The 46684-nt window shown below is 50.0% G+C and carries 45 protein-coding genes; 6 read left to right on the top strand and 39 right to left on the bottom strand.

Going from position 1 to position 46684, the window contains the following annotated elements:
* From COY37_RS03610 to COY37_RS03455, 32 genes are all read right to left on the bottom strand, one after another.
* The coding region (locus COY37_RS03610) for an MBL fold metallo-hydrolase (protein WP_286976153.1) at window positions 1-526 on the bottom strand (526 nt) is incomplete at its 3' end.
* 9 nt (window positions 527-535) lie between these two features.
* A complete protein-coding gene (locus COY37_RS03605; protein ID WP_286678936.1) occupies window positions 536-2773 on the bottom strand; it encodes a RelA/SpoT family protein in 2238 nt (745 codons plus the stop codon).
* A gap of 190 nt (window positions 2774-2963) precedes the next feature.
* Window positions 2964-3917: a protein translocase subunit SecF gene (gene secF, locus COY37_RS03600; protein ID WP_286678937.1), complete on the bottom strand. Its 954-nt coding sequence runs from the start codon at window positions 3915-3917 to the stop codon at window positions 2964-2966.
* The gene (gene secD, locus COY37_RS03595) at window positions 3910-5226 is read right to left on the bottom strand and encodes a protein translocase subunit SecD (protein WP_286678938.1); all 1317 of its coding nucleotides are present in this window, start codon (window positions 5224-5226) and stop codon (window positions 3910-3912) included. The genes secF and secD overlap by 8 nt, the downstream gene beginning before the upstream one ends.
* A gap of 11 nt (window positions 5227-5237) precedes the next feature.
* Window positions 5238-5900: an HD domain-containing protein gene (locus tag COY37_RS03590; protein WP_286678939.1), complete on the bottom strand. Its 663-nt coding sequence runs from the start codon at window positions 5898-5900 to the stop codon at window positions 5238-5240.
* Between the two features lie 185 nt (window positions 5901-6085).
* A complete protein-coding gene (dprA, locus tag COY37_RS03585; protein ID WP_286678940.1) occupies window positions 6086-7168 on the bottom strand; it encodes a DNA-processing protein DprA in 1083 nt (360 codons plus the stop codon).
* A gap of 12 nt (window positions 7169-7180) precedes the next feature.
* The gene (locus COY37_RS03580; RefSeq protein WP_286678941.1) at window positions 7181-8722 is read right to left on the bottom strand and encodes a YifB family Mg chelatase-like AAA ATPase; all 1542 of its coding nucleotides are present in this window, start codon (window positions 8720-8722) and stop codon (window positions 7181-7183) included.
* Window positions 8723-8824: 102 nt separating this feature from the next.
* Window positions 8825-10909, bottom strand: a complete 2085-nt coding sequence (locus COY37_RS03575; RefSeq protein WP_286678942.1) for an S-layer homology domain-containing protein — start codon at window positions 10907-10909, stop codon at window positions 8825-8827.
* A 431-nt stretch (window positions 10910-11340) separates the two neighbouring features.
* Window positions 11341-11625 (bottom strand): hypothetical protein, encoded by a 285-nt coding sequence (locus tag COY37_RS03570; protein WP_286678943.1) that lies wholly within the window; start codon window positions 11623-11625, stop codon window positions 11341-11343.
* Window positions 11626-12033: 408 nt separating this feature from the next.
* Entirely contained in the window at window positions 12034-12381 is a 348-nt protein-coding gene (locus COY37_RS03565; RefSeq protein WP_286678944.1) for a YraN family protein, read from the bottom strand.
* 14 nt (window positions 12382-12395) lie between these two features.
* A complete protein-coding gene (ftsR, locus tag COY37_RS03560) occupies window positions 12396-13097 on the bottom strand; it encodes a transcriptional regulator FtsR (RefSeq protein ID WP_286678945.1) in 702 nt (233 codons plus the stop codon).
* 64 nt (window positions 13098-13161) lie between these two features.
* Window positions 13162-13617 (bottom strand): FHA domain-containing protein, encoded by a 456-nt coding sequence (locus COY37_RS03555; RefSeq protein WP_286678946.1) that lies wholly within the window; start codon window positions 13615-13617, stop codon window positions 13162-13164.
* Between the two features lie 59 nt (window positions 13618-13676).
* The gene (locus tag COY37_RS03550) at window positions 13677-13925 is read right to left on the bottom strand and encodes a hypothetical protein (protein ID WP_286678947.1); all 249 of its coding nucleotides are present in this window, start codon (window positions 13923-13925) and stop codon (window positions 13677-13679) included.
* 39 nt (window positions 13926-13964) lie between these two features.
* Window positions 13965-14270: an RsiG family protein gene (locus COY37_RS03545; RefSeq protein ID WP_286678948.1), complete on the bottom strand. Its 306-nt coding sequence runs from the start codon at window positions 14268-14270 to the stop codon at window positions 13965-13967.
* A gap of 428 nt (window positions 14271-14698) precedes the next feature.
* Complete coding sequence (gene gcvPB / locus COY37_RS03540; RefSeq protein ID WP_286678949.1) at window positions 14699-16144, bottom strand: aminomethyl-transferring glycine dehydrogenase subunit GcvPB; 1446 nt, start codon at window positions 16142-16144, stop codon at window positions 14699-14701.
* Window positions 16144-17484: an aminomethyl-transferring glycine dehydrogenase subunit GcvPA gene (gene gcvPA / locus COY37_RS03535; RefSeq protein WP_286678950.1), complete on the bottom strand. Its 1341-nt coding sequence runs from the start codon at window positions 17482-17484 to the stop codon at window positions 16144-16146. Before gcvPA ends, gcvPB begins: the two co-directional genes overlap by 1 nt.
* Window positions 17485-17486: 2 nt before the next feature.
* A complete protein-coding gene (gcvH, locus tag COY37_RS03530) occupies window positions 17487-17867 on the bottom strand; it encodes a glycine cleavage system protein GcvH (protein WP_286678951.1) in 381 nt (126 codons plus the stop codon).
* Window positions 17868-17919: 52 nt separating this feature from the next.
* Complete coding sequence (gene gcvT / locus COY37_RS03525) at window positions 17920-19023, bottom strand: glycine cleavage system aminomethyltransferase GcvT (protein ID WP_286678952.1); 1104 nt, start codon at window positions 19021-19023, stop codon at window positions 17920-17922.
* A 136-nt stretch (window positions 19024-19159) separates the two neighbouring features.
* Window positions 19160-20356: a D-alanyl-D-alanine carboxypeptidase family protein gene (locus COY37_RS03520; protein ID WP_286678953.1), complete on the bottom strand. Its 1197-nt coding sequence runs from the start codon at window positions 20354-20356 to the stop codon at window positions 19160-19162.
* A gap of 26 nt (window positions 20357-20382) precedes the next feature.
* Complete coding sequence (locus tag COY37_RS03515; RefSeq protein ID WP_286678954.1) at window positions 20383-20937, bottom strand: macro domain-containing protein; 555 nt, start codon at window positions 20935-20937, stop codon at window positions 20383-20385.
* 151 nt (window positions 20938-21088) lie between these two features.
* A complete protein-coding gene (locus COY37_RS03510; protein ID WP_286678955.1) occupies window positions 21089-21520 on the bottom strand; it encodes an ACT domain-containing protein in 432 nt (143 codons plus the stop codon).
* Between the two features lie 116 nt (window positions 21521-21636).
* Window positions 21637-22932: a phenylacetate--CoA ligase family protein gene (locus tag COY37_RS03505; RefSeq protein ID WP_286678424.1), complete on the bottom strand. Its 1296-nt coding sequence runs from the start codon at window positions 22930-22932 to the stop codon at window positions 21637-21639.
* A gap of 154 nt (window positions 22933-23086) precedes the next feature.
* Entirely contained in the window at window positions 23087-24943 is a 1857-nt protein-coding gene (locus tag COY37_RS03500) for a VanW family protein (RefSeq protein WP_286678423.1), read from the bottom strand.
* A 161-nt stretch (window positions 24944-25104) separates the two neighbouring features.
* Window positions 25105-25809, bottom strand: coding sequence for a DUF881 domain-containing protein (locus COY37_RS03495; protein ID WP_286678422.1), 705 nt, complete (start codon window positions 25807-25809; stop codon window positions 25105-25107).
* Window positions 25810-25815: 6 nt separating this feature from the next.
* The gene (locus COY37_RS03490) at window positions 25816-26154 is read right to left on the bottom strand and encodes a small basic family protein (RefSeq protein WP_286678421.1); all 339 of its coding nucleotides are present in this window, start codon (window positions 26152-26154) and stop codon (window positions 25816-25818) included.
* Window positions 26154-26882 carry a DUF881 domain-containing protein gene (locus COY37_RS03485; protein WP_286678420.1) on the bottom strand — a complete coding sequence of 243 codons (729 nt, stop codon included), beginning with the start codon at window positions 26880-26882 and terminating at the stop codon, window positions 26154-26156. The genes COY37_RS03490 and COY37_RS03485 overlap by 1 nt, the downstream gene beginning before the upstream one ends.
* A gap of 188 nt (window positions 26883-27070) precedes the next feature.
* A complete protein-coding gene (locus COY37_RS03480; RefSeq protein WP_286678419.1) occupies window positions 27071-28501 on the bottom strand; it encodes a phosphoglucomutase/phosphomannomutase family protein in 1431 nt (476 codons plus the stop codon).
* 13 nt (window positions 28502-28514) lie between these two features.
* A complete protein-coding gene (locus COY37_RS03475) occupies window positions 28515-31019 on the bottom strand; it encodes a mannose-1-phosphate guanyltransferase (RefSeq protein ID WP_286678418.1) in 2505 nt (834 codons plus the stop codon).
* A 21-nt stretch (window positions 31020-31040) separates the two neighbouring features.
* Window positions 31041-31673 carry an MBL fold metallo-hydrolase gene (locus COY37_RS03470; RefSeq protein ID WP_286678425.1) on the bottom strand — a complete coding sequence of 211 codons (633 nt, stop codon included), beginning with the start codon at window positions 31671-31673 and terminating at the stop codon, window positions 31041-31043.
* 67 nt (window positions 31674-31740) lie between these two features.
* Window positions 31741-32304, bottom strand: a complete 564-nt coding sequence (locus COY37_RS03465; RefSeq protein ID WP_286678417.1) for a CDP-alcohol phosphatidyltransferase family protein — start codon at window positions 32302-32304, stop codon at window positions 31741-31743.
* Window positions 32305-32320: 16 nt separating this feature from the next.
* Complete coding sequence (locus COY37_RS03460) at window positions 32321-32755, bottom strand: type II toxin-antitoxin system RatA family toxin (protein WP_286678416.1); 435 nt, start codon at window positions 32753-32755, stop codon at window positions 32321-32323.
* A gap of 43 nt (window positions 32756-32798) precedes the next feature.
* Window positions 32799-34088, bottom strand: coding sequence for an aspartate aminotransferase family protein (locus COY37_RS03455; protein ID WP_286678415.1), 1290 nt, complete (start codon window positions 34086-34088; stop codon window positions 32799-32801).
* A gap of 343 nt (window positions 34089-34431) precedes the next feature.
* Here COY37_RS03455 and COY37_RS03450 point away from each other — a divergent pair, with 343 nt between their 5' ends.
* From COY37_RS03450 to COY37_RS03425, 6 genes are all read left to right on the top strand, one after another.
* Complete coding sequence (locus COY37_RS03450) at window positions 34432-34797, top strand: STAS domain-containing protein (RefSeq protein ID WP_286678414.1); 366 nt, start codon at window positions 34432-34434, stop codon at window positions 34795-34797.
* 90 nt (window positions 34798-34887) lie between these two features.
* Window positions 34888-35124: a type II toxin-antitoxin system Phd/YefM family antitoxin gene (locus COY37_RS03445; RefSeq protein WP_286678413.1), complete on the top strand. Its 237-nt coding sequence runs from the start codon at window positions 34888-34890 to the stop codon at window positions 35122-35124.
* A complete protein-coding gene (locus COY37_RS03440; protein ID WP_286678412.1) occupies window positions 35125-35574 on the top strand; it encodes a type II toxin-antitoxin system VapC family toxin in 450 nt (149 codons plus the stop codon).
* Window positions 35575-35576: 2 nt separating this feature from the next.
* On the top strand, window positions 35577-36536 hold the full coding sequence (locus COY37_RS03435; RefSeq protein ID WP_286678411.1) for a sulfite exporter TauE/SafE family protein: 960 nt from the start codon (window positions 35577-35579) through the stop codon (window positions 36534-36536).
* A gap of 55 nt (window positions 36537-36591) precedes the next feature.
* Entirely contained in the window at window positions 36592-37824 is a 1233-nt protein-coding gene (locus COY37_RS03430) for a molybdopterin molybdotransferase MoeA (RefSeq protein ID WP_286678410.1), read from the top strand.
* Window positions 37825-37843: 19 nt separating this feature from the next.
* Window positions 37844-39766, top strand: a complete 1923-nt coding sequence (locus COY37_RS03425; RefSeq protein ID WP_286678409.1) for a molybdopterin biosynthesis protein — start codon at window positions 37844-37846, stop codon at window positions 39764-39766.
* Window positions 39767-39849: 83 nt separating this feature from the next.
* On the opposite strand, the gene COY37_RS03420 is transcribed toward COY37_RS03425, so the two are convergent.
* The 7 genes from COY37_RS03420 to COY37_RS03390 all read right to left on the bottom strand — a co-directional run.
* Window positions 39850-41535 (bottom strand): NAD(P)-binding protein, encoded by a 1686-nt coding sequence (locus COY37_RS03420; protein ID WP_286976104.1) that lies wholly within the window; start codon window positions 41533-41535, stop codon window positions 39850-39852.
* Window positions 41536-41660: 125 nt separating this feature from the next.
* Window positions 41661-41912 (bottom strand): hypothetical protein, encoded by a 252-nt coding sequence (locus COY37_RS03415; RefSeq protein ID WP_286678407.1) that lies wholly within the window; start codon window positions 41910-41912, stop codon window positions 41661-41663.
* 11 nt (window positions 41913-41923) lie between these two features.
* The gene (gene dsrB, locus COY37_RS03410) at window positions 41924-43003 is read right to left on the bottom strand and encodes a dissimilatory-type sulfite reductase subunit beta (RefSeq protein ID WP_286678406.1); all 1080 of its coding nucleotides are present in this window, start codon (window positions 43001-43003) and stop codon (window positions 41924-41926) included.
* A gap of 50 nt (window positions 43004-43053) precedes the next feature.
* A complete protein-coding gene (dsrA, locus tag COY37_RS03405; RefSeq protein WP_286678405.1) occupies window positions 43054-44247 on the bottom strand; it encodes a dissimilatory-type sulfite reductase subunit alpha in 1194 nt (397 codons plus the stop codon).
* Window positions 44248-44415: 168 nt separating this feature from the next.
* Window positions 44416-44700 carry a hypothetical protein gene (locus tag COY37_RS03400; RefSeq protein ID WP_286678404.1) on the bottom strand — a complete coding sequence of 95 codons (285 nt, stop codon included), beginning with the start codon at window positions 44698-44700 and terminating at the stop codon, window positions 44416-44418.
* 355 nt (window positions 44701-45055) lie between these two features.
* Entirely contained in the window at window positions 45056-45388 is a 333-nt protein-coding gene (locus tag COY37_RS03395; RefSeq protein ID WP_286678403.1) for a TusE/DsrC/DsvC family sulfur relay protein, read from the bottom strand.
* A 235-nt stretch (window positions 45389-45623) separates the two neighbouring features.
* Window positions 45624-46684 (bottom strand): cobyrinic acid a,c-diamide synthase CobB (locus COY37_RS03390; protein WP_286976099.1); only part of this gene is annotated, 1061 nt, incomplete at its 5' end.

Genomic DNA, 46684 nt, shown 5'->3' with positions numbered 1-46684 from the left:
TCCGCTCCCTAACAGATTTTAACAGGGTTTCGTATGAGCCACCAGCTAAATCCGTTCTACCGATCGATCGATTAAAAAGCAGATCGCCGGTAAACAGGGTGTTCCCGATGTTTACCGTTATGCTGCCCGGTGAGTGACCCGGCGTGGCAAGGATTTTTGCCTCAAGATCGCCGAACTTTATAATCTGCCCATCCGTCAACTCAAAATCGGGGGTAAATGTCTCAGGGTTTTCGCCAAGCCAGGTAGCAAGACTGATACTAGGCTGGCTAAGCGCGGCCTCGTCTAACTTATGGATGCCGATCTTGGCGCCGGTTTTCCTGGCTATATCGAGCGCCGCCTCGAAATGGTCGTAGTGTCCGTGGGTAAGGATGATATACTTTACGTCCAACTCCTGGGCTGCGATAGTGTCCATAATAACGCCGGCGCTGCCGCCGGGATCTATAACGATCGCCTCTTTTGTAGGTTCAGAGGCGACTAAATAGCAATTTGAATCTAAGTCGCCGACTACAAGTCTCTCCAAAAACATCCTGCTCTCCTATTGTTTTGTTTGTTCCGTTTGCCATTTCGGGACTACTTTTTCTCGCTTATGCTTGCTGGGTTCGACGCGATAGACATCGAAGACCGCGGGAACTTTCTTTACGTTGCCGATGATCGTATGCAGGTGGCTTAGATTACCGATCTCGAAAACGAAATTAAGCACTGCTACGTAGTCCCTGGATGTCTTGACCGCAGCGGAGAGAATATTTACGCCAGCATCGCCAAGGACCGTGCTCACGTCTCGTAAGAGCTTTGTCCTATCCAGCGCCTCGACTTCGATTTCTACTTGGAAGGCCACCGGCTGTTTTGCATCCCACGCGGTTTCAATGATCCTGTCGGGGAATAATGTTACCAACTGCCTTGCGTTTAGGCAATCGGTTCTGTGTACCGAAACGCCCCGTCCCCTGGTCACAAAGCCAATTATATTATCATAGGGGACCGGGTTGCAGCAATGGGCGATTCTGACAAGCATGTCGTCGATTCCCTTGACAACAACCCCGGTCTTGCTCGATGTACGGCGACGTTTCTGCGGGAATTCAAGCTTAAGCTCTTCGACCCCGTATTCCTGCTCTTCTTTGTCCCCTTCTTTTTCTTTGGCGTTTGCCTTGGCGATTCGCTCCGCACATTGCTTGACAGATGTCTTGCCGGCTCCGATGCTCGCAAACACATCATCGACGCCCTTAAAGTTAAGCTCTTTTGCTATCGCTTCAAGGACGGTCGCAGTTATATTGGATTTAAGCCCAAGGTCGCACTTGCGAAGCTCCTTCTGGAGCATTTCACGACCCGCGGCTTCACTGTCTTCCCTGTTCTCCTTGCTGAACCACTGCCTGATTTTATTCTTCGCTCTCGATGTCTTGACTATTTTTAGCCAATCCTTGCTGGGGCCTCCGGTGGCCTTCGATGTCAGAACCTCGACAAAATCGCCCGTTCGAAGCTTGTACTCAAGCGGGACGATCTGGTTGTTTACTTTTGCGCCGACGCACCTGTGACCGACGTCGGTGTGAATCGTGTACGCGAAGTCAAGCGGCGTTGCGCCCGCCGGCAGGTTGACGACATCACCCTTTGGCGTGAAGACATAGACCTCGTCCTCGAAGAGGTCGATCTTAAGCGATTCCATGAATTCGCGGGGGTCTTTAAGCTCGCCCTGCCATTCGAGCATCTGACGTAACCAGCTCAGGCGCTCATCGAGCTTACTTTCTTTTGCGCCCTCTTTGTAGCGCCAGTGGGCGGCGATGCCGTACTCGGCCGTCCTGTGCATCTGCTTCGTCCTGATCTGTATCTCAAGAGGCTTGCCCAGCGGCCCTATGACCGTCGTGTGAAGCGACTGGTACATGTTGAACTTCGGCATTGCTATATAATCTTTAAACCTGCCCGGAATCGGCGTCCACATCGCGTGAATCGCGCCGAGAGCGCCGTAGCAGTCTTTAATCGTATCAACGGTTACCCTGATCGCCAGAAGGTCGTAAATCTCGCTAAACTCGCGTCCCTTCTTAACCATTTTCTCGTAAATGCTGTAGAAGTGCTTTGGGCGACCGCTTATTTCGGTGTTGATGCCGAGGTTTTTCAGTTCTTTTTTCAGCGAGCCGATCGCGCCTTTTAAAAACTCTTCACGCTCTATGCGCCGCTCTGCCACCATCTTTTGTATCTGCTCGTATTTTTTCGGCTCAAGCACCTGAAAGGAGAGGTCTTCAAGCTCCGACTTTAGGGACATCATCCCAAGGCGGTGCGCAAGGGGCGCATAGATCTCCAGCGTTTCTCTTGCCTTCTTAACCTGCTTGGCGTGGTCCATATGTCTGATGGTTCGCATGTTATGCAACCGGTCGGCAAGTTTGATGATGATGACCCTGATGTCGCGGGCCATCGCAATGAACATCTTACGCAGGTTCTCGGCCTGCTCTTCCTCACGGCTTTTAAACTCGATCTGACCGAGCTTGGTAACGCCGTCGATGAGGGCCGTTACGTCAGAGCCAACCTCTTTTGTCAGGTCTTCAAGAGACACATCGGTGTCTTCAACCACGTCATGAAGCAGCGCCGCGATGATAGTCGTCGTATCCATACCGAGGTCGGCTAGGATGTCGGCGACTTCAAGCGGATGGGATATGAAATCCTCACCCGACATGCGATACTGATCGCTGTGGAATTTTTGAGCAAGCGAATACGCCTTGCGGATCGCCTCAACGTCCACATCGGGGTTATATCTTTTAATTTTTGTAATAAGACTTCGAATACGTGCCATATCGCTCCCTAGCGCCCTCCGGTATAAAGATTTTACCACGTTATACATCGTATCGCACCGTTTTAGCTTTGCTTTACGAGCAGGAGCCAGGAGGGCAGAACAAAGGGGACGTTGTTTCCTGTGGGTCCTAATTTATATTGTTCAGCAATAAGGACTCACAGGAAACAACGTCCCCTGTTGTATATAGTTGCTAAGCCGTAGCTTGGGCGACGACCTCTTTGCCGTATTTCTTCTTGAGGTTCTTGTAATATGGTTCGGCCTCTTTCCACATCACAAAGATAGGTGATGCGAAGAAGATCGATGAATACGCACCCGAGATCGTTCCGACCATCATGGCGAACGCGAAGTCTTTTAGCGTCTCACCGCCGAACAGGAGGATCGAAATGATCGGCAGCAGCGTCACCAGCGATGTGTTGATGGAACGCATCAACACTTGGTTGATCGACCTGTTTGCCATTGCTGAGTAAGTGGTACGAACGACATTCGTCGAGTTCTCCTTGATCCTATGGAAGACGACAATCGTGTCATAGAGCGAATACCCGAGAATAGTCAACATCGCGGCAATCATATTCGGGTTTACCTCGCGCCCGACCAGCGCATAAACGCCCGCTGTGATCAGCAGGTCGTGGACAAGGGCGACGATAGCCGCAACCGACATCTTAAACTCATAGCGAACCGTGATATAGATCAACAAGATGACCATCGCGGCAACAGCCGCATAGATGGCGCGCTCCGTTATATGCGAACCCCAGCTTGCATCGACTGTCTTCGTCTGACGGTCTAAAACGCCTAGCTTTTTGTCGAGGGCGTCGAATAACGCTGCTTCCTGCTTAGGGTCGAGTTCTCTTGTGCGGATGAGCATCTCGCTACCTTTGCTTTGCGCCGCCTCGGACCCTAACTCGCCAATGGTTCTGCGCTCAATCGGCTGTATAACGCTGTCAGCATGGCCCACCGATGAAACAACCGACCGGACCTGCTCGACCGAAACAGTTTTTGTGAATTTAACATCCGACGCACTACCGCCTTTAAAATCAATGCTGTAGTTAAAGCCCCGGACCAATATTCCCACTAAACTCAGAACGATGAAAAACCCCGAAAGAGCAAACCACCAGGTTTTTTTGCCTATGAAATCGAAATTACGCACTCTTAGTCACTCCCCCCGTTCTAACCAGCAAAGCCGGACTCTTTACCGGCCACACCTGTGCCAGCAAACCCAGGACCGGGCGTGTAAAGAACAGCATTGTAAAAATATCCAGCGAAAGGCCGATGATAAGCGTTAGAGCAAATCCGCGGACCTCTCCGATTCCTACTAAAAACAACACTATGGCCGCAAACAACGTTACAAGGTCGGCATCAAGGCTGGTTCTAAAACCGTGCCAGAAACCACTATCAACCGCTGTTCTGAATGTCTTCTTATTGCGCATTTCTTCTTTAAGACGTTCAAAAATAATGATCTTCGAGTCGGCCGCTATACCGATACTGATAATCAAACCGGCGATACCCGGCAATGTAAGCGTCCAACCGTAAGCGCGGCCTATTGTTGCCACGACACCCCATACGAGCGTCGCATACACGCTTAAACCGACCCAGGTAACCAAACCAAGGCCCTGGTAATACACGAGCATATAGAGGGCTACGAAAGTGAAACCGATAAGTCCCGCTATAACACCCGCCTGCAGCGCATCGGCGCCGAGTTTCGGGCCTATTCTATCCGCCTGCGATATTTTAAGGGTTACGGGAATTGAGCCTGTGTTTAAAACAAGCGCGATCTCCTTAGCCTCATCGATCGACTTGATGTTGTTAATGACCGCCTTGCCGTCAGGGATTGCCTCCTCAATATTCGGCGCCGTTACAATGTTATTGTCAAGTACGATCGCTAAGTGTTTGTTCACGTTCTGCGCGGTAATCTGGGCGAACCTATTTGCGCCTTCCCTGTTAAATGTGAGGCTAACCTCCGGCGTTTGTCCGAGCGTGCCTCCATATGTGGCCTTCGCGCTCGTTATTTTGTCACCGGTAAGAAGAACAGGCCCCAGAACATGCTTGCCTTGCTTCTGAAACGTATTGAGCTGGCTATCCTGGTAATTGGCATACTCATCCTTCACGATTGCGAATTGGAGAACCGCAGGTTTTCCCAGGATCTCCTGAGCCTTTTCGGGATCTTTGATTCCCGGCAGCTGGACCATGATATTGCGAGCGCCCTCTCTTTGAATATCGGGCTCGGCAACACCAAGTGCATCGACACGCTCGCGCAATACATACTCAGCCTGCTTCACTTTCTCATCAGTGACTTTTGCGCCGGGCGAGTCCTCGGCCGTATAGATGATGCTTAGGCCGCCCTTTAGGTCGAGCCCGAGCTTTGTAGATTTATTTACTGGATAAATCATAAAGACAGAGGCTACAACAAGAACAAATACGATGCCCAGTGTTAATAAATGTTTTGTCTTATCAGCCAATTCCTTCCCTCCTACAAAAGCTTTACGCCATTAATAACCAAGCCGAATTTGCAGCCGAGAAATTCGGCCGCTCTACGGCATATTACCATACGAGACAGGAATATTTCAAAATATTCCATAACCTGACTTATGTTGGTGTCGATATCAATTTCGAGTTCTATCAATTTACGTTCGTTATCTACCCGCAAAAACGACCTTTGCGCAGCCAAATTGACCCTGTCGTGGATATCTGCGGTGAGCGGGTCCGGGGTTCGCACGCGGCTTCTGTGAACATCGGTTTTGTCTGCGAGGATAATCGCCGCCCCTATGGGGCTTGTCGCCATACCGTACTCTTCTTCGTGGTTGCCCATGGCATTCATAACCAAGATCATTTCCTCGGGCGCCATATCCAGGCGGAAGAAGATGGATTGGGCCATCATGGCCGCCGACACCGCGTGGAAGCTCCGACCGACCGAGTTTCCTATGTCGTGCAGATAACCTGCGATGCCGGCCAGCTCGGCCTCACGCTCGGGAAAACTCAATCGTTTCAGCACATTCATCGCGATATGGGATACGAGGTCGGCATGGCGGAACCCGTGTTCCGTAAATCCGATTGCCTCCATATGTTTATCAGCTTGCGCTATGTACGCTTTTACATAGGGATCTTCTTTTATTTCCTCTAATGTCACCGGCATATTGTTATCTTCTTGCTGCTAGTAAGAAGTTCCCTCCAATTCCTAAAAAAATGAGCCAATAACGTTCTGATAGCTACATTGGTCATTATACTATTTAACGCGGCCAATGTCAGTGAATTCTATTTTTTTATGTTTGCAAACTATTGTCATACAAGCGTTTGAGGGGTAGATTACCTCGGACGGTCTTATTTTAGCCTAATGTAGCTGCCCGAAATATCCCGTTTAATAAAGCCGGATATTTCAAGCGTAAGCAGGAGCGCCGACACCGATGCGATAGATGCGCCGGTCGCGGCAGTTAAATCATCAAGCCGCTGCGCCTCCCATCCCATGATCTCCAAAAAATCCTTTTCGATTTGATTAAGCGCGTCGGTTTGCGGGCGTAAGACGTGCTCTACTCCCAGCAGCGAGAGAACATCCTCTGCCGATTCCACCAGGTAAGCGCCTTGTTTTATGAGCCTGTTCGCGCCCCGGCTTACGTCGCTTTTACTAAAGCCCGGGACGGCTAAGACGTCGCGCCCGTAGTCCAGCGCAAAGTCGGCGGTGATAAGCGCCCCGCTTTTTAAGCCCGCCTCGACTACGACAACCGCCTGGCACATACCGGCAACGATCCGATTGCGTACGGGAAAGTGGTGCGACAGGGGTGGCGTGCCGGGAGGATATTCTGAGATCAAAGCACCGTTCTCAATAATCTTTTTAAATAGATTCTTGTTTTCGGGCGGATAGACCATGTCCAACCCGCATCCTAAAACAGCATATGTCGTGCCGCCCGCATCAAGCGCCCCGCGATGACCCGAGGTATCGATTCCCCTAGCCGCCCCGGAGACGATTGCAACACCGCCGGCGGCAATCTCTGAAGCAAGCTCCTCAGCCATAGCCTTTCCTTGTGCCGTCGCCCGGCGCGCCCCGACAATGGCGACCGCGGTCCGTATATCCGCAAGCCGACCCTTAACAAACAGTGCTTTCGGGTGATATGGCGCTTCTTTAAGTAATCGAGGATACTCGTTATCCTCAGTGGTTATTATATCGATGCCGTTGCTCGTTAGATCTGCGTAGCGCCGATCTAAATCGAGCATTTTCCTCTCCGCAATGACCTCACCTGCCGTCTGCTTATCCAGCCCAAGATCGATCAGGTCGTCTTTACCGGCTTCCCATAAATGCTGCGGCCCACCGGCTCTATCTGCCAGAACGTAAATCCTATTGCGCAACCCAGGAATCATCTTGACGCCGAGCCAGTATTTCTTGTTGTTGGTAACGATTTCTCTGTCCACTGGATTTGGCTCCTAGAAGAATTGTCGATCCAAAGCCCTGTACTGCACGGCTTCTGCCACGTGCTCGATATCGATGGTCTCTTGTTCCGCGAGATCGGCGATCGTGCGGGCTACTTTCAGGACGCGCTCGTACGCCCGGGCGCTTAAGCCCAACTTATCGATCGAGACCTCTAGAAAAGAGGATGCCGTAGGGTGCAAACGGCAAAACTTCTTAACCTCGCCCGCCTTCATTCGTGAGTTCGTTAGGATATCACGCCCGTTTCCTTTATTTTGCTCCGCAAATCTCTTGATTTGTAACGCCCGCGCCGCTTCGATCCTCCGTTTAATGGCCTCGGATTTCTCGCCCTCTTTTGAATGCAAGAGATCCTCCTTGCCCAGACGCGGAACATCTACATGTATATCGATGCGATCGAGAAGCGGCCCCGATATGCGACCGCGATAACGCTGAATGGCATGTGGGTTGCAGATGCATTGCTTGGCCCTGTCCCCAAGATGCCCGCACGGGCAGGGGTTCATTGATGCGACCAACGTGAAACTGGCCGGGTAGGTGAAAGCGCCTGCGGCACGTGAAATAGTTACCCTGCCTTCCTCTAGGGGTTGGCGCAGAACTTGCAGGACGCCTTTGGAGAATTCTGGGAACTCGTCCAGGAAGAGGACACCGTTATGCGCAAGCGACACTTCCCCCGGGCGAGGGTGGCTTCCCCCGCCAATAAGGCCGGCGTTGCTGATGGTGTGGTGCGGCTCTCTGAACGGACGGGTGGTGAGAAGAGACTCACCGGACCGCAGCAACCCCGCAACCGAATATACCTTCGTAACCTCGATAGATTCTGACAGCGTCAGCTTCGGTAATATTGACGGCAGCCTCGAGGCCAGCATTGTTTTACCTGCGCCGGGCGGGCCGATTAAGAGAATATTATGTCCCCCGGCGGCCGCCACCTCCAGCGCCCTTTTAACGTGGCCCTGCCCCTTCACATCAGAGAAATTCAAACCCCGGTGATCCTGTTCGGAGTCGCCACGGTTTTTGTTGTGCGCCTGAATGGGTGCCTTGCCTGTGAGAAAATCCACCACCTGGTTGAGATTGCCGACAGGCAGCACATCTACACCGTCGACTACCGATGCCTCGGGGGCGTTATCCATCGGGATGATGATTCCTTTTTTACCGAGTGTTTTAGCGCAGATCGCGATTAGCAAGGCACCCGTGATTCTTCGGATCTCTCCGGTCAGGGAAAGCTCACCGGCAATGAGGTAGTCATCGAGTTTGTCCTGGGGAAGCTGCTCGGTCGCCGCCATGATGCCGAGTGCAATCGGAAGATCGTAGGCGGGGCCTTCTTTTCTGATATCCGCGGGCGCGAGGTTGACGATCACCCGCTTGAGCGGAAACTCGAACTGCGAATTTGAGATGCCGCTTCGCACGCGCTCTTTAGATTCCTGGACGGCGGTGTCCACAAGGCCGACTATATTCACCGTTGGGATGCCGAGGAAGACATCGACTTCCACTTCAACCGGGAAAGCGTCCATACCGATAACAGCGGCCGATAGCACCTTTGCGAGCATATTCCCCTCCTATATGCACAACTGCGCTTATACGCTACTATGCAAACTATCTGCAATCTTAACCGTTATCTGCTTGCGGAGCAATAGGTTTTACCGGGAACTTTAGAGAAGCTGCCAGATTAGTTTAGCCGCTTCCGCCCTTGTTATGGTGCCATCCGGCTGAAACGAGCCATCGGGATAGCCTGTGACAAGGTTATATTTTCTGGCGGTCAGGATAAAGTCAGACGCCCAGCTCCCGATGATATCGGGGAATGTCTCGCTCGTAGTGTCGAGTTTGTACCCCTGGGTTCTTACGATCATTTTAACCGCCTCGGCCCTACTCAACGCTTGATCTGCCTTAAAACTATTGCATGCATATCCGTCGACAACGCCGTTTTGGCGCAGGGTCTTCACGTATGAGTGTGCCCAGTGGGACGGCGGTACATCCACACAATCGGCAGCCGCCGTCTCGCTTACACTCCAGCCTTTAACCTTGCAGAGCATCTTAGCAAACTCCGCACGCGTAATGGTCTGCCTCGGCATATAAACCCCGCCTTTGTATCCCGTGACGATCCCATCCAGCATCAGGTCGAAGATATAGGGGGCGCACCAGTCGGTACTTTTTACATCCGAAAGCTTCATGTTTGCAAAGCCGGTTAATTTTAAGCATGCGGATAATCTATTATTCGGTTTAAACGTACCGTTCGGGTTACTTGAGATCTCGCCCATACCATGCATTGCTGTGACGGCCTCCGCATATGGTGAGGACTCGGGTACATCTAGAAAATACGGTTCATCGGATGCCGGCATCGCGATCGTTGTGTCTTCTTCAGGGGCTGACGGCCCGCCCTCGACTATCTGGATAATGGAATTGTAGGCCCACTGCGTAAACTCGCCCCTGGATATCGGGTCGTTGGGTTTGAACAAACCGCTGGTATCTGTCTCAATGAAACTACGCACAACAGCCGACTCGATGTACTTTGCGTAAGGGTTGGATGCGGGGACGTCCTTAAAATATCCGTGATGCGCCGTCTCGGGGTCCGAACCGGTAGACTTAACCACCAACTTAGCGGCTTGTGCTCTTGTGATCGAACATGTTTTGTCTGATTTGTTGCCGTTTGGCGCAATGGCGATGGCATAGATGTCGGTAAGCTCACCGCTGATCGTTATCTCAGCGGCCCACCCTGTGCCTGAAAAAAGGTTATTGGCTTTGGCGATAGTTTTGCCTCCGCTCACCAGCTCAACCTTATACCCCGGCACCGCCCAACCGCTCACCGTAACCTGAAAACCCGGTTTTTTTGGATTCTGATCGACAAGTTGAAGTGCGTATCGATCGCCGTTTGTGGGGCTCATAATTACCGGCGGGACGATATCGTTAACCGCAGTCTTTACGGCACTTACCGTAAACGTCGCTTTGGATACATCGACCCCCTGATCCTTCAGATCGGCATCCGTTAGAAAGGCTATATTGCCGGCGTTATCCGAAATCTCGAGCGTATATAAAACCCACTCACCCGCCGGAGCATCATCGGGGACAACAGCGGTGCCCTCCAAAACGCCTTTAGCGCTGTTATATTCCAATAACGCGTTTATGGATGGTCCGAGAAGCTGTTTCGATCCGTTGCCAAACGTAACAGCGCCGCGCTTGACGCCGGAGAGATCATCGGTCGCCTTAACCGTTACTTTGACCTCATCGCCGGCTGTAAGGCGAGCAGGGCTTACCAGTACGCTTGCGACCGATGGCGCTTCAACATCTGGATTATCGTTAATAACTGTTAGCGACGCGCCGCTAAGACTTGCTTCGTCAACATCGGTAAACTCGGCGTCTTCGTTAAAGATCGTTAGCATCACACAGGTCCACTTACCCGGTTCTGCATACTTGTTTACGGCAAAAGCGCCTGTAAGCTTGCCTGTCGCCTGGTCATACTCTAAATCGGTACCTACCCACTGCCCCGATGGTGTTTCCCAGGTTATAGAGCCGCTGCTCAATGCAGAGCCACCACCGTCGGCGTATACATCAACCGTAACCGTCTCTCCCGCATTTACCGTGGTTTTTGATACCGAAACACTCTTAAACACAGGAGCGGTAACACTGTTCTTAGCGGGCATAGGCTTAGAGGTACCCGCGTAAGCAGGCGACGCAATAGCGACTACTAAGGCAATCAACAAGGGGATGGTAATCCTCAACCGGGACAATCTGCTAATCATGCGCTTCTCCTGTTCGGCGTCTGGTGGCTTACCGGAACGATGACTGGAACGATGTATATACCGGTAATCATACAATACAATCAAATGAATAAGCCAGCGTCTGCTGGTTGCTTATTTATATGAAGATAATATGTAACGCTCATGAGAAACGATTGAAGTATGGGCAACGAGGAAGGTAAAATTAATGGTAATATTTCTCATTCTGATATAAACCCGAGCGGTACTTGCGCCGATATGATAAGTATTGCATCCCTAAGAAGACTGAGAAAAAACATAGTGCTAAGCTACGCGGCCACTTCGGTGGCCCTCAGTCTTTTTATGGTCGAGAAACCCCTAAAGCGCTACCGCGATTTTACCGATATAGTAAGTAATCAAATCAGTCCCTTTTAAAAGGCTTCCATCTAAGATGAGGCCTTTTAAAATTTAAAATTTTAGAATCCAATCGCTTCGATTTTTTCAATGGCAATCGCCACATACCTGTGCACCGCTCCGCCGGACTCACCCGGATCGGCGGTGTCCGCCACCGAAGGAGTGCCAATGACTTCGGTAGGCGCAACCTCGCCGATAGCCTTCGCGGTCGGCTCCATGAGCATCAAGGTCGCGACGTTTATCCTCGCGACACGGCCTATGTAGACGCGATTATTTGTAAAAATGCTCGCCGTTAACCCTGCCAGCCCCTGGGACTCGATAATCTCACGCAGTTCCGATTCGGTCATAGTTTCACCTCAATAAGTAGTTTTTATTATTAAATACCCGATTTATGCAAAGAGTGAACTTTTTCCAAACAACTTCCCTTTTGTTCCACTCACCCCGCATATGTGCCGTTCACCACTTTTTGCTGTCAAGCGCGACCCCGACATACTAAGCTCTATTTGGTTGGCCTAGCGTAGATCACGTTTAGCCGGTTGCATTACCGGTACAGACGTAGGCCGCTGTTGAAAGTGAAAACTGAATATAGTTGGATAAATGGGCAGGTGTTTAATTCCCCCAGTAGCCTTTTAGGCCAAGTGTTGCTCTTTCCTATACCTTAAGGCTGTAGCTCCCGATAGCCCCTTAAGGGTCCCCTTTTAAAACACCTGCCCATTTTCTTTTACCCACGTCAGCGAACCGGGAAAAGAAAATAGTTAAAACGCTTCCTCCCAATGCATAACTTCAAAAGATGAACCCTCGGATAGTATTGAAATCACATCAAAGCGGATAGAGTCAAATTCGCTAAGATCCTTTGCCATCGCCAGATATAACTCGGCTACCTTTCGAATAGTTCTCTGCTTGTTTGGGGTCACGGCTTCGATCGGATGCCCGTATGCCCTGCTCAGCCGGGTTTTGACCTCACAGAAGATAAGTGTTTTACCCGTGCTCGCGATGATATCGATCTCGCCGATTTTCGTGCGAAAATTTCGCTGCAGGATACGGTAGTTTTTTCGGCGAAGATAGCGAGCGGCAAACTCCTCGCCTGATTGTCCTAAGGCCATGGTGGTCTGCTCTGTTAGGTAATTTGTAAGTATTCTTTTACTTTTTTCTCGAGGAGGAGCGCCTTAAGCTGATTTGAGAGGTCGCTTAATATTTCAAGCACTTCTTGTATGCGCTGGCCTTTATCATCGCTTTTTTGGCGCACTATAGGATAAAGGATCTGCTTAAAAAGGGTCGATTCTTTTTCAGCCAGTGTGGAGTACATGCGAAGATGGCGTGCTTCGATGCCGTACCTCGCCATCTCGCGCGCGATGATCATGAGCCTTATATCGATAGAGTTGTAGCACTTGCCCCCACTTGTTTTTATTGGTTGGATGATTCCGAAGTTCTCAAGCATCTTGGCGGTTTCCGGGGATATCCCGATGCTGCCGATGGCTTTCTCGGTCGGCACGGGCCCGTCATCCGATGTTATAAGGGCATCGTGGTCGGCATTGGCGAGCTGCTTTACTTCGGGCGTGAGCTGGCCCATATCCATCATATCGAGGTTCTGTCTGATCACGTTGAGCGGGAGGTATTTTTCTTTCTGCAAGCGCAACGCAAGCTCCAGCCTCTGAACATCCTCTTTCCTGAACTTACGATATCCGCCCGGCGTGCGCTCCGGTCGTATTAGCTTCTCTTCTTCATAGTAGCGAATTTTGCTTATCGACAGATCGGGATAGCGTGGCTTTAGATGATCTACAACTTCCCCGATCGTCAGGTAGTCCCTCTTCGGCGGCATATCGTTCCTCCTCTCAACCGTTGCGACCCTGCGGCAATGCTTTTTGTGCCCTGCCGCACAATAACTATTTCTTTGCTAAAAATACCAGCTTAAATTTCCCGATTTGTAGCTCGTCATCGGACTCAAGCTCGGTCGGTCCATCGATACATTGCTGATTTACGTAGGTACCGTTCAAGCTGTCTGCATCGATAACCGTGACCGTATCGTCGCCCATTGTGATCTTCGCGTGGTTTCGCGACACCGTGACGTCGTCCAGAAAAATATCGCTGTTAGGATCGCGGCCCAGTGTTGTTTCGTTTTTCGCTAAATTGAATTTCTGACCTATAAAAGGGCCTTTTGTGACTACTAAAATCGGTCCCTCGGCAGGCGCGATCTCTATTTCGCGGCACTCCTCTTCGACTTCTATCGGTGAGAGTGAAATAGTCGTCTCAATTTCTAGAGCGCGGTCAAACGCCATTCCGCATTTTTGGCAGAACTCAGCGCCATTTTCATTAGTGGTGCCGCATTTACTGCATTGCATATTTACGCTCCAGTTACTTTTTACAACAGGCCCCTGCTCTTAACACCCCCCGTGAAGCGTTAAGAAGCTTTCATACTTTTTTTGATTCTTTGTTCGTATGTTTCGAGAAGCTCTTTGTTTCCGAGAACGTGCACTAAATGACCTTCGCCAATCCTATCCTTAACATATGGGTCGGTTAAAACTTCGCTCAGCTCTCTGCCTGTGCGTAGTTCTTTTACGATGTAGTCGGTGATCCTTTCCTCTAGGATGTTATTGCAACATTCCTTAAAGAACTCATTAATCGCTGCTTTAATCCTTGACTCGGGCAACTCTTCTCCTCCTTTGTTCGCGTTCGAAACCTCCGACTGCTAAAACACGTCCTCGTCGGAAACATCAACTTTTGAAACAGTCGTCAAGCCGCGGGCCAGGATTTCACTCAGACGGTCTACATCCGCCCCTGAGATAACATCACCGCCGCCCTCACGTCTTTTCTTTAGCCGGGCAACCAGCTCCGCCCTCAGAATATCAATCTTGCCATGAAGCACCCTGCGGCGATAAGAGACACGCTCTTCTTCTTCGCATAGTTGATCCAGGATCTCTCGAAGCTCTTCGTCCGGTTTGCTTGAAATGTCTATTAGTGCGTTATTGAGGTCTAACTCGTTATTTTTGTCCATATCCCATCCCTCATTACTGGTATACCCGAAGTTTATCACACAATCCTGGCTGCTCCTAGATACCCGCTACAGACTCTTGCCGGCCGGGTAGAATCCGGTGCTTTTTGTTGATACTCCAGCGATAATCCTTGCTACTTCTTTACTAATCTAAAGATAGACTTGAGTGTTTAAAAAATCCAGTGTTTTCTTAAATTAATTTAAAAACGGTTGATGGGTGAATCGGTGAATGGGATGAGGGTCGAGAGTGTGTGTCTGGGGAAAACCTTCTTTTTACAATAGTTTAGCTACGCCTAGACGCTGGTAAGTTGCAGTCGCCGTGGGTGCACCCGAGATTCTTCGGCTATCGCCTCAGAATGACATGTAATCGCCATTCGCTACTCGCTCTCACCCACTCTCTCTACCCACACCCCATTCACCCATTAACCTACTCACCTATTAACCCTAAAAATCGGATGCCTGGCGGCTTCGGCTTCGTTGAGGCGGCTTACGGGGGTTATGTGGGGGGCGCCTTTTACGAGGTCCGGGGTTTCGGTTGCCTCGGTCGCGATTATTTTCATGGCGTCGATGAAGATATCCAGGGTTTTTAAGCTCTCGGTTTCGGTCGGCTCGATCATAAGCGCTTCTTCTACGATTAGCGGGAAATATATCGTTGGCGGGTGGATATAAAAATCGAGGAGGCGTTTGGCGATGTGGCGGGCTCTGACGCCTAGTTTCTTTTGTTTGTCAGCGGATAATACGAACTCGTGCATCGAGGGCACGTCATACGGAAGCGTGTAAGCGTCTTTTAGCTTATTCTTGAGATAGGCGGCGTTTAACACCGCTATGTCGCTTACTTTGTTCAAGCCGTCGCTTCCAAGCGCGCGGATATAGCAATACGCCCGCACCATAACCGCAAAGTTGCCGTAAAAGGCGCGAATCCTCCCGATCGAGAGCGGCCGATTGTTGTCAAAGTAGTAAGCGCCGAGAGAGATATCATAAGTAATGACCGGTGCGGGCAGAAACGGTTCCAGCGTCTCGTTAACGCCGACCGGGCCTGAGCCCGGCCCTCCCCCGCCGTGCGGCGTTGAAAACGTCTTGTGGAGGTTGTAGTGGACCACGTCAAAGCCCATATCCCCAGGGCGGGATTTGCCAAGGATTGCGTTAAGGTTCGCGCCGTCGCAGTAGCTGAGGGCGCCGACCGCGTGGATCATCTCGTTTATCTTAACAACGTTTTTGTCGAAAATGCCAAGCGTGTTTGGATTGGTCAGGAATATGGCGGCAACTTCTTCATCAAGAAGCCCTGCTAATTCATCGATGTCGACGCCGCCCTTGCTGTCGGAGGGCACCTGGACCACTTTGTAGCCGAGCATGTGTGCCGTCGCCGGGTTTGTGCCGTGCGCCGAATCGGGGATGATGACCTTGCTTCTCGGGTTGCCATGGTGTTCGTGGTAGGCACGTATCATGGCCATGCCGGTAAGCTCGCCGTGCGCTCCGGCGGCGGGCTGAAGGCTTACCTTTTTTACCCCACCTATCTCGGCCAACCACGCGCCAAGCTCATACATAAGCTTTAAGGCGCCCTGCACCTGCGTTTCGTCCTGGTAGGGGTGGATGGTTGAGAACCCGCTTAACCCGGCCGCGGCCTCATTGATTTTTGGGTTATACTTCATCGTACAGGAGCCAAGCGGATAAACTACCGTATCGATCGCGTAGTTCATATTCGAGAGGTTGGTATAATGCCTGGCTATTTCACCTTCGCTTACCTCGGGAAGTCGCGGAGGTTTCTCGCGCAGGAGATTTTTCGGAACTAACTCTGTTATATCCTTTTCAGGCACATCGAGCGGTGGCAGAGAATACGCCTTGTTGCCGGGCCTGCTGATGTCAAATATCGTTTCCATTATATGCTCTCCAGGATCTCGATCAGAATATCGATCTCTTGTTTCGTTCGTTTTTCGGTTACGCAAAAGAGGATTGCATTCTCGTATTCTGGATAAAGCCTACCAATATTGAGACCGCCGATAATGCCCTCTATTATGAGATGTGAGTTGATTTCGGCGACGGGTTTGGTGCTTTTAAAGGCGAATTCTTTAAAGAACGGCGCATCGAAAAGCGGCTCCAGGTAGCTGATCGAGCGTAGTCTATCGTACATGTAATGGGCTTTCTGGATACACTGGGTTGCTACTTCTTTTAGCCCGGCCGGTCCGATGTAACTTAAATAAACGGCCGCGGCGATGGCATTGAGTATCTCGCTGGTGCAGATGTTTGATGTTGCCCGCTCCCGCTTGATGTGCTGTTCGCGCGTTTGCAGGGTGAACACGTAGCCGGTTCTGCCCTCGGTGTCTATGGTTGCGCTGGTTAAATGGCCCGGCACCCTTCGCAGGTATTCCTTGCGGCAGGCGAAGATGCCGAGGTAAGGGCCGCCAAAATTAAGTTTGTTGCCGAGGGGTTGGCCTTCTCCAATGGCGACATCTGCGCCGTATTCGGCCGGGGGTTGCAGTATCCCGAGCGAGATGGGATCGACCGATGCTATAAAAAGCACGGGATAGCGGTCGGTGATATCACCGACCCTCGGCATATCCTCAAGGCAGCCGAAGAAATTAGGCTGCTGCATGATTACGCAGGCGGTCTCATCACTTATCATATCCTCAAGAGCGGCTATATCGGTACTACCGTTTTTCATTGGAACCGTTTTAATGGTAATGCCGATGCCCCTTGTGTAATTCTTAAGGACATCTCTGTATTCGGGATGGACAGCCTCGCTTATAATAACTTCCGTCTTCTTCGTTACGTCATGAGCGAGAAGCGCGGCTTCGGCGACCGTCGTCGAACCGTCGTAAAGCGAGTCATTGGCGATCTCAAAGCCGGTAAGCTCGCTTATCATGGTTTGATACTCGAATAGGGCTTGAAGTATGCCCTGGCTGACCTCAGGCTGGTATGGCGTGTAAGGAGTGTAGAATTCAGGTAATGAGATGATCGCATCCACTATCTGGGGCACAAAATGGTCGTAGGCACCACCGCCTAAGAACGAGATATAGCTGTCGAGAGAATAATTATCGGCCGCTATCCCCTGAAGCTCTTTTATAAGCTCGTACTCGCTGACACCTTGCGGCAAGTCGAGGGGGCGTTTTAGTCTGACTTCATCCGGGATCGAGAGGTCGAATAACTCACCGATGCTTTTTAAGCCGAGTGAGTCAAGCATGGCCGCTTTGTCGTTATCCGTTATCGGGATAAAATCCAAGGCTATAGCTCCTTTATGTAGTCCTCGTATTGTTTGGCGTTCATGAGGTCGTTAAGTTCGTCTCTGTTGTCCATTTCTATCTTAAACAGCCATCCTTCGCCATACGGATCGTTGTTTATGATCTCAGGCGTATCGCTTACTTTTTGGTTGATTTCGGTTACGGTACCGCTTAGCGGTGTATGAAGCTCTGACGTCGATTTTACCGATTCGACTTCACCGACGACGGCTCCCGCGGAAAGCTTGTCGCCGACCGATGGCAGATCGACGTAGACTATATCCCCAAGCGCATCCTGGGCGTAATCGGAAATCCCGATAACGGCCGTATTGTCATCCGTCTTCGCCCATTCGTGCTCTTTGTAGTATAAAAGGTCTTCCGGGGTCATGTGGCATCCTCCTGTTTATGGTTATCTTAATTCTGGCTTCGTGCTCGAATAGTTAAGATACTTTCGAGTATGGACCTCCTTGGCGCGTTATCTTTATAAACGGGCGTTCTGCGAGATATGCCTTAAGCAACTTATCCCTTGATTTGATTCTCACCGGTGTGCCGGGCTCGGAGGCGGGCTCTTTGACATAGGCGAGGCCGATTCCCTGTTTGAGTATAGGCGAGTACCCGCCGCTGGTTACGGTCCCTATATCGTTGCCGATGTTATCGAGCATCGTATCCCCTTTTCTGGCGATCCCGTGGTTGACGATGAAGCCGGTCAATTTCTTTTGTATTCCCGTGTGAAGTTGCTTTTCTAACGCATCGCGGCCTACAAAATCACCTTTATCGAACGAGACGAACCGCTGCAGACCGGCTTCCAGCGGTGTTGTGCCTTCTGTTATGTCATTACCGTAAAGGGGAAAACCCATTTCAAGGCGTAGTGTGTCGCGAGCGCCAAGACCGGCGGGTTTGGCGCCCGCCGCTATCATTATCGTCCATGCATGTTTTGCCGCCGGCGGGTCGCACATGATCTCAAAACCGTCTTCGCCGGTATAGCCCGACCTCATAATGGTAAAGGTGTGGCCATCTACCTCGGTTGTCTTGGCTGAATAGCGCTTATATGCGCCGGGGTCTTCTTTAAAGACATCCCGTAATACCTCGGGTGAGTTCGGTCCCTGAAGCGCAAGGAGGCATAGCTCGTCGGTGCGATCATGTAGTTCGACTCTTGGGGAACTGTACTGTTTGAACCAGTTCAGGATGGTGTTTGTTCTGGCAGCGTTTGGGACCGTATAGTAATCGTTTTCCGCAAAGCGATAGATAATCTCGTCATCTAAGATACCGCCCTCTTCGTTGCAGAAAAGGGTGTAGGCGCCTTTGCCGATGGGCAGTTTTGCGATATCGGCTGTTGCGACATATTGCAGGAACTGCGTTACACCGCTTCCCCTTATTTCTATCTTTCCGAGGTGCGATATGTCAAAAAGGCCGGCTGCCATGCGCACGGCCATGCTTTCTTGGATGATGCTGGTATAGTAAAGCGCGAGTTCCCAACCTGCGAACTCGGTGAAGCGTGCCCCTAGCTGGTATTCTTCGGTGTAGAGCAGCGTCCTCTTTAGCATCTCTTGTTCCCTTTTTATGGCTTGTTTGATATATTAAGCATTTCCCGTTTTGGGGGATGTTAAAACGCGGCGATGGCGGATGAATCGTAAAAGCACCTTCTTTGTGCCCCGCCCCATCTTGCATTTTATACTAGCACTAAAAGATAGCGTTCCATGCGGCTTTGATGTAGTAATCGATGGCTTGGAAGAAGGTTGGTTTTTTGAGGGTTTGCTTGACGACAAGGTCTACGGTTGCAACCGGTTTTCCGGATTGGAAGACGGTGATCATACCGAGGGTCGCTCCTTTTTTAACCGGCAGTTTAATATCGCTTTGGGTCGTGGTTTTTATTTCTATATCGCGGGAGCGCCTGATATAGCCATCGATGTCTGAGGCTGCGGTGAGATCGATGGTCTGGCCGTAGCCGACTCGGACCGTCTGGTAGACCTTGCCCTTGGAGAGCAGCCGTTTCTTCTCAAAGCAACCGAATCCGTATTCGAGCAAGGATGCCGATTCTATGAATAGGGCTTCGGATGTAGCCGCGCCGAGCACTACCGAGATTACCTGCACGTCGCCGCGCCTTGCCGAGGACACAAGACAGTGGCCGGCTTCTTTTGTATAGCCTGTCTTCACGCCGTCCGCTGCAGGATAGCTCCAGAGCAGGCGGTTACGGTTCTCGACGATAGTGCGCTTTCCCGTTCCGAAACGGCTCAGGTTTCTCTTTCTTGTTGCGACGATGTTCTGGAATGTTTTGTTTTTCATCGCGTAGCGGGCGATCTTCGCAAGGTCGCGTGCGGTCGAGTAGTTGGAGGGATGTCCCTTTACAGGGAGGCCGTGCGGGTTAACGTAATTCGTGTTGTTTGCGCCGATATCCTTTGCCTGGATATTCATCATTCGGGCAAAGACATCGATCGATCCCCCGACATAATCGGCAACAGCGACTGCGGCATCGTTCGCCGAATACAGGAGGAGCGCGTAAAGAAAATCCTCGAGCCTCATCTTCTCGCCGACGGGTATCTCGAATCCGTACCCATCGGTACCAAGCACATCACTGCCCGCGGTTACGGTCTCGCCGAGGCTTTTATTCTCGATAGCGATAATGGCGGTCATTATCTTGGTGGTACTTGCAATCGGATGTTTTTCGTCCGCGTTTTTTTCCCACAGAATGTCACCTGTTTTCGCATCGATAACAATAGCGGATGGCGCTTCGATCTTCGGTTCGAGACCTTCTGCGTATGCGACAGGTGGAGTCGGGATATATGCGCTTGCCAGAATCGCGATTACTAGAACTACCGCTATTAGGGTTTCTCTTATAGACATCTGTCTCGCAAAGCTTACCGGTACCGGTTGTTTCATCGGATTATAGCCCCTGTTCAATTCGACTATATATGCTTTGGAAAAGCTACTTTCTCCAAGTCCTTCTCGGCACGGTTTAAGAACTCGTTATACGCTTCGTACCCGAATAAGACAAAGACGATTTTCTTTATCGAGCTTTTGTTGGTGTTTAAATACTCTTTAACTATCTTGAACATAACCCTCGCCGCCTCGCTGAACGGGAAGCCGCCGACACCCGTTCCAAGCGCGGGGAAGGCGATACTTTGTATGTTGTTCTCATCGGCGACCTTAAGGGCCGACAGCGTGGCGCTTCGGATTTTTTCGGCATCGGTGATGCCGTCGATACCCATAACCGCCGCGTGGATGACCCACTTTGCCTTAAGGGCACCCGCGGAGGTCAGCAGGGAGCCGCCTATCTCTATCGGGCCTTTCTTGACGGCTTCGTCTTCTATCTGTTGGCCGCCTTTTTTCCTGATTGCCCCGGCAACGCCGGCGCCCATATACATGCGGTTATTTGCGGCGTTCACGACCGCCTCAATATCCGCCTCGGTAATATCCCCTTGCTGGATGATTATCCTGACGTCATCAATTTTGTGTTCCATGGGGCTCCTCCAATCATCCGAAAGTCGATAGTAATTACCTTGATACCATTCATTCTATTAATTACATTAGTGTGATGTTTTGTTAGTAGGCGGTCAATATATTTTTAGCTACTAGAACGAAATATTTTAGGGTATTGCGTCTCTTCGTCAGCTAAATCTCATGTAACTCGGCTGCGCTAAGCAATTTAATTCCTGCGTTCTCAAGCGCTTCCATTGCTTTTCCTATGTCCTGGATACGCATAATATCAACCGCCGCGTTGCGCTTTTTGTCGACGAAGCAATAGAGGTATTCCACGTTGAGGCTATTTTTGTCGAGCGTCTCGAGTACTTGGGCAAGACTGCCCGGCGTATCGGCCACTTCAACCGCAAGGACTTCATTTTCCTTGACGGTAAAGGCATTACTTTTTAGGATATCGATAGCCTTGCGCGGCTTGTCTACAATCATCCTTAAGATTCCGAAGTCGGATGTATCCGCTATAAACAACGCCCTGATATTAATACCGTTATCGGCAAGCGCTTTTGTTACATCCGCAAGGCGTCCCTGCTTGTTCTCAAGAAATACCGAAAGCTGTGTTGCTTTCATTTATATGACCTCCCGTATCATATCGTTAGCTCCTGTACCAGGAGCACTTCTCACAGTATCTAATTCACAATCCGACATCCGAAGCCCGACATTCGCAATTCGAAATTCCCAATTCCCTACAGCTGTCTGTTGTCTATTACCCGCTTTGCCTTACCTTCGCTTCGCTGGATGGTTTTGGGCTCTACAAGTTTTACGTCTACGCTGATATTGAGAATGCTCTCGATCTCGCGCTTTATTTTGCGCTCGAAGGCTTCCATGCCTTTCACCTCGTCGGTGAAGAACTTCTCGCCGACCTCGACCTGGACCTGCAAGACATCCATTGTCCCTTTTCTCTCGACAACCAACATATAGTGTGGCTCGGTCCCTTCTATTTCCATCAGAACGCTCTCGATTTGCGACGGGAACACGTTTACTCCCCTGATTATGAGCATGTCGTCGGTGCGGCCGGTTACCCTATCCATTCTCGCGACGGTACGACCGCATGTGCATTTCTCATAGTTGACCGCCGAGATATCCCTGGTGCGGTACCGTATGACCGGGAAGCCTTCTTTTGTCAGGGACGTGAACACAAGCTCGCCTTTTTGCCCTTCGGGCAACACTTCGCCGGTATCGGGATCGATAACCTCGACGATGAAGTGGTCTTCGTTGACGTGCAGGCCGTCTTTTTCCGGGCACTCGAACGCAACTCCGGGGCCTATGATCTCGCTTAAGCCGTAAATATCGATAGCGAGGATGCCGAGCTTTTTCTCAAGTTCGATTCTCATATTGTTCGACCAGGGCTCGGCTCCAAATACGCCCGCTTTGAGTTTTAGTGAACCCGCCGCGCCCATTTCTTCTGCCACTTCAGCCAGGAATAGCGCGTATGACGGGGTACAAGCGAGGATAGTGCTGCCAAAGTCCTCCATGACGGTGACCTGGCGCTTGGTGTTACCGCCGGATATCGGGACGACCGATGCGCCGATGCGCTCCGCGCCATAATGAATACCCAGGCCGCCCGTAAAAAGCCCGTAGCCGTAGGCGTTGTGAACGACGTCATCGGCTGTTGTTCCCGCTGCCGAAAGCGTTCGTGCCATAAGCTCGGACCAGGTGTCGATGTCTTTTTTGGTGTAGCCGACAACAATCGACTTGCCCGTGGTGCCCGATGAGGCATGCAGCCTGACAATATCCGTCATCGGCACGGCGAATAATCCGAAAGGATAATTATCTCTTAAGTCTGTTTTAACGGTGAACGGAAGTTTGCTAAGGTCATCAAGGGTCTTTATAATATCGGGCTTTATTCCCGCTTCATCAAACCGCTTCTTATACATCGGTACCGACTCGTATACCCGCTTTACCGTCGCTTGAAGCCGCTCCAGTTGCAGATTATTAAGTTCACCGCGCGGCATTGCCTCGTACTCTTTGTTCCAGATCATAATACACTCCCTAACCCGTAATCTAATACTATGAAAGCGGTGCCCTCAAAGCACACCGCAAGCGAAGTTGAAAACATTTTTATAATAGCTAAAAACTGTTATTAGGTAAATAGGTGAATGGGTCTTCTCTCATCCTCGACCCACGCCCATTCACCTATTCACCGGGTATTGGGGCCGGCACTGTTGTCGGTGGGATCGTTGGTTTTGCGGTTACCGGAGGGGTTGCGCCGGGTGCCGGTGGGGCTGCCACTTCACGCGTACCGACGCGCACGACCGATTTGCCGGGTGGGTATCTGCTGAAGAAGGTATCCTTTTTTGCCACCTTGCCGTTTTTATAGACTATGCGGTATACGGAGACGTCTCGACCCGCGATTCCTCTTTCCTCTACCTTGGTGACACCCTTTGCCAGGGTCGGGTCGTCGACGCGTTTGGTGGGCGCCGATTTATAATTGCTCGGTCCCGACGTGGTGTACTCGACTTTTATGTTTTGATTTGTACTGTAGAAGCTGATCGTGATCGATCCGCTTGTTGTTCGGGTTTTTATGAGCACGTATGCGCTTGTATTGTTCTTGAATTTCAGGTCGGGTCCGTCCCAGGATACGGTGGCATCTCTACCGGTCGGATAGTGACTGATAAAGAAGCTATGATTGTGTCGTTCGACCACCTCATACCCACCGAAGAATATGACGTTGAAAAGCGTAGTCGCAACCTGACAGACGCCGCCGCCAAGCGACGGGACAAGTTCACCGTTGATAATAGCGGGGGCTTCGCGATATCCCTTCGCTGCCGTTCTTGGTCCTATAGTGCCGTTAAATGAGAACGTCTCGTTCGGCGCCACTATATTGCCGTCGAGAGAATTTGCCAGGGTTTGAATATTGTGGACCCTGGAGGTTTGACCCCCGTTGAAGAAAGTCGTGTAGCTTGAAACCTTTTCCTTTATCCCCATTTTCCCTGCGTCCTCGGTAGTCAGCTTCGGTTTTGTGGTTTCGGTTACGAGCATCACCTCTCTTGAATCCTCTGTTTTGCTCGCGTCAAATACATCGTTACATGCCTTATCGAGGTCGACTTCTATGCCGTTATTGCCCGGGACAATAGCAACCTTGTCCCCTTCGATCTTAAATTCGGCATCTTTCGGCTCGGTGGATATCTCCTTGGTCTGCTGTTCGAGATAGCCGGTCATTTCGTCTTTATCGAATTTTATGTCGATGCCCCAATCCCGGCCTTCTCGTACCTTATTGAACTCGAGCCACTCCGAGATCTGCGTTACGGGAATTTCCCATTTCTTGTCGCGATACTTAAGGACTACCGGGGCTTTGATGATCTGCTTGACGGTATCCCTGACATCGCTGAGATCTTGCTCGGTTATATCCGGTTTTTGTACGACAACCGGAAGCTCAATGCTGGTGCTGTTTTTATAAGCGAACGCCTTTAATAGCCGATCGACCAGAACTTTTTTCTTTACCTGGCGGCCATCTTTGCTGCTTGCGATCATTGCCCGGCTGTTTACGATCTTTATTTCACCGTCCTCAGCAGGCCGGTTCACCTTTTTGGTGATACCTTTGATGAACTCGTCGAGCTTGTTCTTATCGTAGGTAAACACCGGTTCGACATTGCGCGGCTTAAACCACAGCCCGATACGATCGCCGACAACTTTAAAAAACTTTCCGCGCCTTCCTATGGCAAATGCTTTATCGATGGTTTTTTTGGTATCTATGCGGGCATCAAGCTCGCGAGGATTTGCTTTCCAGGTGTTGTTTTTGTATGTGATGGTGATGGTTTTGCGCTCGAGGACGTTGGATAAACGGTTCAGCTCGACGAGTGCTTCGCTTTTTGTCTCGCCTCCGAGCTGAACGTCACTGACTTTTACGCCTTTATGAACCTTGTTGGAGTATAATGCGGCATCGCCGATGCATAGTCCTGCAACGATCACTACTATGGATGCCACTATAACGAGCGAGATGCGTAGTGCGGGTTGCTCCAATTTCTGTTTTATTTTAGCGTTTAGTTCCATTCCTGTTCCTTGAACACCTGATATAGTGTATCACTATTAGTTTTTTAGCTAGTGCTTTAGCTATTAGACTATTTAGTAAGTGTGTTTAATAGAAAGTGCTATTTGTTATTTATAACGAACATTACAATATTCATCAAGCGCTATATTGCATGTTTTATCTCTCAACCGGCATTTTTCCCGGCGGAAGCCACCGGGTCTATCCTGAGATTATTTTCTTTAGTTATATAGAACGATACGCCCGAAAGAGACGATAAGTTGTCTCTGATGCCCCCCGTAATAACAAGCGCTTCGTGGAGGACTTCCGGATCGCCTACGGCTAACAACTCGTACGGTGGCGAAACAGGCGTGCCATCGACAAATATAGCACTACCCCTTTGCATAATTCCAGTGTTCGCGATAACCCTTATGCCGTTAATTGAAACAGCCTCGGCGCCGCCCACCCTGAGCTCGGTAATTATGCCGACAAGGTCGTTTGAGTTAAGTGATTTGTTCTCATCGGTGACCACGACCCTAACACCCGGTCCGGCTACCTTTGTAAGCCCTGCGATAATCTTTAAGTTGTTGAGGTTTTTTGAGGACTCCTTTATGACCGCCGCGCTGTCGTGGCTGGTACGCTGGATTTTAAAGAGCTGCAGACGCAGGTCGGATGTCTCAGCCCTCAGGTTGTTTATCTCGCTGTTGAGATTACTTACGATTTGGCTTAAATCCGATTCGCTTGCATCCTGGAGCGCTTGTGAGGCGGTTTGCTGCACCCTGAACTGGGTTGCCAGCAAAATACCGATGAGCATGCACACGGCGGCTATGGCTACCTGTGTTCTTTTGCCCTGGCTGTTTAATAGCTTGATGAAGTTCTGGATGTGGTTCAACTACTGCTACTCCCAGTGCCGTTTTTGGAAATAGTGCCTTCTGACTAATGCTAAGTTTTGGAACAGACGAACTCCGAACGCCACAACAGCGGCAAGGTACAGGTCGATACCCAACCTGTCCCCCATGAAAACGATCAACGCCGCCAACAGTGTGTTGCTAAAGATTCCGGTAAAGAACAGTTTCTCGTTAAACTTCATTTCAAGGCTTGCCCTTAACCCGCCGATTGCGCTATCCAGCGCCGCCAGCAACGCGATACCAAGGTACTTTGACCAGGTCGCAGGTATTGGAATATTTAAAACCAGCCCGATAACTATCCCGATTATCAATCCGATGAGAGGTAGCACTAATCTGCTCCTTTTACGACTTTTGCGTTTTCCATAAGCAAGCTTCCCGTATATCCGGGCACGGTAAGCCCTTCTTTTTGTTCTACATCCGCCTTGAGACCGTAAAACTTTGCGATCTCATTAAGCAGGCGTTTCGTATTGGTATCGGCTTCCAACGCCTCCACCATTTTTTGCGAATTCCCAACCGCTTTTATTGTAAACGGTGAAACCAAACGCATAGAGTTGACGAGCACGTAGCCGCCCGCACAACGTACCGATGAGGTCGAGATGAGTCGTTGACCGTTGACGCTTACCGCCTTTGCACCGCCCGCCCATAGGCTGTTTACGACAAGCCTGATATCGTAGTCATGGATAACGTAGTCATTCGGCTCGCCATCCTTTGGGGATTGTTGGCTATCGGCCAATGTCACGATGAGACCCGGCCCCTTTACGTCGGTTAAGCCCGCCGCCTTTTTGATATCATTGAGATCTCTTGTATATGTAGAGAGAATACCTTGCGTTTGCGCTGCAGAATTCTCATACTTCGAGATTTGTCCTCGTATCGACTCTATCCCGGCTTTCAGGTTATCTCGTTCCTTCTCTAGCCCGTGTACTGTTTTGATTAAATTTTCTTTTCGCGGCGCATTAAGAGCTTCGCGGTTTCTTTGCTGTGTATTAAACGCCATTGCTAGAAGCACCCCAAGCACCATGCAGACTACCGCCAGTGAAAGATGCCAATTTTTCTTCAACTCTACTCCCCCACCGGTAGATTCACTAATTCATCAGTATATACGATTGGCAAGCTAGTTAGAATATGCCACCACCTGCAGATATCCGTTGAGCGGCATCCCTACTACAATGTTTACCTGGAAATATTCAAGGTCTTCATTGGGGGCTTTATTGCGGAGATGTTTAGTTAAAAACCGGTTAACCGTTTTTACGTCATCATCGATTGTGCGTATTCTTCTAAGTTCTCGAATCGGGTTTTGTCCCGGGATTCGATATAGACGCGTACGAGCGGTTCGGTGCCGGAGGGGCGGGCGAGTATCCAGTCGCCGGATGCGAGGATGTACTTGATGCCGTCGACCGCCCTCGTTTCGGTTACTTTCTCGCCGGCTATTTCCTGCGGTGGGTTGTTCTTAAGCTCGTTTAACAGATGGTCTTTTCTCTTGGGGGTAAGGTGTATATCAAGGCGTTTGGTATAGAATTTACCATATTTTTCATAGATACCGTCCAGGATTTCGGTGAGCGGCTTTTGCTCATAGGCGACCATCTCGGCAAGCAGAAGGTCGGCAAGCAGGCCGTCTTTCTCGGGGATATGGCCTTGAATACTTAAGCCCCCACTCTCTTCGCCTCCTACGACGACAGGTTGTTTCATCATCTCCTGGGCGATGTACTTAAAGCCGACCGGCACTTCGACGGCCTCGGTACTGTAACTCTTCGCAATCTCGTCTAAGAGGTGTGTTGTGGCGACGGTTCTGACAATAACGCCTTTCATACCGCGGTTTTTCAGCAGATGAACCGCCACCAGGCTTAGTATCTGATTTGCAAAGATGTAGGCGCCGTTAAAATCCACCGCACCGAACCGGTCGGCGTCCCCGTCGAGGGCCAGTCCTAAATCCGCCTTCATCTTCATAACTTCACTTTTTAACTCTGTGAGATGCTTGTCGCTTGGGTCGGGGTACGAGCCGCCAAAGAGCGGATCGCGGTAGTTATGTATCGTTTCGACCGTGCAGCCGACCTCGGCAAGAAGCGTATCCATCAGCCCCTGTGCCGCGCCCCACATCGGATCGAGGGCGATCTTAAGCCCGGCCTGGCGTAGTTTATCGAAATCGACAAGTGTTGAGAGATGTTTCGTGTATTCCGGGAACGGCTCTATATCGCGCACCAGGTCGCTTCCCTCTAAGGGCGCCGTTTTTACACCGCTGCCGTCAACGTTTGCCGAGATATACTTCTCTATCGTTCCGGTTATCTCAGGGCTTGCCGGCCCCGCATACTCCGGTATGAACTTGATACCGTTGTATTCGGGAGGATTGTGGCTCGCGGTAAGCATAATCGCCCCGCCGGTGTTATAGAGCTTAATAGAATAAGCCGTAATAGGCGTCGGAAGAGCCCGCCTTGGCATATAAACAGGGATGCCGTTGCCGACCATAACCGCTGCACACTCAGAAGCAAAGCGCTCTGCGAAAAATCTAGTGTCGTGCCCAATCACAATGCCTTTTTCTGCCAAGCCCGCTTCTTTTAAATAATCCGCAATAGCTTGTGCGACGATCTTAACATTTGAAATAATAAATGTATCGTTCATGACGGCGCGCCAACCGTCCGTTCCAAATTTTATAACCGAATCAGCCATTCGTTTGGTTTTCACTCTCCTCCCCCCCTTATTCGTCGGACGCGATTACACCCTCTACGAATTTTACGAACCTGTCTACCTCGTAGTCGGCGTCTTGTTGAGATTTGCTCTCCGCGTAAATGCGAACAACCGGCTCATCGGGATCGGGCAGCAGAAGCGCCCAGCCACCGTCGCCGAATGTCTTTACGCCATCTATCATTTCAACCTGCTCATCCTTGGTTTCCTCCATTATTCTTCTCATCACGAGGCCTTTTTTATCCCAGGGACAGAAGGTGTTTTTGTGCGATAGGTAGTAAGACGGCAGGCTCGCTACCAGCTCAGACAATGGTCTTTCAGCTGCCGCCAGGTACTCCATAAGCTTAAAGAACGTGACGATTCCGTCATAAGCGGGTAGAAATTGCGGGAAAATGTACCCGCCGCCCTGCGCGCCTACGAATGACACGCTCTCGTCAAGTGCGGCTTCCATCATCGAGCGGGTGCTCACCTTTGTTCTCACCACAGCGCGCCCAAAAGATGCTGCGATTTCTTCGGCGACCGTGGACACCGTTAAAGGAACGGCTATTTTGCCCTGGCGCACATCGAACTGGCAATGCAGGTACGTAAATAAATGAAGTGCGTCATTGGGCGAAATCAAGCGCCCGCGATCATCGACAACCGTTACTTTTTCACCACCGCTGTCTATCATAATGCCGAAGTCTGCCTTGAACGTGTCGACTATCCTCGATAGCTGTTGCGTTGCCGCGCCAAGCTGTTCGGGCGATATGGTCGTCCTGCTCTCGCTGGTGAAGGCGTTAAGCCCGATCACGTCGCAGTTAAGTTTCTCAAGCAGATGCGGCATCATCAAGGCAGTGCTTCCAAAAGCGTAGTCGACCACGACTTTGAAGTGGCGTTGCCGGATTTTCTCTATGTCGATAGCTTTCAGAATCGAGTCCCTATACGCCTCTACGGAGCGCTGTGGGAATTCTGTCTCACCGATCTCATTGTAGAACACACGCCGGAAATCCTGGCGGTAGTAGTATTTCTCAATATCGCGCTCGGAGCCTTCCTTAATATCGATGCCGTGCGTGTCGAAGAAATGGATCTCCATCGATTGCTGGTCGAACGGTGATGTTCTCACGTGGATGCCGCCGACTTCCGGACCCGTCTGGATAAGGAACCTGTTTACTGAAGATGAGGTAACCCTCAGGTCGCTACAGTTAATCCCGGTGGAGTTTAGGCCCGCGATCATCGCGCGCTTTATCATCCTTGAGACCCGGCTCGCATCCTGGCTTACGACCACGCAAGAGTCTTTCTTAAGCGTCGTCCCATAGGCCATCGCCAGTTTCATGGCAAGGTCGACGGTAATATCAATATTGATAAGGCCGCTGACCCCTTTAGCACCAAAGAGGCTTCTCATGCCGCGCGATTCCCAGATAAGGTTGCTGTTGATAACAGCGCTCTCATCCACGCGCTTAAACGGGTAGATTTTTACGTCGTGGTTTATGACGGCGTTATCGCCGATTACCGAGTCATCACCGATAACAACGCCCTCTTCAATACGCACGCCGCTTTTAATATCACAGTTTTTACCGACCACCGCGCCGTGCACGTGGCATTGCGAGCCAAGATACGCGTTATCCCAGACGATACTGCGATGGATGTGGGCTTTGCTTTTCATAACGACGTTGTTTCCGATTACGGAATACTCGTCCAACTCCGCGCCCGGCTCTATCTTGGCGTTTTGCCCTATCACAACCGGTCCCGATATATCGACCGAGAGGTCTACATCCGCGCCGTCGCCGATCCAGACATTATCTCTCATCCTGATGCCCGGGGGTTGAATTTTTGATTTTAAATCAAGGATATCCCTATGGGCCTGCATGTATTGTTCGAAGTTGCCGATGTCGCACCAGTAGCCATCCATAACGCAGCCGTAAAGCGGTGCGCCCTTCTCAAGAAGTATTGGAAACAAGTCCTTGCTGAAATCAAACTTTTCGCCTTTTGGGATGTATTTAAATATTTCGGGTTCAAGGACGTATATGCCGGTGTTCACGGTATCGCTGAACACCTGACCCCAGGAAGGTTTTTCAAGAAATCGCTCTATCTGACCGGCTTCCTCGGTAATGACCACTCCGAACTCAAGCGGGTTCTCAACGCGCTTTAGCGCGATCGTTACCATCGCGCCTTTTTTCTTGTGGAATTCGGCAAGGCTGGTTAAATCAAAATCAGTGAGGGCGTCGCCGCTTATGACTATGAAGGTCTCATCAAGAAAGTCTTCGGCTTCCTTTACGCTTCCGGCCGTACCGAGCGGGAAATCTTCGATTGAGTAGTGCATATTTACGCCCTGGTCGGTTCCTTTACCAAAGTAGTTCTTGATCAGCTGCGGCAGAAACTGCATAGTCGCCACTATATCAACCATTCCGTGCTCACGAAGTAGCTCGAGGATATAGTCCATGACCGGTTTGTTAAGAATCGGAACCATCGGTTTCGGTTGGTTGCTGGTTAAGGGCCTGAGCCTCGTGCCCTCGCCACCCGCCATAACTACTGCCCTCATAAATACCTCCTGATTGTAATTCTATTGGATATAATCCATGACCCAAACCTCTTGTTCACTTGGTAATGTTGAAGCCGATAATAACACCGTGCTTCCTACGTGCTTCACGACGGGCATTTCTTGGATGAAGGGCTCCACACCCGCAACCTTTATCGTGCAGTGTTTGGTCTTGTAATGCATGGGTACGGTCACCTTTGCCTTGAGTATCTTGACGACCTCTGCAGCCTGCTTGTGATCTAACGTATAGACGCCCCCAACAGGAATAAACAACACGTCAACACCTTGAAGCGCTTTTACCTGTTCCCCGGTTATAGGTTGCCCAAAATCCCCCATATGGGCCAGAGTGAGCCCATCTATGGTAAACATGTATATTGTATTACGACCCCGTTTCTCTCCTTTTACTTCGTCATGATAAGAGGAAATTCCTTCTATAAATAGACCATTTATATGAAACTCTCCAATCGTATCTATAACCCTTGGTAATCCGCCAACGGCTGTGACGTTATTATGATCATGATGGTGATGGCTCAATGTAACTATATCAGCGGTGATTTCCGGGGGTGTATAGCCTGTTTCTGCATCATACGGATCTGTTACTATCCTGATCCCACTACGGCTCTCGATAAGAAACATCGCGTGCCCGAACCAGCTTATCTTAACGGCACCACCGTTATCTACACTTCTGTTGTTACTCAGAACTCTCCCTCCTTTGCGGGCTGAATCATTTGTGTGCTTGCTTGCTCTTTATTATACTTATCCCTAATTTGACGTATTTTAAACCGGTTACCAGCGATAAAGCTACACCGATGTAAAAAAGCCCTATCCCGAGGGTTGTTGTGCTGAACACTCCGACGCTAACGTCGAGTAGCAGGAAAAACACCGAAAACATCAAGATCGCGGTTGCAACCTTACCCTCGTAGGCAACCTTTATCCGGATACCTAAATGGGATATATATACCCAGCCTAAAATCATGAGAAGATCGCGCCCAACTACGGTAAGCACGACCCAGAGCGGTACCAGGGCACTTATTTTTACGTAGAGAACAACCATCGCCGAGATAATAAGGATACGATCCACAACAGGGTCGAGGATTTTTCCGAAATCGGTCACCTGGTTGAGCCGCCGAGCGACAAACCCATCGAACAAATCGGTGAGCGCCGCGATCCCAAACGCAAGCGCCGCAACGAGATTCAGCATCGAGCTTGCCGCTAACGCCGCATAGACATAAACGGGCACCAACAGAAGCCTGGATAACGTTAGTAAGTTTGGGATATTTAAGGTCACCTGGGCACCTTTTCTATTATTCTTCTGCTTTCTTCTTAAGATCAGCGAGCATCTGCTTTACGTTATCGCGAAGTACTTTCGTCAGCAGCGGGTGCAAAAGAGGCGCTAACATCGGTATCCCGAATTCGAACTCCATGTTGAACGTTACTTTTGTCGATGCACCGTTTGGTTCGAGTTGCCAAAATCCTTTTAATACCTTAAGGTCGCCTTCTATTTGCTCATAATCAATCCGGTTTTCGGCCGGCTTTACAAAATCCTTCTCGACCCATCTAATGGTGCGCCCAACAACTTCGTTTATCCATTCTGAAGTTGACCACTCATCGCCCTTTTCGAGGATAGTAACCTTTTTTACATCGGCCATAAATTCCGGATATTTTTCGAAGTCTGAAATAATGGAAAAAAGCGTTTCGGGCTTCATTTTTATATCGATTTGTTCCTCCACTAACGGCACTGCTATCCCTCCTGTATATCTACGAGTATTATTGATAAAGCGGTTAGCCCATAAGCGTTTTATACTTGTCCACGGCATCATAGAGTACGCCGATCATGAAGTCGATTTGCTCATAGGTGATGATAAGCGGCGGCTCGATACGGATGACTTTTGGGTTGTTTAACATGTAGAGGACGAGAACGCCCTCATTCTCAAGCTCAAAAATCATGCTTCCGGCTAAACCCTCATCGGCAAATTCAACACCGATAAGCAAGCCTTTTCCGCGTACGTCGGTTATAACGCCGGGGAAATCGTCTTGCATTCTCTTCAGTTTTTCAAGGAAATACTCGCCCTTTTCGGCGGCTTGCCGCGGCAGATCTTCTTCTATGATGATATCGATCGTCGCATTCGCCGCGGCGCAGGCCAGCGGGTTTCCGCCGAACGTCGATGTGTGAAGCAGCGGATGTTCCGCAAACGGCGCAAACGCTTTCGGCGTTGCAATAAATGCGCCTATCGGCATTACGCCGCCACCCAGCGCTTTTGCAAGCGTCATGATATCGGGGGTAACGTCCTCCTGCTCGCACGCAAACATAGTACCCGTCCTGCCCATGCCGGTTTGTACCTCATCGAGGATAAGAAGCGCGCCGGTGTCGTCGCAGAGCTGACGCACGTCACTTAAGTATCCCTTCGGCGGGACGATTACACCGCCCTCTCCCTGGATGGGCTCAAGGATAACCGCCGCAGTAGTTTCGCCAATGACTGCCTTAAGCGCGTCTATGTCGCCAAACCTTACGTGGTCGAATTCTGGAAGCAGGGGCTTAAACGGGTCCCGGTAGAGCGGCCTGCCGGTTGCGCTTAGCGCTCCGAGCGATTTACCGTGAAATCCATTATCGGCCGCTATTATTTGTGGTTTACCGGAAGCAATCCTTGCCAGCTTCAACGCGCCTTCAACCGCCTCGGTACCGCTGTTGCCGATAAACGAGTAGGTTAAATCACCGGGGGTGATTTTGGCGAGCCTCTCACAGAGGTCGGCCATCGGCTTGTTCATAACGGTACGGACGCTGGTTTGCGCAATCATTTTTAGCTGATCCTCAACCGCCTTAACCACCTTTGGATGGCAATACCCAAGGTTATAGACGCCATGGCCGCTTAAAAAATCGAGGTATTTATGGCCTTTGATATCGTACATATAAGGTCCTTCGGTCTTTACTTCCACAGTAGTCCCGAGAAACCTCATAAGACGCGCAAAACCGGGGTTTACATACTTATCATATTTTTCGAGGGTTTCTTCTATTATGTGCTCGGCTTCCGCTTCTGTTACTGCTTTGCTTAAATCGATCAGCTCTTCCTTCATTGGCGCCTCCAAACTTAGTAACCGATGTTTTTAATAGCATTGGTGCTATAACGCATTAGTTTTATTTAATATAGACTTATCAGTATTGCCTTATAAAGATTATACTATTACTTGCTTACGATGACTATCTTTAAGGTAAAGTAAAAATCTTATGTTCTTAAATTTATATTATAGCCGATTTTTGTGGTTTCCCGGTCAATTTGATCCCGCAAAAATATCACGGGGACTGCTTGATGGGCGGTTAGGAATACTACAATGAATATCCAAATGCTTTAAGGGTAATAATTATAAGTATGGTCGGGAAGATAGAATTTATTGCTTAAGCATGACGGAGAGGATTATATTGGCAGAAGAAAGAAGGCTCAAGATCGAGATAACAGAGCAAAAAAGCATCACAACCGTGCTCTTCTCGGGAACCTACGATGAAGAAGACATTGTGCTGATGAAAGAAATGCTCAGTGCGCTTATCCGAAATAACAGGCTAAAACTTATTCTTAAATTTAATCATCTTGAAGCATTAGCTGAAGACGCTTTTGACTACCTTAAAGAAATGCGTAACCGGGTAGCACAACTTGGCGGGGCTGTTGTCTTAGTTTGCTCATCTGAAGACCGGCAAGAGGCATGCGATCGGCTCAAACGTACTTATGATTTCCTAGTGTTCAGAAGTTTTGATGAAGCACGCGAGCACTTTATAGGTCGAGAGTTTTAGATGGCTTTGAATAATGCTGTTACATCTTCTTTAATTATGGTTGATGGGTACGATCATATAGTGTACACTGGTGTAAACCTGGAGGTAGCTATGATAAGAGCCGGCATTAAAGAAATGAGAAAGAACCTGACGAAATACCTCGAATCAGTGCAAAAAGGCGAAGAAGTCATTATTACAAAGAGAGACGAACCAATCGCTAAGATTGTCCCGATCCCAACCAAGCAGCCAAAGACCCTTGCAAACCGCGAGCAACTTAGGAGTCTCATTAAGCCTCAGGGAAAACCTTTATCTCAGGTTGTTTCCGAGAATAGAGAAGAACGCTTGTAAATGGACATCTTCATCGATACAAGCTCCCTGGTAAAATACTATTATCCTGAAACTGATAGCAATGATGTCGAGAGAGTGATTCTCGCTGCTAAGCGCTTATATCTATGCGAATTGTCGCTTGTAGAATTCGCTTCGGCGTTAATGAAAAAAGTTAGGATGAATGAACTCCAGGAACAAGAGCAACAATTAATATGGGAAGCGTTCTTAAGTGATACCCAAGCCGAAAATGTTGAGTTGTTAGATCTGGCTCAAGATGACTTCAGAATCGCATCTGACCTAATCTTAAGGTATGGCAAGACTCGAAACTTAAGAACACTCGACTCACTTCAGTTAGCGGCTGCGTTAAAAGTGCCCGATGCTGATTTCCTGTCATCGGACAAAGAATTGCTTGTAGTCGCTGAGGAAGTTGGGTTGAAGCCCAAATTAACCCAAGATATTTCAGGAGGTTAGCCATGTTCTTTCAGGTCGCCGGTATCCATGTCGCGCCGTGGATACCGCCATTGGTAGCCTTTGTAATTTCGTTTTTTACCTCCATGGGAGGCGTATCCGGCGCATTCTTGCTGCTTCCGTTTCAGATGTCTTTTCTTGGGTACGCAAACCCGTCTGTCAGCTCTACCAATCAGGTGTTTAATATCGTAGCTATCCCGAGCGGCGTATACCGCTACTATAAAGAGGACCGCATGGTGTGGCCGCTGACCTTGATAGTGATAATCGGCACGCTTCCGGGCGTTCTCATCGGTGCTTTGGTACGTGTCACGTACCTGCCCGACCCAAAGGATTTCAAGCTCTTTGCCGCCGCAATCTTACTCTATATCGGCGTTAAGATGATCCGCGATTTACTGAGTAAAAGCTCGGGTGCTTCTGATAAGGCCAAAAGTGAGAAGCGCTTCCAGGAGCTTGTGCGCAATTACGGCAAGGGAGCAGCCGCCTTCAAGATCGCCGATGGAGGCACCCTGAAGCCTATTAAGATTACGCATTTCAATCGGAAACGGCTCGGCTACACATTTTACGGTGAGCAGTTCGATGTCTCGTTCTGGGGTATCTTCGCCCTTAGCTTTATTGTCGGAATCGTTGGCGGCATCTATGGTATCGGGGGCGGTACGATTATCGCTCCTTTCTTTGTCTCCTTCTTTGGCCTTCCGGTTTATACGGTGGCCGGTGCGGCGCTGATGGGAACCTTTGTCACGTCGGTAGCAGGTGTTGCTTTTTACCAGGCTATCGCACCGCTTTATCCTAAGATGTCCGTGGCTCCTGATTTGCTGCTCGGCGTTCTGTTCGGACTCGGTGGTATGGCCGGGATGTATCTTGGCGCAAGATGCCAGAAATATGTTCCGGCAAAAGCCATTAAGTGGATGCTAAGCGGGATTATTGTCTTCACTGCCCTCAAATATGTTCTGGACTTTTTCCATTAAAAACTGCTATTTGTTAAACTATCTTTAACTACCTATTTAACTTAAAGGATAAGCTATGCCGGAATTTTTTAAAGTTGTAACGCCCCAGCAGATTTTTGATGCGCTGGCTGGATTTGCCAGATTAACATTTGAGCAAATAGACCTGGAACATTCACTGGGCCGAGTTCTTGGCATGGATGTGGTTTCAAAGGAAGACCTTCCGGCTCGGGCGAGGTCAACAATGGACGGATACGCCGTAAGAGCAGCGGATACGTTCGGGGCTTCGGATACTATACCGGCACTACTTACAACTGTCGGACAAATCTCTATGGGAACGCTTTCTGATATATCGATTGCCCAAGGTCAAGCGGTAGAAATTCCTACGGGTGGCTTTTTGCCTGAGAGCGCGGATGCTGTTGTCATGGTGGAATACACAAATCCCCTTACCGATGGCGAAATCGAAGTGACAAGGCCCGTGACCCAAGGTGAAAATGTGTTAAACAGAGCTGATGATGTCGCCTTTGGCGAAAAGGTCCTGCCGGCTGGGCGACGAATTAGACCTCAAGATGTCGGTATATTGGCCGGGCTTGGTATAACCGAACTCACGGCCTTTAAAAAACCCGGAGTCGCCATCATTTCAACCGGGGATGAGATAGTGCCGGTAACAAAAACACCATTGCCGGGGCAGATACGGGATATAAACAGCTATGCAATCCGTGCGCTGGTTAAGACCGTGGGAGCTATCTCGATTTCAAGCGAGATTGTCCGGGACAAACCGGGTCTTTTAAAATCTGCGCTGCAAAACGCACTCGACACTTCAGACGTGGTTGTGCTTTCCGGCGGCAGTTCCGTGGGCGAGCGCGACTATATTGTTGAAGTAGTAAGCAGCTTCTCTAAGATGGAAATATACGCGCACGGCGTTGCTATAAGTCCGGGAAAACCAACACTTTTAGCAGCTGTGCAAGGTAAACCAGTTTTTGGTCTTCCCGGGCATCCGGTATCTGCAATGATCGTGGCCCAGGTGTTTCTATTGCCGTTTCTAAAGTATCTCGAAGGCGAGGAACTGAAAAAAGAGCCGACCGGCCAGCGGATACACGCCAAGCTTGCCGCATCCGTGCATTCGCCGCACGGCCGCGAGGACTACATCAGGGTAAAACTTGAGCGAAAGCAAGACGAACTGGCAGCTCTCCCCGTCTTTGGGAAATCCGGCATGATGTCCACCCTTGTCAAAGCGGATGGTTTCTTTATTGTTCCGATTCATACTGAAGGCATGGCGGCCGGCGAGCTTGTTAACGTATACCTATTCTAAATCTAAAGAAGGAAGCAATATGGAGCGCAAAAAGAGAATATATCGTAACTTAAAACCCTTAGATGAAGCCAGGCGGATTCTGTTGGAAAACTTCAAGGATATTCGCGTTGAAAGCGAACCGGTTCCAGTGCGAAAAGCCCTGGGGCGCGTGCTGGCAAAGCCCGTCATTACTAAGCAATCGGTTCCGGCATACCATGCTGCGGCCATGGACGGCATCGCGGTTAAGGCTTCCGAAACGTTTGGAGCCTTGCCTGAAAGACCGGTCATTCTTCCCAAGGGTGGTCGCACCGTCATGATCGACACGGGCGACCCCATGCCTGAAGGCACCGATGCCGTAGTCATGATCGAAAAGGTCGAGGCTACGGAAGAAGGATGGGAAATCCGGGAGGCGGCTTATCCGTGGCGAAATGTGCGCAAAGCCGGCGAAGACATGGTCAAAGGGGAAATCATTCTACCAACTCGCCAGCGCGTTCGTGCTTTCGATCAGGCCGCATTGCTTGCCGCCGGCGTATATACCGTGGAAGTCATGCGCAAACCCCGTGTCTTGATCATCCCCACAGGCACAGAGATAATTATTCCCGAGCAAGCGCCTGACCCGTTACCCAAGGGAGCGATACTTGAGGTTGACGGGCAGATGCTGGCTTCGATGTCTGAGGAATGCGGTGCGGGAGCAGAAATTCATGCGCCGGTATCGGATATCGAAAGTGAGCTTAAAAGAACTCTGAAAGAAGCCCTCTCAAAGCAATATGATCTGATTATGACAATCGCCGGCTCGTCTGCAGGCTCTGAAGATTTCACCCCGCAACTTCTTGAAGAAATCGGGCGTCTGCTTGTCCATGGTGTCACGGTGATGCCGGGTAAACCGGCATTGATAGCCAAGGCAGAAGGTAGGCCAATTGTCGGTATTCCCGGATACCCTGTTTCGGCAGCCGTGGCTTTCAGGGAGTTCGTGCGGCCCCTTCTGTATATGCTCCAAGGGCTTGAGCCGCCGGAGCCTGAAAAAGCCCTCGTTACGGTCGGGCGAAAGATACCCTCTAAACTGGGGCTCGAAGAGCACGTGAGGGTTATTATCGGCAACGTCGGCGGTAGGCTCGTAGCCACCCCTCTTGCAGGCGGCGCCGGGGTTCTTTCATCTATCGTGCGCGCCGATGGGATCATTCGCATACCGCAGGAAACCGGCGGCTTGTCTGAAGGAGAACAAATCGAGGCGGAACTACTCGCTTCACGCGAAATGATCGATGGCAGGCTTGTGGCCATCGGCTCCCATGATCTGACCATCGACCTGATAGGCAGTATGCTGAAAGAAAAAACCGGCGGTAGAGTGCAGGTTTCATCCAGCAACGTCGGAAGCCTTGGGGGCCTTATCGCGTTGAGGAAACAAACAGCGCATTTCGCGGGCTCCCATCTGCTAGATGAGGAAACTGGGGATTACAACCATTCGTTCATTCAACGCTACCTACCCTCGGTCCCGGTAAAACTTATCAATCTCGTGCATCGCTGGCAGGGTTTTATGGTGGCAAATGGTAATCCGAAAGACATTCAAAGCATCCATGATCTAAAACGCAAGGATATCGCTTTCGTCAACCGCCAGCCGGGTTCGGGTACTCGTATTCTAATGGATTACGAACTTAGCAAGGCAGGCATAGGGCCAGATGATGTAGCGGGCTACTATAACGAGGAGTACACACATATGAATGTGGCAATGGCAGTCGCTTCCGGAGCCGCTGATGTCGGCCTCGGGATCCTCGCCGCCGCCAAAGCTCTTTCACTCGACTTCATTCCAGTTACAAAGGAAAGATACGACCTCGTAATCCCGAGCGAATACATGGAGGACAAAAAAATTCGGTTAATGCTCGAGGTTATTTGCTCAAACGAGTTTAAACGACAGGTTCTTGCAATGGGCGGATACGAAGTTGATGAAACCGGAAAAGTTATCTCTTAAAATAAAGACCCGCCTCTAACGCTTCTTTATCGCGTTAGAGGCGGGTCTTTTGGAATATGAATGTGGCTAAACGGATAGCCTCACTATACCATGTCGATGTAGTTGCAAGGGCACTCTTCGGCGCACTTCTTGCAGCCAACGCAGATATCAAGGTTCATCTTGTAGCGCGGATCGAACTCGTGCTTCTCCGGCGTCTTCTTAAAGACGCTGTAGGTGCAGAAGTTGTAGCAATTGCCGCAGTCGAAGCACATACCACAGCTTAAGCAGCGTTTTGTCTCTTCGATTGCCGCCTCATTGACGAGCGTGGAAACGACTTCGTCAAAGTTGCTTGTACGGTTCGAAACGGCCATGTGCGTCTTCTCTGCACGCGGCAGGCTCGTGTAATAGCTCATCGCCATCGTCGAGAACTTTACAACCTTCGGCGGGTACTCTTTCGGTATATCCTCGCCCTTAACGAAAGCATCGATTGCCATAGCTGCTTTGTGGCCGAGACCGACCGCTTCGGTTACCGTACCAAGCTTGTTGGTAACGTCACCGCCTGCGAACACTCCTTCATCGTTTGTCTGACCAAACGCGCTCTGTGTCGCAATCCAGCCGCTTTCGTCATAGCTCTTAAGGCCCGCAAAATCCGGACCCTGGCCAATGGCCGGGATAACCATATCCGCATCGATTACAAACTCTGAGCCCTTAACCGGTACCGGCCTTCTACGACCGCTTGCATCCGGCTCGCCAAGCTCCATCTTTATGCATTTTAGCCCGGTGACTTTACCGCCGTCGCTGATAACCTCAACCGGTGCGGCGAGGAACTCGATATGGATTCCTTCATCCTCGGTGTCCTTGATTTCCTCATCAAGTGCGGGCATTTCCTCTTTTGTCCTGCGGTAGACAATCTGAGGCTTTGCTCCAAGCCTTAGAGAAGCCCTCGCCGTGTCTACTGCGCTGTTACCGCCGCCGATAACCAGCACTTTTTTGCCCTTAAGATCCATGCTCTCGCCTGCATTGGTCTTATATAAGAACTCTACGGCGTTTATTACGCCTTTGCCGTCCTCGCCCGGAATTCCGAGCTTCCAGCCTACATGGGCACCGATTCCAAGGAATATAGCCTTGTATTCTTTTTTTAAGTCGTCAATGGATATATCCTTGCCGACCTTGGTGTTGTATTTAATCTCAACACCAAGCGCTTCTATCTTGGCAACCTCGGCGTCGATAACATTATCTGGAAGCCTGTATGTTGGGATACCGTACCTCAACATACCGCCCGATTTATCGAACGCTTCAAATATCGTTACCGGGTAACCCCTTCTTGCAAGCTGGAACGCGGCAGAGAGTCCGGCCGGACCAGAACCTATAACGGCGATTTTCTCGGAGCGAGTCTCGTCCGTTATCTTCTGATGCTGCAGGTTGTTCTGGATTCCGAAATCACCGAGGAATCGTTCGATCTGGTTGATCGAAACGGCCTCGTCTTTTTCTTTTCTATTACAATCGCCCTCGCAGAAATGCGGGCAGACTCTTCCAAGAACGGCCGGCAACGGGTTCGTATCCGTCAGTATTCTCCATGCCTGTTCGTACGATTCCTCGTAGCTTCTCCCATAGTACTCAGTCTGAGCGATCGACGTTAGAAACGATCGTATGGCATTGCTGCTCGGACAGGCGTTCTTGCAAGGCGGTGTTTTCTCGTTATACGCCGGCCTCAAATAGCTGCCTTCACCCGAACTGCTATAACTAGCCGCACCTATCGGTCGCTTCCGTGTTTTTAGTACTACCGCCATATTTCCCTCCTTTTGCTCTCAGGCATCACCACACCGCCGTTCAAAGCAGCTTAGCGAAAGCCCGTTCTCCTTATTACCGGTGTGTTTACGCCTAAGCGAATATCGTGATTACTTGTTTACCTAGCTTATTGGTTAGCGGCGCCCTCTGTATGCGGAATCTCAATAGAACTTCCGCCAAAGTAACCATATATGCACCGGCCGGAGTCGATAAGTTGCTTAATTGCATCTTTAGCATCCTGCTTGGTTACCTTGTCGCCATACTTTGCGATCATCGCTTTTGTAAGGTCGGTTGCTTTTAGCTTCTTTTGCCCTGCGCTCTCAGCAACCATACTGTACATATCATCTGCAATCTGCTCAACCGAAATTTCCCCAGCCATGTTAACTCCTCCTAATATCTATTTTGTAGCGACCTTCTGTAGGTCGTACCGGCATGCTTGAAGTCGTCGAGGTGGTATTTCGTAAACTCAATACCCGTCAAATCGAAGAACTTCGGCCAGCCTATCCTGTTAATCCATTCGCCCATACGCTCGTATGGTTTAGCGTTCTTGGCGTATAGCTCAACGATATTCTTAACCGCGGACGTAACCTCGGGCCACCGTGGCGGATTGTTGGGTATATACGGGATCACCAATTTGGTGAACATAGGCTCGGTCCTGGCGTTACAAATCTTGCCTCCAACCCAGATCGAAACGCCGTCGTTCAGCGGATCGGCAATCGGCATGGCCGGGCAAACCCCGAAGCAGTTGCCGCAGTACATGCACTTTTCCTCGTCCACCTTAACTGTTGCGCGTCCTTCGATCGATGTCGGCCTGATCGCGTTATTCGGGCACGATGCGACCGTTGTCGGGATCTCGCATTGGTTCGGCAGGTTTTTGTGGTCGATATGCGGCGGCGTTCTGTGAACGCCAAGGACGGCGATATCCGATGCGTGAACCGCACCGCACATGTTGAGGCAACACGCCACAGCGATTCTTAGTTTGTGCGGCAATTTCATCGAGGTGAAATACTCGGCCAACTCATCCATCACAACCTTGACCAGCCCGGATGCGTCCGTAGCGGATGAGTGACAGTGTACCCATCCCTGTGTGTGAATTACGTTCGATATAGCGTTGTTAGTACCGCCGACGAGTGTGCCGGCAGCGTTAATATCCTTTATTAAAGGATCAATATTATCCTTGTTGGCCAACAAGAACTCGATGTTGTTCCTGCTGGTAAACCTCAGATATCCATCGGCGTACTTATCCGCCAAACCGGTCATTTTCCTTAAGAAATTCGTACTTATCAACCTCGGTGACGCTGCACGAACCGTAAATATCTTATCGCCCGACTCAGCTACATGAACCAGCACGCCCGGTTTTAGTGTCTCATGATATTTCCACTTGCCATAATTGGCTTTGATTATCGGGTGCAAGAACTGTTCGTAATGCGGTGGGCCTATATCCGTTTTTCTCTCTGTCGTAGTCGACATGTAGTTTACCTCCTATACAAAGTTTCTAATTTGGCCGCATATATGCAGGCCTATTTCTCCTCTTCTTCCTTGTAATACTCCTCAAAGAAGATGTACGGATTGTCTCTAGGCTGCTTGACCATTTGCGGGATCGGATCGAGCCCGATGCCTTCGATGAAGGTAGCAAGACCTATACGCACTATGAACTCACCGATTCTTTCCCTGTTCTTACCGTACTCATCCCAGAACTCCCAGATTCTCCCAAGAAGATCGTGGAATTCCTCGAACGGGGGTTCCATCTTCATGAACGGCACCATAACCGAACCGAACAGAGCGCCCTCTACGATTGGGGCTTTGGCTCCAAGTGTGATGGCGACGCCGCGATCTTTACCAACAGCGAGAGCTTTTGGCATTGTGTTGATGCAGTGCATACACTTTACACAATTGCTGTTATCGATCTTAATCTCTTTGCCCTCTACGCTTATGCACTTGGTCGGGCATTTTTCGACTACGAACTCCTGGACGTTGAATCCAGAATCGACATAATTTGCAAACTCGGCCTGGTTAACCCGGATATCGTCTTTCCAGATACCGATGACGCCCATATCCGAACGCGCGATAGCGGCGGTACAATCATTTGGGCAACCAGACATTTTAATCTTGTACTTGTAGTTGAACATCGGCCTATGCAGCTCATCCTGGTACTTATGTGTAATATTATAGGTGAGCGCCATCGTATCGAAACACGCGTTCTCGCACCTGGCCGGGCCTACGCAGCAGCTCGGGGTTCTTAAATCCGAACCGGAGCCTCCAAGGTCCCAACCTTTCTCTGTTACGGCCCTAAACGTTGGCTCCAGCTCATCTGAAACCGTTCCGAGGAATACCAGGTCGCCGGTTGAGCCGTGCATATTGAGAAGACCCGAACCGTGCTCATCCCAAATATCCATAAGCTCGTTTAGGGCTTTTGAGGTATAGAACCAACCAGAGGTCTGGTTAATCCTAAGCGTATGAAAGTGCGATACACCCGGGAACTCATCCGGCAAAGCTGAATACCTTCCGATAACACCTCCGCCGTACCCCATAACGCCTACCAAGCCACCGTGTTTCCAATAACCCCTTTTGTCGCGGTACGACTTTTCGAGCTGACGCAGTAGGTCTTTGACCATGTTGCTTTTGCCGGCCATACTTTTCAGGTCCGTAACAAAGCTTGGCCATGCTCCTTTTTCCAACTCGTCCAAGAGTGGAGTCTTTAGCTCGTCTGACATTTACTTAGCCTCCTTTTCTTTGTTGCAGTAACCAATCACTGGATGTAATCATTTACTGTCACTAAATGTTGCTACTTTGGTATTGCTTTCACCTATACAGGACTAACCGCATCCACCAGTTCGGGTACCTCGGTTGCCTCCGGTTTGTGCCCCTTTACATACTTACCTTCAACAGGCAACAGCGGTGGCATTCTCAAGGCCATGATATACACGAATGCCACAAGCCCAAAAATCAGTTAGTAACGATACGCAGTAGGTCCTATCTACAAACAACCTCATCAGAAGCAGGAAAAGCAGTGGTGATAAGAAAAGAAAGCCCGCCCATGCATCAAACGTTGAAATCCAGTTAAGCGATGCAAGGGCCGGCATAAAGAAAAAACTACTATGTTTTACAAAGAATATTGCCATCGCCACATTAGCAAACACAGTGTACAGCAATAATATATCGATCATAGCTCTTCCTTTTTGTTCTTTAGGCCTTTGCTCTGAAGAACATTCCGTCCACTGACTTTTTTAAAAGACCGTAATTTTAAAAGAACTTCGACCAGAACTACAGCCTTTAGTCGAACACCGAACGTGAATCACAAAAACAAGCATACACAAGGTAATAGGAAACACGCATCCTCTCCTTTAACGATTGCTTATTGAGCACCTCTGCTTTTTAGAAATCTTTTTACAGGATAACGATCGTTTTCCTTCTAAGGGCTGGTTCCAAATTAATACCCGAGGGGATATACATCCCTAGATAGAGACCGACCATTTTAGGCCGATCTTTTCTTTACTTCAATAAGAAGTAATTACTTATTGCCTATACACAGCCTGTTGGTTTCGGAAGCCCTGCGATCTTGCAAGCCTGAAGCGCCGGGCCAGCTGGGTATAGCTGATAAAGGTAAGCATTGCTACCCTTCTCAGGACCGAACATTTTCTTCATTTCTTTGATCAAGATTTTGATCATCGGAGCAATTTTGTATTCCTGGTAGTAGTCGCGTAAAAAGTTCACAACCTCCCAGTGGGCCTCTGTCATATCGACGCCCTCTTGTTGTGCGATGTAGCCAGCTACCTCTTCGTTCCAATCATCGAGGTTAACCAGGTAACCGTCATCGTCCGTTTCGTAAACCTTGCCGTTTAGTTCGAAACTCATGTTTTTACCTCCTTGTTAATATTTTATTGTCGCTTGCTTAATAGCTTTTTTAATAGAGTGGCTGTTAACTTGTAACTGTTTCTGGAAAAGAGTACGTACCAAATGTTACGTTGAGCTTAACAATTACCCTACCTTTTGTCAATACCGTAACGAATAAATTTTCAAGTTTTTGTTTCGCTAAGGAAGGCCATTTTTTAATTGCTTTACCAGCCGTTTTTCTTTTCTGCTACGTGAATTATAGGTTACCTATATGTTTTATTAAAGCGACGAATTCATCAGCCCATTGAGGGGCGCCCAGGCTATGCAAGTGGGCATATGATGCTAGAGTATTTCGATATACGATGCCGTCATTCCTGCCATCCAACCCTTTTCCGCGTGAAAGTTTGTACGCGAATTTAACATCGCCGAGGTTGACTACTTCTGAGTAGTGAAATTCATGTCCGGTGATTTCGATGTCCGATTTCATCCAGCTGTCACCGGTGGTGGTGAGTTTAATATATCCGTGCCCTTTCGGTTTCTCGTGCATCAGGATGTCGCACGGGATGCCGCCGACCATCTCCCTGGTGATGCCCTCCCATGAGATACCGCGGGCCAGGTACATAAGGCCGCCGCACTCGGCATACACGGGCATGCCCGCTTCAACGGCGATTCGGATCTGCTCGCGGATGGAGCGGTTGTCCTCGAGTTCGCCCATAAAGACCTCCGGAAAGCCGCCGCCGATATAAAGGCCGTTGAGGTCGAGCGGCAGATGCTCGTCATACATCGGGCTGAAGGGCACCAGCTCTGCACCGGCAGCTTCAAGCGCCTCGATATTTTCGGGATAGTAAAACGTAAACGCCCGGTCGCGAGCGATACCGATCCTGACAGTGGGTGTCGGATGAGCGGCGGCGGCGGCGGCGATTTCAGGCAGAATTCGGGCTGCCTTGGCTATGTTCACAAGCTTATCAAGGTCTACGTGGCTCTCAATAAGAGTGCCGATTGAAGCTATGGTCGCCATTGCGGCCTCGTCTTCCTTTGCGGGCTTAAGGCCGAGATGGCGCTGGATGATGCCGATTTCGGACGACCTTGGGATAGCGCCGACGACTTCAACATCGCAGTAACGTTCGATTGCCGCACGAAGCTTTGATTCGTGTCGCGGCCCGGACACCTTATTCAGGATGACTCCGGCTATATTTACATCCGGCTCGAAGTTTTTAAAACCCAGGATCAGCGGGGCAATGCTGCGCGTCATGTTGCCGGTGTTGATGATGAGAATAACCGGCGCTTCGATAAGGCGCGCAAGGTCGGCGGTACTGC

It is taken from the genome of Candidatus Aquicultor secundus (genome assembly GCF_002791875.1).
GTDB lineage: Bacteria > Actinomycetota > Aquicultoria > Aquicultorales > Aquicultoraceae > Aquicultor_A > Aquicultor_A secundus.
The sequence above is the reverse complement of the archived record's forward strand: the minus strand, read 5'-3'. Positions and strand labels throughout refer to the sequence as shown.

What these genes read in the sequence shown, in the direction of transcription:
- COY37_RS03605 (WP_286678936.1), bottom strand. Translation starts at nt 2,773, where the DNA reads ATGGCACGTATTCGAAGTCTTATTACAAAAATTAAAAGATATAACCCC.
- COY37_RS03590 (WP_286678939.1), bottom strand. Translation starts at nt 5,900, where the DNA reads ATGCCGGTGACATTAGAGGAAATAAAAGAAGATCCCTATGTAAAAGCG.
- COY37_RS03580 (WP_286678941.1), bottom strand. Translation starts at nt 8,722, where the DNA reads ATGCTCGCAAAGGTGCTATCGGCCGCTGTTATCGGTATGGACGCTTTC.
- COY37_RS03575 (WP_286678942.1), bottom strand. Translation starts at nt 10,909, where the DNA reads ATGATTAGCAGATTGTCCCGGTTGAGGATTACCATCCCCTTGTTGATT.
- COY37_RS03570 (WP_286678943.1), bottom strand. Translation starts at nt 11,625, where the DNA reads ATGACCGAATCGGAACTGCGTGAGATTATCGAGTCCCAGGGGCTGGCA.
- COY37_RS03565 (WP_286678944.1), bottom strand. Translation starts at nt 12,381, where the DNA reads ATGGCCTTAGGACAATCAGGCGAGGAGTTTGCCGCTCGCTATCTTCGC.
- ftsR (WP_286678945.1), bottom strand. Translation starts at nt 13,097, where the DNA reads ATGCCGCCGAAGAGGGACTACCTGACGATCGGGGAAGTTGTAGATCAT.
- COY37_RS03555 (WP_286678946.1), bottom strand. Translation starts at nt 13,617, where the DNA reads ATGCAATGCAGTAAATGCGGCACCACTAATGAAAATGGCGCTGAGTTC.
- COY37_RS03545 (WP_286678948.1), bottom strand. Translation starts at nt 14,270, where the DNA reads ATGGACAAAAATAACGAGTTAGACCTCAATAACGCACTAATAGACATT.
- gcvPB (WP_286678949.1), bottom strand. Translation starts at nt 16,144, where the DNA reads ATGGAAACGATATTTGACATCAGCAGGCCCGGCAACAAGGCGTATTCT.
- gcvH (WP_286678951.1), bottom strand. Translation starts at nt 17,867, where the DNA reads ATGACCCCGGAAGACCTTTTATACTACAAAGAGCACGAATGGGCGAAG.
- gcvT (WP_286678952.1), bottom strand. Translation starts at nt 19,023, where the DNA reads ATGCTAAAGAGGACGCTGCTCTACACCGAAGAATACCAGCTAGGGGCA.
- COY37_RS03520 (WP_286678953.1), bottom strand. Translation starts at nt 20,356, where the DNA reads ATGAAACAACCGGTACCGGTAAGCTTTGCGAGACAGATGTCTATAAGA.
- COY37_RS03515 (WP_286678954.1), bottom strand. Translation starts at nt 20,937, where the DNA reads ATGGAACACAAAATTGATGACGTCAGGATAATCATCCAGCAAGGGGAT.
- COY37_RS03510 (WP_286678955.1), bottom strand. Translation starts at nt 21,520, where the DNA reads ATGAAAGCAACACAGCTTTCGGTATTTCTTGAGAACAAGCAGGGACGC.
- COY37_RS03505 (WP_286678424.1), bottom strand. Translation starts at nt 22,932, where the DNA reads ATGATCTGGAACAAAGAGTACGAGGCAATGCCGCGCGGTGAACTTAAT.
- COY37_RS03500 (WP_286678423.1), bottom strand. Translation starts at nt 24,943, where the DNA reads ATGGAACTAAACGCTAAAATAAAACAGAAATTGGAGCAACCCGCACTA.
- COY37_RS03475 (WP_286678418.1), bottom strand. Translation starts at nt 31,019, where the DNA reads ATGAGGGCAGTAGTTATGGCGGGTGGCGAGGGCACGAGGCTCAGGCCC.
- COY37_RS03455 (WP_286678415.1), bottom strand. Translation starts at nt 34,088, where the DNA reads ATGAAGGAAGAGCTGATCGATTTAAGCAAAGCAGTAACAGAAGCGGAA.
- COY37_RS03445 (WP_286678413.1), top strand. Translation starts at nt 34,888, where the DNA reads ATGATAAGAGCCGGCATTAAAGAAATGAGAAAGAACCTGACGAAATAC.
- COY37_RS03440 (WP_286678412.1), top strand. Translation starts at nt 35,125, where the DNA reads ATGGACATCTTCATCGATACAAGCTCCCTGGTAAAATACTATTATCCT.
- COY37_RS03435 (WP_286678411.1), top strand. Translation starts at nt 35,577, where the DNA reads ATGTTCTTTCAGGTCGCCGGTATCCATGTCGCGCCGTGGATACCGCCA.
- COY37_RS03430 (WP_286678410.1), top strand. Translation starts at nt 36,592, where the DNA reads ATGCCGGAATTTTTTAAAGTTGTAACGCCCCAGCAGATTTTTGATGCG.
- COY37_RS03425 (WP_286678409.1), top strand. Translation starts at nt 37,844, where the DNA reads ATGGAGCGCAAAAAGAGAATATATCGTAACTTAAAACCCTTAGATGAA.
- COY37_RS03420 (WP_286976104.1), bottom strand. Translation starts at nt 41,535, where the DNA reads ATGGCGGTAGTACTAAAAACACGGAAGCGACCGATAGGTGCGGCTAGT.
- COY37_RS03415 (WP_286678407.1), bottom strand. Translation starts at nt 41,912, where the DNA reads ATGGCTGGGGAAATTTCGGTTGAGCAGATTGCAGATGATATGTACAGT.
- dsrB (WP_286678406.1), bottom strand. Translation starts at nt 43,003, where the DNA reads ATGTCGACTACGACAGAGAGAAAAACGGATATAGGCCCACCGCATTAC.
- dsrA (WP_286678405.1), bottom strand. Translation starts at nt 44,247, where the DNA reads ATGTCAGACGAGCTAAAGACTCCACTCTTGGACGAGTTGGAAAAAGGA.
- COY37_RS03400 (WP_286678404.1), bottom strand. Translation starts at nt 44,700, where the DNA reads ATGATCGATATATTATTGCTGTACACTGTGTTTGCTAATGTGGCGATG.
- COY37_RS03395 (WP_286678403.1), bottom strand. Translation starts at nt 45,388, where the DNA reads ATGAGTTTCGAACTAAACGGCAAGGTTTACGAAACGGACGATGACGGT.